51 protein-coding genes and 1 tRNA gene are annotated in these 57286 nt (G+C 63.9%); 25 read left to right on the top strand and 27 right to left on the bottom strand.

Features of this window, described 5'->3' with window-relative positions; genetic code table 11:
• Nucleotides 1–26 precede the first annotated feature (26 nt).
• Nucleotides 27–1052 (bottom strand): aldo/keto reductase, encoded by a 1026-nt coding sequence (locus BTH42_RS05945; protein ID WP_075296789.1) that lies wholly within the window; start codon nt 1050–1052, stop codon nt 27–29.
• 345 nt (nt 1053–1397) lie between these two features.
• Between BTH42_RS05945 and BTH42_RS05940 the strand changes: the two genes are divergently transcribed.
• Entirely contained in the window at nt 1398–1583 is a 186-nt protein-coding gene (locus BTH42_RS05940) for a hypothetical protein (protein WP_075296787.1), read from the top strand.
• A 118-nt stretch (nt 1584–1701) separates the two neighbouring features.
• Here BTH42_RS05940 and BTH42_RS05935 read toward each other — a convergent pair whose 3' ends face one another.
• Nucleotides 1702–3906, bottom strand: coding sequence for an OsmC domain/YcaO domain-containing protein (locus BTH42_RS05935; protein WP_075296785.1), 2205 nt, complete (start codon nt 3904–3906; stop codon nt 1702–1704).
• 182 nt (nt 3907–4088) lie between these two features.
• Here BTH42_RS05935 and BTH42_RS05930 point away from each other — a divergent pair, with 182 nt between their 5' ends.
• Nucleotides 4089–5753, top strand: a complete 1665-nt coding sequence (locus tag BTH42_RS05930) for an ABC-F family ATP-binding cassette domain-containing protein (protein ID WP_075296783.1) — start codon at nt 4089–4091, stop codon at nt 5751–5753.
• A gap of 159 nt (nt 5754–5912) precedes the next feature.
• Here the strand turns inward: BTH42_RS05930 and BTH42_RS05925 are convergent, their stop codons facing one another.
• Nucleotides 5913–7646 carry a tetratricopeptide repeat protein gene (locus BTH42_RS05925; protein ID WP_075296781.1) on the bottom strand — a complete coding sequence of 578 codons (1734 nt, stop codon included), beginning with the start codon at nt 7644–7646 and terminating at the stop codon, nt 5913–5915.
• A 362-nt stretch (nt 7647–8008) separates the two neighbouring features.
• Here BTH42_RS05925 and BTH42_RS05920 point away from each other — a divergent pair, with 362 nt between their 5' ends.
• Entirely contained in the window at nt 8009–8998 is a 990-nt protein-coding gene (locus BTH42_RS05920; protein WP_075296779.1) for a chemotaxis protein CheV, read from the top strand.
• Nucleotides 8999–9002: 4 nt separating this feature from the next.
• Here BTH42_RS05920 and BTH42_RS05915 read toward each other — a convergent pair whose 3' ends face one another.
• Both BTH42_RS05915 and BTH42_RS05910 read right to left on the bottom strand, forming a co-directional pair.
• Nucleotides 9003–10097: an asparaginase gene (locus BTH42_RS05915; protein ID WP_075296777.1), complete on the bottom strand. Its 1095-nt coding sequence runs from the start codon at nt 10095–10097 to the stop codon at nt 9003–9005.
• A complete protein-coding gene (locus tag BTH42_RS05910) occupies nt 10094–11092 on the bottom strand; it encodes a LysR family transcriptional regulator (RefSeq protein WP_083654669.1) in 999 nt (332 codons plus the stop codon). The genes BTH42_RS05915 and BTH42_RS05910 overlap by 4 nt, the downstream gene beginning before the upstream one ends.
• Before the next feature lie 151 nt (nt 11093–11243).
• On the opposite strand from BTH42_RS05910, the gene BTH42_RS05905 reads away from it, so the two are divergent.
• On the top strand, nt 11244–12161 hold the full coding sequence (locus BTH42_RS05905; RefSeq protein WP_075296775.1) for a DMT family transporter: 918 nt from the start codon (nt 11244–11246) through the stop codon (nt 12159–12161).
• Nucleotides 12162–12197: 36 nt separating this feature from the next.
• On the opposite strand, the gene BTH42_RS05900 is transcribed toward BTH42_RS05905, so the two are convergent.
• Nucleotides 12198–13454, bottom strand: coding sequence for an MFS transporter (locus BTH42_RS05900; RefSeq protein WP_075296773.1), 1257 nt, complete (start codon nt 13452–13454; stop codon nt 12198–12200).
• A 309-nt stretch (nt 13455–13763) separates the two neighbouring features.
• Between BTH42_RS05900 and BTH42_RS05895 the strand changes: the two genes are divergently transcribed.
• Entirely contained in the window at nt 13764–14951 is a 1188-nt protein-coding gene (locus tag BTH42_RS05895) for a GNAT family N-acetyltransferase (RefSeq protein ID WP_075296771.1), read from the top strand.
• A 144-nt stretch (nt 14952–15095) separates the two neighbouring features.
• Here BTH42_RS05895 and BTH42_RS05890 read toward each other — a convergent pair whose 3' ends face one another.
• The 6 genes from BTH42_RS05890 to BTH42_RS05865 form a co-directional block, all read right to left on the bottom strand.
• The gene (locus tag BTH42_RS05890) at nt 15096–16670 is read right to left on the bottom strand and encodes a hypothetical protein (protein ID WP_075296769.1); all 1575 of its coding nucleotides are present in this window, start codon (nt 16668–16670) and stop codon (nt 15096–15098) included.
• Nucleotides 16671–17483: 813 nt separating this feature from the next.
• The gene (locus BTH42_RS05885; protein WP_075296767.1) at nt 17484–18359 is read right to left on the bottom strand and encodes a VOC family protein; all 876 of its coding nucleotides are present in this window, start codon (nt 18357–18359) and stop codon (nt 17484–17486) included.
• Nucleotides 18360–18487: 128 nt separating this feature from the next.
• The gene (locus tag BTH42_RS05880) at nt 18488–19336 is read right to left on the bottom strand and encodes an amidohydrolase (RefSeq protein WP_075296765.1); all 849 of its coding nucleotides are present in this window, start codon (nt 19334–19336) and stop codon (nt 18488–18490) included.
• Nucleotides 19333–20229, bottom strand: a complete 897-nt coding sequence (locus BTH42_RS05875) for a sugar phosphate isomerase/epimerase (protein ID WP_075296763.1) — start codon at nt 20227–20229, stop codon at nt 19333–19335. The genes BTH42_RS05880 and BTH42_RS05875 overlap by 4 nt, the downstream gene beginning before the upstream one ends.
• On the bottom strand, nt 20226–20966 hold the full coding sequence (locus BTH42_RS05870) for an SDR family NAD(P)-dependent oxidoreductase (protein WP_075296761.1): 741 nt from the start codon (nt 20964–20966) through the stop codon (nt 20226–20228). Before BTH42_RS05870 ends, BTH42_RS05875 begins: the two co-directional genes overlap by 4 nt.
• 21 nt (nt 20967–20987) lie before the next feature.
• Nucleotides 20988–22337 (bottom strand): MFS transporter, encoded by a 1350-nt coding sequence (locus BTH42_RS05865; RefSeq protein WP_075296759.1) that lies wholly within the window; start codon nt 22335–22337, stop codon nt 20988–20990.
• 207 nt (nt 22338–22544) lie between these two features.
• Between BTH42_RS05865 and BTH42_RS05860 the strand changes: the two genes are divergently transcribed.
• Nucleotides 22545–23462, top strand: a complete 918-nt coding sequence (locus BTH42_RS05860; protein WP_075296757.1) for a LysR family transcriptional regulator — start codon at nt 22545–22547, stop codon at nt 23460–23462.
• A gap of 77 nt (nt 23463–23539) precedes the next feature.
• Nucleotides 23540–23630, top strand: a tRNA-Ser gene (locus BTH42_RS05855).
• A gap of 78 nt (nt 23631–23708) precedes the next feature.
• Here BTH42_RS05855 and BTH42_RS05850 read toward each other — a convergent pair.
• From BTH42_RS05850 to acs, 3 genes are all read right to left on the bottom strand, one after another.
• A complete protein-coding gene (locus tag BTH42_RS05850; RefSeq protein ID WP_075296755.1) occupies nt 23709–25727 on the bottom strand; it encodes a sodium:solute symporter family protein in 2019 nt (672 codons plus the stop codon).
• A 3-nt stretch (nt 25728–25730) separates the two neighbouring features.
• Nucleotides 25731–26159: a DUF4212 domain-containing protein gene (locus tag BTH42_RS05845; protein ID WP_083654668.1), complete on the bottom strand. Its 429-nt coding sequence runs from the start codon at nt 26157–26159 to the stop codon at nt 25731–25733.
• 254 nt (nt 26160–26413) lie between these two features.
• The gene (gene acs / locus BTH42_RS05840; RefSeq protein WP_075297005.1) at nt 26414–28396 is read right to left on the bottom strand and encodes an acetate--CoA ligase; all 1983 of its coding nucleotides are present in this window, start codon (nt 28394–28396) and stop codon (nt 26414–26416) included.
• A 365-nt stretch (nt 28397–28761) separates the two neighbouring features.
• On the opposite strand from acs, the gene BTH42_RS05835 reads away from it, so the two are divergent.
• From BTH42_RS05835 to BTH42_RS05795, 9 genes are all read left to right on the top strand, one after another.
• Nucleotides 28762–29664, top strand: a complete 903-nt coding sequence (locus BTH42_RS05835) for a DMT family transporter (protein ID WP_075296740.1) — start codon at nt 28762–28764, stop codon at nt 29662–29664.
• A gap of 305 nt (nt 29665–29969) precedes the next feature.
• Nucleotides 29970–30539: a TIGR00645 family protein gene (locus BTH42_RS05830; protein WP_218641991.1), complete on the top strand. Its 570-nt coding sequence runs from the start codon at nt 29970–29972 to the stop codon at nt 30537–30539.
• 51 nt (nt 30540–30590) lie between these two features.
• Nucleotides 30591–32114 (top strand): fumarate hydratase, encoded by a 1524-nt coding sequence (locus BTH42_RS05825; RefSeq protein ID WP_075296736.1) that lies wholly within the window; start codon nt 30591–30593, stop codon nt 32112–32114.
• Nucleotides 32115–32316: 202 nt separating this feature from the next.
• Complete coding sequence (bfr, locus tag BTH42_RS05820) at nt 32317–32796, top strand: bacterioferritin (RefSeq protein WP_075296734.1); 480 nt, start codon at nt 32317–32319, stop codon at nt 32794–32796.
• 182 nt (nt 32797–32978) lie between these two features.
• Nucleotides 32979–33866 (top strand): glutamate racemase, encoded by an 888-nt coding sequence (gene murI, locus BTH42_RS05815; RefSeq protein ID WP_075296732.1) that lies wholly within the window; start codon nt 32979–32981, stop codon nt 33864–33866.
• Nucleotides 33867–34077: 211 nt separating this feature from the next.
• The gene (locus tag BTH42_RS05810) at nt 34078–34335 is read left to right on the top strand and encodes a bacterioferritin-associated ferredoxin (RefSeq protein WP_075296730.1); all 258 of its coding nucleotides are present in this window, start codon (nt 34078–34080) and stop codon (nt 34333–34335) included.
• A 317-nt stretch (nt 34336–34652) separates the two neighbouring features.
• A complete protein-coding gene (locus tag BTH42_RS05805; protein ID WP_075296728.1) occupies nt 34653–35390 on the top strand; it encodes an energy transducer TonB in 738 nt (245 codons plus the stop codon).
• 26 nt (nt 35391–35416) lie between these two features.
• Nucleotides 35417–36145, top strand: a complete 729-nt coding sequence (locus tag BTH42_RS05800) for a MotA/TolQ/ExbB proton channel family protein (RefSeq protein WP_075296726.1) — start codon at nt 35417–35419, stop codon at nt 36143–36145.
• A gap of 16 nt (nt 36146–36161) precedes the next feature.
• A complete protein-coding gene (locus tag BTH42_RS05795) occupies nt 36162–36581 on the top strand; it encodes a biopolymer transporter ExbD (RefSeq protein WP_075296724.1) in 420 nt (139 codons plus the stop codon).
• Between the two features lie 419 nt (nt 36582–37000).
• Here the strand turns inward: BTH42_RS05795 and BTH42_RS05790 are convergent, their stop codons facing one another.
• Nucleotides 37001–38008, bottom strand: coding sequence for a LysR family transcriptional regulator (locus BTH42_RS05790; RefSeq protein WP_075296722.1), 1008 nt, complete (start codon nt 38006–38008; stop codon nt 37001–37003).
• Nucleotides 38009–38130: 122 nt separating this feature from the next.
• Between BTH42_RS05790 and BTH42_RS05785 the strand changes: the two genes are divergently transcribed.
• From BTH42_RS05785 to hemP, 4 genes are all read left to right on the top strand, one after another.
• Nucleotides 38131–39009: a pirin family protein gene (locus BTH42_RS05785; protein ID WP_075296720.1), complete on the top strand. Its 879-nt coding sequence runs from the start codon at nt 38131–38133 to the stop codon at nt 39007–39009.
• A 180-nt stretch (nt 39010–39189) separates the two neighbouring features.
• Nucleotides 39190–39588, top strand: a complete 399-nt coding sequence (locus BTH42_RS05780) for an OsmC family protein (RefSeq protein WP_075296718.1) — start codon at nt 39190–39192, stop codon at nt 39586–39588.
• An 83-nt stretch (nt 39589–39671) separates the two neighbouring features.
• Nucleotides 39672–40154 (top strand): SRPBCC family protein, encoded by a 483-nt coding sequence (locus BTH42_RS05775; protein WP_075296716.1) that lies wholly within the window; start codon nt 39672–39674, stop codon nt 40152–40154.
• A 189-nt stretch (nt 40155–40343) separates the two neighbouring features.
• The gene (gene hemP / locus BTH42_RS05770) at nt 40344–40601 is read left to right on the top strand and encodes a hemin uptake protein HemP (protein ID WP_075296715.1); all 258 of its coding nucleotides are present in this window, start codon (nt 40344–40346) and stop codon (nt 40599–40601) included.
• Nucleotides 40602–40947: 346 nt separating this feature from the next.
• Here the strand turns inward: hemP and BTH42_RS05765 are convergent, their stop codons facing one another.
• The 5 genes from BTH42_RS05765 to uvrB form a co-directional block, all read right to left on the bottom strand.
• Nucleotides 40948–42357: a 4Fe-4S binding protein gene (locus BTH42_RS05765; RefSeq protein WP_075296713.1), complete on the bottom strand. Its 1410-nt coding sequence runs from the start codon at nt 42355–42357 to the stop codon at nt 40948–40950.
• A complete protein-coding gene (locus tag BTH42_RS05760) occupies nt 42354–43199 on the bottom strand; it encodes an FTR1 family protein (RefSeq protein ID WP_075296711.1) in 846 nt (281 codons plus the stop codon). The genes BTH42_RS05765 and BTH42_RS05760 overlap by 4 nt, the downstream gene beginning before the upstream one ends.
• A gap of 84 nt (nt 43200–43283) precedes the next feature.
• Nucleotides 43284–43616, bottom strand: a complete 333-nt coding sequence (locus BTH42_RS05755) for a cupredoxin domain-containing protein (RefSeq protein ID WP_075296709.1) — start codon at nt 43614–43616, stop codon at nt 43284–43286.
• Between the two features lie 111 nt (nt 43617–43727).
• Nucleotides 43728–44276 carry an iron transporter gene (locus tag BTH42_RS05750; RefSeq protein WP_075296707.1) on the bottom strand — a complete coding sequence of 183 codons (549 nt, stop codon included), beginning with the start codon at nt 44274–44276 and terminating at the stop codon, nt 43728–43730.
• Nucleotides 44277–44628: 352 nt separating this feature from the next.
• Complete coding sequence (uvrB, locus tag BTH42_RS05745) at nt 44629–46722, bottom strand: excinuclease ABC subunit UvrB (protein WP_075296705.1); 2094 nt, start codon at nt 46720–46722, stop codon at nt 44629–44631.
• A gap of 359 nt (nt 46723–47081) precedes the next feature.
• On the opposite strand from uvrB, the gene BTH42_RS05740 reads away from it, so the two are divergent.
• Nucleotides 47082–48281, top strand: coding sequence for an amino acid aminotransferase (locus BTH42_RS05740; RefSeq protein WP_075297003.1), 1200 nt, complete (start codon nt 47082–47084; stop codon nt 48279–48281).
• Between the two features lie 125 nt (nt 48282–48406).
• Here BTH42_RS05740 and BTH42_RS05735 read toward each other — a convergent pair whose 3' ends face one another.
• A complete protein-coding gene (locus BTH42_RS05735; protein WP_075296703.1) occupies nt 48407–49639 on the bottom strand; it encodes a patatin-like phospholipase family protein in 1233 nt (410 codons plus the stop codon).
• A gap of 11 nt (nt 49640–49650) precedes the next feature.
• Nucleotides 49651–50448, bottom strand: a complete 798-nt coding sequence (locus BTH42_RS05730; protein WP_075296701.1) for a 3-hydroxybutyrate dehydrogenase — start codon at nt 50446–50448, stop codon at nt 49651–49653.
• A gap of 246 nt (nt 50449–50694) precedes the next feature.
• On the opposite strand from BTH42_RS05730, the gene BTH42_RS05725 reads away from it, so the two are divergent.
• Nucleotides 50695–51666 carry an aldo/keto reductase gene (locus BTH42_RS05725; protein WP_075296699.1) on the top strand — a complete coding sequence of 324 codons (972 nt, stop codon included), beginning with the start codon at nt 50695–50697 and terminating at the stop codon, nt 51664–51666.
• Nucleotides 51667–51783: 117 nt separating this feature from the next.
• Nucleotides 51784–52629, top strand: coding sequence for a 23S rRNA (adenine(2030)-N(6))-methyltransferase RlmJ (locus BTH42_RS05720; protein ID WP_075296697.1), 846 nt, complete (start codon nt 51784–51786; stop codon nt 52627–52629).
• 173 nt (nt 52630–52802) lie between these two features.
• Here the strand turns inward: BTH42_RS05720 and BTH42_RS05715 are convergent, their stop codons facing one another.
• From BTH42_RS05715 to cueR, 4 genes are all read right to left on the bottom strand, one after another.
• A complete protein-coding gene (locus BTH42_RS05715) occupies nt 52803–53846 on the bottom strand; it encodes an ABC transporter substrate-binding protein (protein WP_075296695.1) in 1044 nt (347 codons plus the stop codon).
• A gap of 333 nt (nt 53847–54179) precedes the next feature.
• On the bottom strand, nt 54180–54488 hold the full coding sequence (locus tag BTH42_RS05710; RefSeq protein ID WP_372237245.1) for a hypothetical protein: 309 nt from the start codon (nt 54486–54488) through the stop codon (nt 54180–54182).
• 286 nt (nt 54489–54774) lie between these two features.
• The gene (locus BTH42_RS05705) at nt 54775–54921 is read right to left on the bottom strand and encodes a DUF3563 family protein (protein WP_075296691.1); all 147 of its coding nucleotides are present in this window, start codon (nt 54919–54921) and stop codon (nt 54775–54777) included.
• A 302-nt stretch (nt 54922–55223) separates the two neighbouring features.
• On the bottom strand, nt 55224–55646 hold the full coding sequence (cueR, locus tag BTH42_RS05700) for a Cu(I)-responsive transcriptional regulator (protein WP_075296689.1): 423 nt from the start codon (nt 55644–55646) through the stop codon (nt 55224–55226).
• Between the two features lie 122 nt (nt 55647–55768).
• On the opposite strand from cueR, the gene BTH42_RS05695 reads away from it, so the two are divergent.
• Both BTH42_RS05695 and BTH42_RS05690 read left to right on the top strand, forming a co-directional pair.
• On the top strand, nt 55769–55972 hold the full coding sequence (locus tag BTH42_RS05695) for a heavy-metal-associated domain-containing protein (RefSeq protein WP_075296687.1): 204 nt from the start codon (nt 55769–55771) through the stop codon (nt 55970–55972).
• Between the two features lie 12 nt (nt 55973–55984).
• The gene (locus tag BTH42_RS05690) at nt 55985–56908 is read left to right on the top strand and encodes an SDR family oxidoreductase (protein WP_075296685.1); all 924 of its coding nucleotides are present in this window, start codon (nt 55985–55987) and stop codon (nt 56906–56908) included.
• Nucleotides 56909–57286: the final 378 nt, after the last annotated feature.

Below are 57286 nucleotides of genomic sequence, written 5' to 3'. Positions count from 1 at the left end.
CCATGCAATGCAATGCAATGCAATGCTCAGACCGCCTTCGAATTGCGCTCCGCGAAACCTTCCTGATGCCAGTACGGATACGCGGGCCGGATCGCGCTCGCCGCGTCGAGCGTCGCGACCTGCTCGGGCGTCAGATTCCAGCCGACCGCGCCGAGGTTCTGGCGCAACTGTTCTTCATTACGCGCGCCGATCAGCACGGTCGCGACGGTCGGGCGTTGCAGCAGCCAGTTCAATGCGACCTGCGGCACGGTCTTGCCGGTTTCGGCGGAGACTTCGTCGAGCGCGTCGAGCACCCTGAACAGATACTCGTCGGGCACCGGCGGCCCCATGTCGGCGGTCTTGTGCAGGCGGCTCGTCTCCGGCAACGGCTGGCCGCGCTTCAGTTTGCCGGTCAGCCGGCCCCAGCCGAGAGGACTCCACACCACCGCGCCGACGCCCTGATCGACGCCGAGCGGCATCAGCTCCCATTCGTAGTCGCGGCCGACCAGCGAGTAGTAAGTCTGATTCGCGACGTAGCGCGGATAGCCGTAGCGGTCGGCGACATCGAGCGACTTCATCAGATGCCAGCCGGAGAAATTCGACACGCCGATATAGCGGATCTTGCCCGCGCGTACGAGGTCGTCGAGCGTCGACAGCACTTCGGCGACCGGCGTCTTCGCGTCGAAGCCGTGCAACTGGAACAGATCGATGTAGTCGGTTTGCAGACGCTTGAGCGCCGAATCGACCGCCTGGATCAGATGGAAGCGCGACGAACCGACGTTGTTCGGTCCGTCGTCGAAACGAAAGGTCGCCTTGGTCGAGATGATCGCCTTGTCGCGCTTGCCCTTCAGCGCTTCGCCAAGCACCGATTCCGACGCGCCGCGCGAATAGATGTCGGCGGTGTCGAACATCGTCACGCCCGCGTCGAAACAGATGTCGATCAGACGCCGCGCTTCGGCGACGTCGGTCGCGCCCCACGCCTGAAAAAACTCGCCCTTGCCGCCGAACGTACCGGTGCCGAAACTCAGCACCGGCACCTTGAAACCGGATGCACCCAGATGTCTGTATTCCATTGAATAGCTCTCCTTGGCATTGCCGTCGATGAACGGACGATCAGTCTACGCGTGTCGGCGGAAATGCGTCGGATGGCAGGGGCGGAGAAATGGAATGTGTCGCGATCGAACCCACAGTGCATGCGGACAGTTGGATCCGGCCCACCGGCCGCGGCGCGCACGCCGGTCTGCCCATGCGCCCGGCTCGCCGTGACAAAGCCAGTATTTTCAAGTGGTTGCGGGATCGCCTGGCGCGCGGCGCGAGCGTTTGGCACGGGCTTTGCCTTGATCTCTATCGAGTGTGGCGACACCCTCAGAACAAGCCCTCACATTACTGACTGACTCATTGCCCCTTGGAGAATCGACATGAACACGCTCGTTATCAAAGACATCCCCGTCGCCGTCGAGATGGATCGCACTGCAATGACCGCTATCAGCGGCGGCCGGCTGCCGCAGCAGATCGTGAACATCATCCAGGCCGTCTCCGACTACGCAAACGACTCCCCTACCCAGCACAGTTTCACTGGCAGCGGCGCTTCTGTGACGTACTAGAAGAGCACGGCGATGTCGTCGATCAAGGCCCCGCCCGCTAACGAGGGCCTCTTTGACACTGGATTCTCCGGCCGCCGAAATCCGCGCGCCCGGAGAATCCAGCCGTGTTGTGAAACCCTTAACTCGCGATAGCGGCCACAGCGGCCCGCGCTTTATGCAGTTTCTTGTAGCTATCGATCAGACGATGGTGCCTGTCGAGACCCTCCAGTTTCATACTGGTTGGCGTCAGGCCATAAAAGCGCACGCTCCCGTCCACCGACCCCAGTACCGCGTCCATCCGGGCGTCGCCAAACATCCGGCGGAAGTTGACCGCGTAATCGTCCAGTTCCAGCTCGTCATCGAGCAGTACTTCCAGCACCGCATTCAACGCCTGGTAAAACAACCCACGCTCGACCGTGTTGTCGTTGTACTGCAGGAAAGCGCCCACCAGCTCTTGCGCCGCCTCGAACTGCTGCAACGCGAGATGGATCAGCAGCTTCAACTCGAGAACGGTCAGTTGTCCCCAGCCCGTGTTCTCGTCAAATTCGATGCCGATCAACGTGGCGATATCGGAGTGCTCATCCAGTTCATTGTTCTCCAACCGTTCGAGCAATGCTTCCAGCGCGGCATCATCCAGACGATGCAGATTCAGAATATCGGCGCGGAACAATAGCGCCTTATTGGTGTTATCCCAGATCAGATCTTCCACCGGATAAACCTCCGAATAGCCGGGCACCAGAATCCGGCACGCTACGGCGCCCAGTTGATCGAATACCGCCGTGTAGACCTCTTTGCCCATTTCTTCGAGAATGCCGAACAACGTGGCGGCTTCCTGCGCATTGGAATTTTCACCGTGGCCGGAGAAATCCCACTCGACGAATTCGAAATTCGCTTTGGCGCTGAAAAAGCGCCACGACACCACACCGCTGGAATCGATGAAGTGCTCGACAAAATTATTCGGTTCGGTCACCGCGTTACTGACAAAGGTGGGCTGAGGCAAATCGTTCAGGCCTTCGAAACTGCGCCCCTGCAGCAATTCGGTCAGACTGCGTTCCAGCGCGACCTCGAAGCTCGGGTGCGCGCCGAACGACGCAAACACACCGCCTGTGCGCGGGTTCATCAGCGTGACGCACATCACCGGGTAGGTGCCCCCCAGCGATGCATCCTTTACCAGCACCGGAAAGCCCTGCTCTTCCAATCCCTGAATCCCGGCCATGATGCCCGGGTATTTCGCCAGCACTTCCTGCGGCACATCGGGCAACGCGATTTCTCCTTCGAGAATTTCACGCTTGACCGCCCGCTCGAAGATTTCGGACAGACATTGCACCTGCGCTTCGGCCAGCGTATTACCGGCACTCATGCCATTGCTGACGAACAGGTTTTCAATCAGGTTGGACGGGAAATACACCACTTCGCCGTCCGACTGCCGCACATACGGCAGCGAACAGATACCGCGCTGCACATTGCCGGAGTTCGTGTCGTACAGATGCGAGCCGCGCAACTCGCCATCGGGGTTATAAATTTCGAGGCAATACGGATCCAGAATTTCGGCAGGCAGCGCATCCTTACGACCCGGCTTGAACCAGCGCTCGTTCGGGTAATGGACAAATTCCGCGTTGGCGATATCCTCGCCCCAAAACGCACCGCCATAGAAATGGTTGCAATTCAGGCGCTCGATAAACTCTCCCAATGCCGACGCCAACGCGCTTTCCTTGGTCGAGCCCTTGCCATTGGTAAAACACATCGGCGAGTGCGCATCGCGGATATGCAGCGACCAGACATTCGGAACGATATTGCGCCACGAAGCGATCTCGATCTTCATGCCGAGGCCCGCCAGAATGCCCGACATATTGGCGATGGTCTGCTCCAGCGGCAGATCTTTGCCGGCAATATAAGTGCTGACATCCGATGCCGGCTTCAACGTCAGCAACGACTGAGCGTCGGCATCCAGGTTTTCCACCTCTTCAATGACGAACTCGGGTCCGGTTTGCACGACTTTTTTCACCGTACAGCGGTCAATGAAGCGCAAGATGCCCCGGCGGTCCACTTCCGAGATATCCGGCGGCAGCTCGACCTGAATCTTGAAAATCTGTTTGTAGCGGTTTTCCGGATCGATAATATTGTTCTGCGACAGACGGATATTTTCCGTCGGAATGTTTTTATTTACGCAGTACAACTTCACAAAGTAAGCCGCACACAAAGCCGACGAGGCCAGAAAGTAATCAAACGGACCGGGCGCCGAGCCATCGCCCTTATAACGGATGGGCTGATCGGCAATTACCGTGAAGTCATCGAACTTGGCTTCAAGGCGGAGTTTGTCGAGAAAGTTGACTTTAATTTCCATGGCGGGTCCTGAAAATGGCGCGCAAAAATGACATGGCCGATATTATGCGTCACAGCTTGCGATCGCGGTTGCGGATCGCCGGGGACAGATCCAACCCGCCGGTCACGCTTCGTGCGGCCAGAAAGAGACAGCTTCGTACGTCCAGTGGGCTATCATGCGTGTCCTCTCCGAAGTAGCTCCTTATGATTTCCGTCCGTAATGTCACGCTGCGCCGCGGCGTCAATGTCGTGCTCGACCGCGCGTCCGTCACCTTCGCACCCGGCGAAAAGATTGGCCTTGTCGGCCGCAATGGCGCCGGCAAGTCATCGTTCTTCGGCCTGCTGAACGGCACGCTGCACGAAGATAGCGGCGAATTCTCGATCCCTCCCGCATGGAGGATGGGCCAGGTCGCGCAGGAGATGCCCGAAACCGAGCAGAGCGCGACCGACTTCGTCGTCGAAGGTGACACCGTGCTGCTCGCCGCGCAGGCCGAAGTCGCCGCCGCCGAGGCCAGTGACGACGGCATGCGCATGGCGCACGCCTACATGGAACTGCACGACGCCGGCGCACACGATGCCCCCGCACGTGCCCAGGCGCTGATCCTGGGTCTTGGCTTCACCGATGCGCAGCTGAGCCACCCCGTCAACAGTTTCTCCGGCGGCTGGCGCATGCGGCTGCAACTGGCGCGCGCGCTGATGTGCCCGTCCGACCTGCTGCTGCTCGACGAGCCGACCAATCACCTCGACCTCGATGCGCTGGTCTGGCTGGAAGCGTGGCTCAAGCGCTATCAGGGAACGCTGGTCGTGATCAGCCACGATCGCGAATTCCTCGACGCGGTGACGCAGGTGACGGTGCACGTCGACAACGCCAAGCTCGTGCGTTATGGCGGCAACTACAGCAAGTTCGAAGACATGCGCGCTGAACAGTTGCTGTTGCAGCAGGCCGCAGTAGCGAGGCAGGCGGACAAGATCGCCCACCTGCAGAAATTCATCGACCGTTTCAAGGCCAAGGCCTCGAAGGCGAAGCAGGCGCAAAGCCGGGTCAAGGCACTCGAACGCATGGAGAAGATCGCACCGGTGCTTGCCGATGCGGAGTTCAACTTCGAGTTCAAGGAACCCCTCAACGTCCCGAACCCGCTGTTGTCGATGCTGGACGCGAGCTTCGGCTACCCCGCGCCGACCGACGCACCGGTGGGCACGGCGCCCACGGTCATCGTGCGCGGCATCAACCGGTCCGTGCTGGCCGGGCAGCGCATCGGCATTCTCGGTGCCAACGGCCAGGGCAAGTCCACGCTGGTGAAGACGATCGCGCACGCGCTGGCGCCGATTGCCGGCGAAATCAGCGAAGGCAAAGGCCTGAACATCGGCTACTTCGCCCAGCAGGAACTCGACGTGCTGCGCCCGCTCGACACGCCGATGGAACACATGATCCGCCTCGCCAGGGACACGCCTGCCCAGATGCGCGCCCCGGGCCAGAGCGGCACCGAACAATCGCTTCGCACCTTCCTGGGCACCTTCAACTTCAGTGGCGACATGGTTCATCAGGCGGTCAGCACGATGAGCGGCGGTGAAAAAGCGCGGCTCGTGTTGTGCATGATCGTGTGGCAGCGCCCCAACCTGCTGCTGCTCGACGAGCCGACCAACCACCTGGACCTGGCCACACGCGAAGCGCTAGGCGTGGCACTCAACGAATTCGAAGGCACCGTGATGCTGGTCAGTCACGACCGCTCCCTGCTGCGCGCGGTATGCGACGAGTTCTGGCTGGTCACCAAGGGCGGCGTCGAGCCCTTCGACGGCGATCTGGACGATTACCAGCAGTTCCTGCGCGACGAAGCCCGCCGCATGCGCGAGCAGGCTGCCGGGCAGTAGAAGTGCGTTGAGCCGCCAGCATGGAGGTGGCGGCCGACTGTATCGCCGTTCATTGCGGCCTTTGACACTTGAGTTTCGGCCGCGAGTAGCGAATGCGAATGCGGCTCGAACAACGGATAAGGGCACGAGCGCGAGCACGAGCACGAGCGCCGCTGCGCGCTACGCCCCGCCGGCATGCGCCGTGTTCAACTCGCTCAGCGCGTCGCGCACCGCTTCGATCACGCTGTCCCAGTCTCCGAGCGCCGGCTGCCTGAACAGCCGCGCGTGCGGATACCACGGCGTGTCGCTGCGTGCGAGCAGCCAGCGCCAGCAAGTATCGAAACGGTTCAAAACCCACACCGGCGTAGCGAGCGCGCCGGCCAGATGCGCGGTGGACGTGTCGACCGAAATCACCAGATCGAGATTGGCGACCAGCGCGGCCGTGTCGGCGAAATCGCGCAACTCATCGGTGTAATCGGCGACCCGCTCGCGCAATTCGCTCGCCGCGAGTTGCGGCGCGGCCATCCCCTTCTGCACGCTGAAAAACCGCACGTTCGGCACGTCGAGCAGCGGCGCGAAACGCTCGAAAGTGAGCGAGCGGCGCGCATCGATCTTGCGCAGCTCGGCGACGTGCGCGCGGTTTTCTCCGGCCCACACAAGGCCGACTTTCAACTGGCGGCCACTGGATGTGGCGTTTGCATCCAGGCGCCCGCGCCATTCCTCGACCGCAACCGGATCGGCAAACAGATAAGGCGTCGCCGCGGGAATACTCGCCTCGTTCGTGCGGAACGCGAGCGGCAGGCTCAACAACGGGCAATGACAATCGAACGGCGGCAGCGGCTGCCCGGCTTCGACCAACTGGTCGACACCGTCGAGCGTTTTAATCAGCCGCAGCAACGCGCCCGGCACTTCGAGCACGACCTTTGCGCCGAGCTTCGCAACCAGCGGCGCATAACGGCAGAACTGCAGCGTGTCGCCCAGGCCCTGCTCCGCATGCAGCAGGATCGTCTTGCCGTCGAGCGGAAAATCGCCGAGCCATAGCGGCTGCGCGAATTCACGCTTGCCCGCGCGGATGCGGCTGCGTTCCCAGCGCCATTCGTACTCGCGCCAGCCGGCCTCGAAGCGGCCCATCTGCAATAAGCACAGCGCCTGATTCCAGTGCGTTTCCACCGCTGCGGGATTCAATTGCAGCGCACGCTCATAGCTCGCTAACGCGTCGTCGCGCTGATTCAGATCGACCTGCGCAAGACCGAGGTTATTCCATGCATCGACGAAACCGGGTGCGAGTTCCAGCGCGCGTCGATAGCAGCGCTCCGCCTCTTGCGGCTGGTTCAGATCGCCGAGCGCATTGCCGCGATTGCTCCATGCATCCGGATAGTTCGGCTGCAATGCCAGCGCCTGATCGCAACTTTCGAGCGCATCGGTATAGCGGCCGAGATCGCGCAGCACGCACGCGCGATTATTCCAGGCCACCGCGAATTCCGGCGCCAGCGCGAGCGCGCGATCGAAGCTCGCGAGCGCATCGAGCGGCCGGTTCAGCGCGGCCTGCGCATTGCCGCGATTGTTCAATGCATCGGGGAATTTCGGCTGCAGCGCGAGCGCGCGTTCGGCGCTGGCGAGCGCTTCGTCGTGACGTTGCAGTCCATTCAACGCATACGCGAGATTCGAATGCGCGGCCGGCTGTTTCGGATTAACCGCGAGGGTCTTTTTCAGCAGTTCCACGCCTTCGGGCAAACGGCCGCCCTGCAACGCGAGTTCGCCGAGCCAGCGCAACGCGTCCGCATGTTTGGGCTTGAGTTCGAGAATCTCGCGATAGAGCTCTTCCGCTTCGGCGAGCGCGCCGTTCTGTTGCAATGCGACGGCTTGCCGAAGCAGATGGTCCAGCTGTTGCGGCAGATTGGCGGGTTTGCTCATGCGGGGTGCTGGATTGAAGGCGGGATGAATCGTCGGGACGCTTGGCTGTTGCGCCGCATTCGCGCGGACCGCGCGATGCGTGAAAGCGGTTCGGAACGAGCGTGGGATTATCGCCGAAAAGATCGCATTCGGCGTATCACCGGCCCGCGGCACAACCTTCATACGAAAACGCGGCATCGCTCCACCAGTGGTCAGGCATCCGTATCAACCCGCGCGCCGCGCAAAAACCGCGGCACAGCGCTGAATTTTTCTGCGCCGCCGCCGATAACCGAGAAATAGCCACGCGCCAGGGCGAATCACCTGCATGGCGCACCCCACGCATTGACACGCGGCCCGCGCCGCAACCCTGGAGAAAGATTCCGATGGCAGACGAACAACGTGCCACCCACGAGCGCAACAACGAACGCAGCAATCTGACGAGCTCCAACAAGTTCGAACTGCTGCTGTATCGCCTGGGCTGCGTGCCCGGCAGCGACGCGCACGAGCTGTATGGGATCAACGTGTTCAAGGTGCGCGAAATCTCGACGATGCCGACGGTCACGCCGATCGCCGGTTCGTCGCCGTTCGTGATGGGCGCGGTCGATATTCGCGGCCAGATCATTCCGGTGATCGACCTGCCGCGCCTGATGGGCTGCGAGCCGACGCGCGGCCTGAACATCCTGCTGGTCACCGAATTCGCGCGCTCGACCCAGGCGTTCGCGGTCGAGGAAGTCGACGACATCGTGCGGCTCGAATGGAATCAGGTGCTGTCGGCCGACGGCTCCGCGGGCGGCAAGCTGGTCACCAGCATCGCGCGCATCGACGGCAATACCGGCGACTCGCGGCTCGCGCAGGTGATCGACGTCGAGCAGGTGTTGCGCGACGTGTTCCCGTCGCAGCATCCGAGCGTCGATCCGGCCTCGGTCGGCGAGGTACTCGGCATTCCGCGCGGCGCGAAGATTCTCGCCGCCGACGATTCCGGCTTCGCGCGCAAGCTGATCGAACAGGCGCTGACCGCGATCGGCGCGGACTTCATCATGACCAAGACCGGCGAGGAAGCGTGGGCCACGCTGCAGCAGGTCGCGCGCGACGCGCAGCAGAACGGCACGCGCGCAAAGGACAGCATCGCGCTGGTGCTGACCGATCTGGAGATGCCGGAAATGGACGGCTTCATGCTGACGCGCCAGATCAAGGCCGACGAACGCACCCGCGATATTCCGGTGATCATTCATTCGTCGCTGACCGGCGCGGCCAACGAGGCGCACGTGAAAAACGCGGGCGCCAACGGCTATGTCGCGAAGTTCGCGGCGGCCGAGCTGGCCAACGCGATCCGCAATGCGCTCGGCGTCGCGCCGGCGCGCGCGGCCGCGTAGTACGTCACTGCGGCGCGCGCGCCAGCTCGATCGAAAAATCCATCCGGCCGATCTCGACGCCCATCGTATTGAGCCGCTTCGGCGCATGAAAACCGGCGAGCGCCGCGCGTTGTTCAGGAGTCCCCAACTCGAGCAGCGTCAGTAGCTGGGCGGTGACCGCGTACAACACGCCGACGTTGCCGTCCTCGATCTTCACCGCGATGCCGAGCGCACCGCGCGCGCCGAGCCGTGCGGTCTGCTGCGACGCGCGCACGCCGATCGCGTAGCTGCCGTCCGCGCCGAGCTTGCCGACCAGCGCGCCGCCGAACGCCTGCATCAGCAGCGTGCAGAACCGCCCTTCCCCGCCGACCAGTTCCGGATACGACGTCATCGCGCGATAGATCCGTGCGAGCGCGGCCGTGCGCGGCGCCAATTCCGCTTCCGGCGCGGCGGCCTCGACCTGATCTTCTGCGGCGGCGAGCTTCGCAAAGAGCCGCGCGAGCCGGTCCAACGGAAACGCCGGGGTCGGCAGATTGCAGCCGTCGATCGCCCAATGCACGCCGTCGTCGGGCAGGTCGCACACGCTCGCGACCGTCTGCTTCACGCGCTGCTGCAACGGATGATCGGGCAGCTCGTAGCCGGCGAGCGCGACGCCGAGCGAGCGCGCGCCGGCCAGCATCCCCGCGTGTTTGCCCGAGCAGTTGCTGCACACCGCGGTCGGCGTGAAACCGCGCCGGATCCAGTCGACATACACCGCGTCCGACAACGGCGGATGCCCGCCGCAACGCATGTCCGCTTCGCTCGCCTGCACTTTCGCGAGCATCGCGCGGGTGCGTTCGATATGGCGCGGCTCGCTGCTATGCGACGCGCACATCAGCGCGAGATCGGCGGCGTCGAAACCGTAGCGGTCGAGCGCGCCGGTTTCCAGCACCGCGAGCGCCTGCGCCGGCTTCGCCGCCGAGCGCGGCAGCGTCATGCGCGTGGCGTCGCCGAACGAATACAGCAGACGGCCATCCGCGTCGACGAGCGCGACATGCGCGAGATGGGTGTTCTCGATGGAGTCGCCGCGATAGATGGTCGCCGCGACCGGCGCGTTGCGCTGCACTTCGGATTGGCTCATGAAGGTTCTCCTGTCCGTCGCGGCCGGGTCGCCGCGACACGCGTCGTGTTGGGGGTGAGCGATTTTACGTGCGCATCCAGCGCCGCGCCCACATGCTGCGCGAGATAGTCGATCAATACCCTGACCTTCGGCGGCAAAAAACGGTTCGGCGGATACAGCAGCCACACCGAGCCCACATATGCGCGCATATCGAGTTGCCAGTCCGGCAGCACTTCGACCAGCTCGCCGCTCGCCAGCGCGGCGGCCGCCGCGAACTCGGGCACGCAGGCGATGCCGAAGTGCTGCTGCGCCGCTTCGAGCCGCGCGCCCGCATGATTGGCGACATAGCGCCCGTGCACCTCGACGCTCTGCGTTTCGCCGCCGCGCCGAAAGCGCCAGCGGTTGTCGTCCGCGCTTTCGCCGAGGTAGATGCACGCGTGCCCGCGCAGATCGCGCGGCTCCGCCGGCATCGCGTGCGTGAGCAGATAGCCGGGCGACGCCGCCAGAAGCCAGCGCACCGCGCCGAGCCGCCGCCCCGCCAATCCCGGCGGCGGATGTTCGGTCAGGCGGATCACCAGATCGACATCGGCGGCGAGCGGATCGACGTCGTGGTCGGTAAACAGGATCTGCAGATCGACCGCGTCGTACGCGCGCAGAAAACCGGGCATTAGCGGATGCAGCACGGTGCGCGCGAACTGCGTCGGTGCACTGACGCTGACCTTGCCTTGCGGCTTGCCGGCCAGTTGGCCGGCGGCATCGACGGCGGCCGACGCGGCGCTCACCATGTCGCGGCACAACAGCGCGACCTGCGCACCGGACTCGGTCACGCGCACCGTGCGCGTCGAGCGTTCGAGCAGACGCGTCGCGAGCGCGTCCTCGAGCCGCTTGATCTGGCGGCTGACGGTGGACGGCGTACTGCCGAGCTGACGCGCCGCCAGCGAAAAATTGCCGGCCTCGACGACGCGCGCAAACACGGCCATGTCGGGCAACAGCGCAAACAGTTCGGTCGGGGTCATCGGGGCGGCCTCGCGGGAAAGACAAAACACGGCGGAATCGATTTGTGCATTCGCGACATAAAAGCTGTGCACAGCAACCCGATTATCTTCCTCGACGCAAAACCCGACAATAGCCGTTCCGTGTCTCCCGCTACGTCTCCAAGGCCCCGCCATGTCGAAACCCGACCGTCTGTTAATGCTGTCCGATCTGATGCTGCTTGCGGTGGCCGCCGTGTGGGGCACCTCGTACGGCGTCGTCAAAAGCGCGCTGGCGTTCTATCCGGTGCTCGGTCTGCTCGCGCTGCGCTTCGGCATCACGTTCGCGCTTCTGACGCCGTCACTGCGCGCGCTGCGCACCACGAATGCACGCACGCTGCGCGGCGTGATGGGCGTCGGTCTGCTGCTGCTCGCGGTGTTCCTGTGCGAAACCTTTGGGATCCTGATGACCCGCGCGGCCAACGCGGCGTTTCTGATCAGCGTCTGCGTGGTGCTGACGCCGCTGGTCGAATGGGGGGTGTTGCGGCGCGTGCCGAGCCGCGTCGAATGGCTCGCGGTGCTGTTGTCGCTCGGCGGAGCATGGTTGCTGGCCGGCGCCGGCACGCTGAGCCTGAATCCCGGCGATGCGCTGATTCTGCTCGCCGCGCTGCTGCGCGCGCTGACGGTCTGCGTGACCAAGCATGTGATGCGCGATCCGGCGTTGCCGCCGTTGACGGTGACCGCGGTGCAGTCCGGCGTGGTCGCTGCGGGCAGCACGGCCGCCGCTTTGCTGTTCGCGTCGCCGCAGTGGCCCGCGCTGCCGTCGTGGCATGCGCATCCGGCCTTCTGGGGCTACGTCGCGTATCTGGTGATCGCCTGCACGCTGTTCGCGTTCTTCGCGCAGAACTTCGCGATCAAGCGCAGCAGCCCGACGCGCGTATCGCTGCTGATGGGCAGCGAGCCGGCGTTCGGCGCGCTGTTCGCGTGTCTTTGGTTAGGGGAGCGAATTTCGTTGACCGCGTGGGTCGGGGGCGGGTTGATCGTCGCGGCATCGGTGCTCGCGACCGTACGTTGGAGCGCGTGGCGCCCGGCTCAGGTGCAGGCCGGTACCTGAGCGGCACCTGAGCGGCACGCGCGTCGGCGAGCGCTGTCAGGCGCTCGCCAGTTCCTCTTCGCGTTCGAGCTTGCGGGTATTGCGCAGCTCCGGAAAGAGCCGCATCCACAGCAGCGCGACCGCCACCGTCGCGATGCCGCCGACCAGCACCGCCGGCCGTGCGCCCCACCACCCGGCGGTAATCCCCGATTCGAACTCGCCCAATTGATTCGATGTGCCAATGAACAGCGAATTGACCGCGTTGACGCGGCCGAGCATATCGTCCGGCGTGCGCAGCTGCACCAGCGACAGGCGCACCACCACGCTGATCGTGTCCGACGCGCCGAGCACCATCAGCGCGATCAGCGACACGATGAACTGATGCGACAGCCCGAACACGATCGTCGCGATGCCGAACGCGATCACGCCGCCGAACATCGCCGCGCCGGGCCGCTTGCGCAGCGGGAAATGGGCGAGCCAGATGGTGCCCGCGAGCGCGCCGATCGCGGTGCCCGAGCGCAGCAGCCCGAGGCCGATCGGGCCCGCGTGCAGCACGTCGCGCGCGAAGATCGGCAGCAGCGCGGTCGCGCCGCCGAACAGCACAGCGAACAGATCGAGCGATAGCGCGCCGAGAATCACCGGTTCGCGACGAATGAACGCGATGCCCGAGAAGATCGATTCGAGCGTGACCGGTGCGCGGCTCGCGGGTTTCAGTTGCAGCGGAATGCTCCATACCGACACCGCCGCGGCCGCGAACGACACCATGCATGCGAGATACGCGGCGCCCGGCCCGATCCCGTACAACAAACCGCCGAGCGCGGGCCCGGCGATCTGCGCGGTCTGATTCGCGGAGGTGGCCCACGCGGTCGCCTTCGGCAACTCGCCGCGCGGCACCACCGCCGGCAACAGCGACGACACCGCCGGCGACTCGAACGCGCGCGATGCGCCGACGCAAGCGGCCAGCACATAGATCACCGGCGCGCTGAGCCAGCCGCCGAAGGTACCGATCGCGAACAGCAGCGCGGCAATGCTTTCAAGACTCTGACAGATCGCGGCGATGCGGCGGCGATCGTAACGATCGGCGACGTGACCGACGACCAGCGTCAGCAGGAACATCGGCAGAAACTGCGCGAGGCCGACGAGGCCGAGTGCGAACGCGCTGTGCGTGAGCGCGTAGACATGCCAGCCCATCGCGACCGCGAGCATCTGGAACGACAGCGACGACAGGATGCGGGTGCACCAGAAACGCTGGAACGGCGGGTGTTTGGGCAGACTGAAAGTGGACGAATCGGTGGAATCGGCGGGTGCGGGCATCGGTGACTTGCTCGTTACGTGGCGGGCGGCGTGAGTTCGGCGCGCTAGTTTAGAGCAAGATCGGTAGACGTGCTGAAGGCCGGATCGCATCGCTCGCCCGCGTCCGCTCTATGCGGGCGCCTTAAATCCGCGATCGATCGTGTGCCGTCGCACACACCGCGCGCCCGGATCGGGCATGCTCGACGTTCAGGCTCGCCCCCCCGTTTCTCGCTGCTTGCCCGTGCTCCGGGAGTACACCGCGCGCGCCCGCCGCCAGTTGTTCAATCGTGGCTGCCAACAACAATAACCGTCGCAGACGGGAGAATAAAAATGAACGACACCAGCGTGGCTTACGAGATCGTCTGCAATGAAGCGGATTTTCACGCGCTTCAACCCGAATGGGATGCGCTGTGGAGCCGCGCGCGCGGCCGGTACTACCAGTCGTTCGGCACCTGCTGGCAAGCGTGGGAGCAGATCGCCAAACCGCTTGGCAAGAAACTGCGGATCGTCGTGCGGCGCGAGCTCGGCCATGTCGTGCTGATCTTTCCGCTGGTCAGTCATCGACGCGCGCTATGGACTTATCTGATGCCGCTGGGCTCGGAGTCGGCCGATTTCACCAGCATGCTGGTCGACGACGACGCGGCGACACTCGCGCGCGTCGCCGACACGTGGCAGGTAATGCGCACGCGCTGTCGCGCGGATTTCATCACGATGCCCAATGTGCGCGACTCGACGCCTCTGTACCGGCTCACGCAGAACCAGCGTCGCTTCGTGGTGAAGGAACAGGCGCCGCACTACGTCGCGAAACTCGATGAGGAATCCAGACGTTATGACTGGCAAAGCTTTTGCGATTCGCTCGGCACGCTAAAGGGCAACAAGCCCGGCAGGCTCGGCAAGCTCGGCCGGCGCCTCGCGACAGTGGGCACGGTACGGGTCGATGTCGTCGACTCCGCCGATCCGGCGCGCTTCGTTGCGTTGATCGACACGCTGCTCGACTGGAAGCGCGGCTGGAAGCACGACTGGAAGCGCGGCTTGGACGCGCGTGTCGGTAAACACGGACACTGGCTCGAATCGCGCCATTATCGAAACTTTCTCGCCGCGTGGGTCAGTGCGGAAAGTACTGCGGTAAGACCGCTGGCATTCGTCGTCGGCGTCGACGGCACACCGGTTGCGATCGATCTGATCTGCGCCGATTCGCGCGGTGTGACCGGCATTATCGCCAGCTTCGATCCGGCCTTCGCAAAATGGTCGCCCGGGGTGCTCGCGTTCGAGGCGATCGCGAAATGGGCATTCGACAATCAGCTGCCGTTCGAACTCGGCGTCGGCGCCGAAGCGTACAAGCCTTACTGGTCGCGCGGCAACCGCGGCGATTGCTGTACCACGCAAAGCGTCAATTCGTGGTGGGGTCTCGCGGCATGGTGTGCGCGCCGTTGGCCACGCGCCGCGCTGACGCGCGTGCGCGCGGTCGCCGGGTCGGCCACCGCGCTCGCCGCGCGACGCCAGGAGCGCGCGGAATGACGCGCACTGGTTCGCAAGCGTGTGATTGGCGTACCGCCCGTGCGCCCCGGAATGATCCGCGAGAGTGACGGGCGCCGCTGTTTTGCGCACTTGCGTTGCTATCCGCTCACACCGGACAGCAATGAACGCGCTAACGTTTGCGCATCAGTTGTCCGGATGGCTCGACGTAAAGCTCGTGAACGCGCTGTACGGCGGATTCATCGGCGTGCCGTTGAGCATGATCCCGTACGTGTCGTTGCCGCTATCGAGCACGTAATACATGACGGCCTGGATGTTGTGGGACTTACGGGCCTGATAGTAGTCGCCGAGCTTCGACGTGATGTAGCTGCCGCGATAGGCTTGCGTCTGCTCCGGTCCGGTGTTCCATTCGGTGACGATGAACGGTACGCCATAGCGCGCCTTGCAATAGGTCGGCAGATCGAAGCCCGGACCCGCGCCGTCCACGCCGAGCGACAGCAGATCGCCGTACACCTCGTAGTTGTGCCACGTGGTGATGTCCCAACGCACTTTCGGATAACCGCCGCTGCCGTCGGGCTGCATGCCGTCCCACAGCGCGTCCGACGCACCGACGTCGTTCACGCAGAAGTTGATCCCGCACTTCGCGTTCGACTGGACCGACTTCACGCCGTCGATCATCCCGCGCATCACGCCGCGCATCGCCGGCCAGTTCGTGTTGTTGAAGTCCGACGCCTTGGTGCCCGCGTAGGTGAAGTTGTTCACGGTGGCGTTCTGGCGCGTCAACTCGTTGCCGCATTCGTAAATCGTCACGCCATACGGTTTCAGCGTGTTGGCAATCGTTTGCGCGACCGAGTAAGCCTGGCTGTACGCGGTCGATTCGCTGCTCCACACGTTGCCGTTGCTGTCGTAGACGCCCTGATTGATCAGTACCACCAGGGTCATGCCGGCCGACTGGAACGCCTGCGCGATCTTGCTCACCGCATCGAGCTGGATCTGTTCGGCGGTGCAGCCGACGCGATAGCTGGTACAGCCCATCGCCTGCAGAATCGACACCAGCTGGCTCGGCGTGTACGTGTAGTCGAAGTGGCCGTTCATTCCGTAGAACATGCCGGCCGGCGCCGCGATCGCGGTACGCGGATCGTTACAGGGCAGCCATTGCGCGGCGACGTCCGCGTTGACGTAGAACTGGCCGCCGGTCCCGCAGTGATAGATCTTGCCGCCGTACCACAGCACCAGCGTCACGTTGTAGGTGTTGCCGACCGTCGCGCCGTTGCGGTAGATGACGCCGTTCACCAGCGTCCAGATCGCGGCCGACTTGTCGATGATGTACGACGCGGTGGGCAACGAGGTGCCGTCGGCCGACGTGCCGCCCAGACGCGGATCGTTGCACGACACCCAGCCCGAGCCGGTCCATCCGTAGAACTGACCGCCGGTGCCCTCGTGATAGATCGTGTTGCCGTAGAACAGGACCAGCGACACGTTGTAGGTGTTGTCGGCTTTCTGGCCGTTCTTGTAGACCGAACCGCCGGAGAGCGTCCACACGTCGCCGTTGCCGTCGGTAAGCGACGAAGCCGGCGGGATCGACGTATTGTTCGCGGATGCGGATTTCGCGGTGGTCTTATTCGTCGCGCCGGAAGAAGCGGAATTAGCGCTGCCGCTGTCTTCCGAGCCACCGCCGCTGCCGCCACCGCCACACGCGGTCAAAAGAGCGCTTGCGCCGAGTGCCGTCAGGCAGCCAATAAATTGACGTCGTTTTACCATGAAGAGTAAATCCAATGCCGGGAAAATTCCCGATAAAAAGACTGAATTTGAATTTGCTGAGATTCGGACGGACAGCGGCGCAGGACTTCTCGCGATCAATCGCAGTCCTGATGAACCAACTGTCCTGCAGTGCTATGAACGCACGTCTTGTGTCCGATTGAACCGAGGCTCGCGAAGGCCTGCTTCGCGGCGGTTCAGATTGACAGGGTCGACATGTACGGGTGCGCGGTCAAAATCGCCGCAAACCTTTTTACCGATTACAGCCCAGATACGACTTTACCGGGAAATTTTTCCCGAAAATGATCAAACCGGCGTAAATCGTACCCTGAAGAAATGACTTGGCCTAGAACTAGTCATACTTTTTTACCAAAAAAGGTCAAATATTTCTCATATATGTGGCGTCGGTAAAGATTCGCACTTTCTGAACTTCGATCGGAGGGCGGATAGACGCAGCCCGTTTGAATTCGACCCTTTATAGCCATGCGCGGCCAGCGATAGCGCGTCCCAGATAGCGAGTCGACGGCAGGTCGCCGGGCTCCCGGCGCCCCGTTCGTGGCGCGAGCGGCAACGCAAGTACGCGGCGCGGCAGCGCGTAATTCAGAGCGATTAATGCCCACCCATTCGGGAAAAGAAGGCGCCAACGCTGATCGTTTTCATATTGTCTTTATGTGTCAGCGCCAAAGAAAATCAAAAGCCGGTTAAATACCGGCGTAAAGAAATTCAATCGGAGAGGTGAATGTTCGTGGCCGGATCCGGCCTTGAGTGAGAAACAACAACTGGCTGATCGATGCGTCGTCGCATAAGCAAACGCGCTCACAGCCGCCCGCTAAAGCTTTCGCCACCGAGCCGATAGTTCCGGTTCGTCACGTCGGGGTTGCGATTCACGAGCGGTCTCGCATACAGCGGGTGACGCAAACTGCGCACTTCATGTTCGAGTTGGAAACAGCGCTCGCCGCTCACCGGATCGACGAGATCGGCGAACCGGTATTGATGCGTCTCTTCTCCATACGTAAGTCCGCGCGCGGCAAGGCGTGCATACGGGCCCGAAAAATCGGCGACGTAAATCTGGATGTGATGTCCGTCGTAGTGCGAATTCGCACCGGACGTCTCCGCATAGATCAGTTGCTGGCGCGTGCCGATTGCAATCACCGCCTGCCGCGAACCATCGCGTTCGCGCACCTCGGCGCTCGCGTCGAACATCTCGCGATAGAACGCCGCGATCGACGCCGCGCTGCCGACCGGCACATCGAGTTGCACATACGCGATGCCGAGATCGAGGCCGCTCCACGGAGCGCCGGGCGCGCCCGTGTCGCGATCGAGACAGTCGTAGCGATTGCCCCACGGACAGGTCACTTCCACGCGATCCGCGCATTCGCGCCAGCCGAAGCTGCTGTGCGCGAGCAATGGCCGCACCGCATGCAACCGTTCCAGCAGCGCCGCGCGCTCGCCGAGCACGAGCCCAACATGGCCGCGCAGACGCTGCGGCTCGCCGTGCGGCAGATGAATCTGCGAACGGCCGACGTTGATCCACATGTTGGTCACGCCGGTCATCAGATACGGATCACGCGTCAGCCCGAGGCCGCTGACATAGAACGCGGTCGCCGGACGCTGGTCCGGGATCGTCAGGTTGACGTGCTCGAGCAGCACGAGGTTGCCGGTGTCCTCGCGTGCGTAGTCGGAATGATTCATCTGCGTGTCCTCGAAGAAATGGCGCGCCGACCCGCTGCTTCGCCGTCGTGCGCCGTTCACGCTATCTTGCCCGCGCCGCCCGTGTCCGGCAATTGTGTCCGGCAATCGGATGCGCGGATAGCCGCGATCTACGCTGCGCCCCGCAACGGTTCGTCAAAGCCGAAAAGCCGCCGCGGCGTGTCCCACATAATCTGCCGCCGCGCTTTCGCATCGGGCACGATCTGTTCGAACAGCGTCAACAGCGGCCCGTAATCGAGACGTTCGGGCGCGCGCAGAAACGGCCAGTCCGAGCCCCATACGCAATGCTCCGGCCCGAACGCGCGCAGCAACGCATGCGCGTACGGCCACGCGTCCTCGTACGGATACGGCAGGCGCGCGTACTTCTGCCAGCCGGACAGCTTCACCGTCGTGTTGCCGCGATCCGCCAGACGCAGCAGCGCGTCGAAAGCGGGCTGCCCGACACCAAGCGCGCCGTCCGGCCGCCCGCAGTGATCGATGACGAGCGTCGCCGGCTGCCGCGCAAGCCAGGGACCGAGCGTCGTCATCTGATCGTCCACGACCTGAACCTGCGCGATCATGCCGAGATCCGCGAGCGCGGCGAAGAGACTCGCCGCACCCATCACCGGTTCGAGTCCTTCCATCGCCGCGTTGAGCGCGACGCCGACGACGCCCTGCTCGCGCAGCGCACGCAGTTCGTCGCGACCGGTGTCCATCTCGACCACGGCGATGCCGCGAAAGCGCGCCGGGTAGCTTTGCAGCGCATCGAGCATGCAGCGGTTGTCGGTGCGGTAGCCGCTGGTCGGCCCCACCAGCAACGCGTGACGCACACCGTATGCATTCATCACATTGACGAACTGCGCGGTGGTGCCGATCTCCTGTTGCGCGGGACGGTAAACCGCGTCCGCGCGATACGGAAAGCGCAACGGGTCGAATACGTGGCAATGGCAGTCGATCTTGTCTTCGGTGAATACGCTCATGGCGTGGCGGTCCAGTTCGTTGCGGGTGCTGTGCAAGTGATAGGCGTGGTGTTCGATATGGTAGCCGGCATCGCAAGCGCCGCGCGCTCGACGACGCGATGCGCCGAACGATACGCAAGTTCGAGGCGCGCATCGAGCGGCAGCGACGGCATCGGCATTTCGACACTCAGCGCGACCTCGGGCGACACCGCGCGCAGCAACGCGTCCAGAGGCAGCGCGCCGGCGCCGGGCGCCATCCGGTTCATGCGCGCCTCGCGGATCGCATCGTCGTCGGTCTCGGGCTGCAGCGCGGGCGCGTCGCACAACTGCACGGCGCCGATTGCCGCCGGCGGCAACGCCGCGATGTCGTCCGGCGTGCCGCCCGAGCGCGACAGATGCAACGCATCGACCAGCAGCGCGAGATTCGAATGAGCCGCGCGCGCGATCACCGCGCGGGCCTGCGCGAGCGAGCCGACGTGCCGCCAGCGCATGAACTCGAGATCGATACGCAGACCGAACGGTTGCGCGCGTTCGGCCAGTTCCGCGAGCTTGACCGCGAGCCGCGCGCTATCCGGGTCGTCGCCCGATACGCTCACGCAGCGCGCGCCGAGCGATGCTGCCGCCTCGAATAATCCGGACAACGAAGCAGGATCGAGTTCGGGCACGACCGGCACGAATTCGACATCGTGGACCACGAGTCCCTCCCCCGCCAACGTATCGCGCAGCGCGCGATGCGCTTCGCTGCCGGGCGCGCTCAGGTACGCGATGCCGCCCTCTGTGGCCGGATACAAACGCAGCCCGACCGCGGCGAAACCGGCCCGCGCCGCCGCGCGCACCCATTGCACTGGCTCGACGTCAAGCGCGGTCAGATGCGCGAGCGCCAGCGGCCGCGCGGTGCCGAGAGCGGGCTTCAATACGTGGCCCTCCCGCCCGTCAGGTCGAACGTGAAGCCGGTCGTGAAGCTGCACGCCGGGCTGACGATCCAGCTGACCATGTTGCCGACCTCCTCGATCTGCAGAAAACGGCCCATCGGGATCTTGGCCTTGCTCGCGTCGATGTGCTGCGCCGACATCTCCTGCATCAGTTCCGTTTCGACCATCGCGGGCGCGACGCAATTGATCAGCACGTTGTCGCGCGCGAGTTCTTTCGCCGCCGACTTCGTGAACGCGATCACGCCGGCCTTCGCCGCCGAGTACGCGGAAATGTACTGCACCCCTTCCTTGCCCGCGATCGATGCGACGTTGACGATACGTCCACCGCCGCGTGCGCGCATATGCGGGATCGCGACGCGGCAGCCGTAGAACACGCTGTTCAGGTCCACGTCCAGCACCCGCTGCCAGGTATCGACCGGGTATTCCCAGCTCGGCGCGACCGGGCCGTTGATGCCCGCGTTGTTCACCAGAATGTCGACGTGGCCCAGCGCATCGACGGTCGCCGCGAATGCGCGCTCGACTGCTTCGTAGGACGAAACGTCCACCGCTTGCAGATGATCGGGTTCGAACCGCGCATCGCGCGAGTCGAACTCGCGCACGTTCAGATCCCACAGCGCGACGCGCGCGCCGGCTGCCTTCAGGGTTCGCGCGATGCCGAGACCGATGCCGCGCGCCGCGCCGGTAACGATCGCGACCTGGCCGTCGAGAGAATGAGTCATTGAGAAGCTTTCCTTGGAATATCAGTTGCGGGAGAGATCGGCGCTGCGCAGCACGATCCGCTTGATGTCGCCGACGACGAGCAGATACGACAGCGCGCCGAGCAGCGTCACCGCCGAGATGAACGCGAGCGCATAGACGAACGAGCCGGTTGCGCCGACGATCAGCCCGATCACCAGCGGCGTGACGATGCCGGCCGCGTTCGCGAACAGATTGAACAGACCACCGCTCAGGCCGAGCAGACCCTTCGGCGCGATGTCCGAGACGATCATCCATGCGAGCGCCGACATGCCCTGCGCGAAATAGGCGATGCACAGGATCGCGATCACCGCGGCGATCGAGTCGACGTAGTTCGCGAGCGCGATGCTCGACGCGCCGAGCAGACCCGCGATCACCGGCAGCTTGCGCGACCAGTTCAGCGAGAAGCCGCGCCGCAGCATCGCGTCGGAAATCCAGCCGCCGCTGAGCGTGCCGACCGACGCCGCGATGAACGGCAGTACCGCGACCATGCCGACCTTCAGCCACGGCATGTGCCGCTCGGTGGCGAGGTAGGTCGGGAACCACGTCAGAAAGAACACGTTGGTCGAGTTGCACGCGAACTGGCCGATGCAGATGCCGAGCATGCTGCGCTGACGCAGCAGCGCGCCGATATCCGACCAGCGAAAACGCGTGACGTCGCGACTGCCGTCGACCACTCCGCCGCCGCTCGCGATGTATTCGAGTTCGGCGCGATTGGCCGACTTCGACTGATGCGGCTCGCGAAAGCGCATCAACCACACCGCGCCGAACACGATGCCCACGGCGCCGACCGTGCCGAACAACGCGCGCCAGCCGTAGCGCTGCTCGAACCAGAACAGCAGCGGGCTCAGAAACGCGAGGCCGACATACTCGGCGAACGTATAGACGCCGGTCGCGCGCGCCCGCTCGCTTTGCGGAAACCAGATCGCGACGACGCGGCTGTTGGTCGGGAAGCACGGCGCTTCGGCCGCGCCGATCAGCAGACGCATGATCAGCAGCGACACGAAGCCGGTCGCGAGACCTTGCAGCCCGGTGAACAGCGACCACAGCGTCAACGCGAAGAAGTAGGTCCAGCGCGTGCCGATCCGGTCGAGCAGGATGCCGCCGGGAATCTGCGACGCGGTATAGGTCCACGAAAAAGCCGAAAAGATCACGCCGATCAACGCGGGCGTCAGGCCGAGTTCATGCGCCATCGAAGGCGCGGCGATACCGGCGACGCTGCGATCGAGGTAGTTGATCATCGTGCCGATCGCGAGCAACGTGAGGATGCCGAAACGTGCTCGCGTGCGTACGGCGGACGACGCGGACGCGGCCGACTGCGCGTCGACGCTGGCTGGCGGATAGATCCGGTTCATGCTGTCTCCAGAGTGTTTTTTACGGCTCGCGGCGGGGGGTGTGAATGCGCGCGTGAATGTGTTTGCGCATGTGCTCACGAAGGTGTTCGCCAGGCTCGCCGTGGCCTGATCGAAATACTAGGGAGTTGTCGCGCTGCTGTCGTATGCCGAGTTTCAGCTAACCTATAACTTTTGGTTAATCGCCCGACCGGGGCTGGTGGAGGACCGATGCGTTTCAAGCTGCGGCAAATGGAGGTGTTTCGGGCGGTGATGCTGACCGGCTCGATCAACGCGGCCGCGAAAATGCTGTACGTGTCGCAGCCGGCGGTCAGCAAACTGGTCTCGCATACGGAAACCACGCTGGGGCTGCGACTGTTCGAGCGCACGAAGGGCCGGCTGATTCCGACCGCCGAGGCGCAGGCGCTGTTTCGCGAGGTCGAGCAGGTGTATCAGTCGGCGTTGCGGGTCGACGAATTCGCGCGCGCGCTCGCGCTCGGACCGGCGAGTTTGTTGCGGGTTGCGTGCAGCCCGTCGTTGGGGCCCTCGATCGTCGCGCCCGCGATCGTCGAATTGAAGCGCAGCATGCCGAAACTGCGGATCGACTGGCATACGACGCTGATGGCCGACATGCCGCTAGAGGTGCTGAGCAAGGCCGTCGATGTGGCGGTCACTTCGGTGCCGATCGAGCACGAGCATCTCGAGGTGGTGCCGTTCATGCGCGGGCGGATGGTCTGCGCGATGCCGGCTGGTCATCCGCTGAGCGCGAAAAAGCGCATCGCGCTCGCCGATCTCGAGAAGCAGCCGATGATTCTTTTTCGGCGCGATATTCCGTTCGGCACGGTGATCGTGCGCGCGTGCCAGCAGGCCGATGTCGAGCTGAATTCGGTGGTCGATGTGACGCGCGCCGATCAGGCTCTGGCGTTGGTGCAAGGCGGACTGGGACTGACGATCGTCGATGAGTTCGCGGCGGGCGGGGTCGGTTGTGTGGTGCGGCCGCTGGTCGAGGACCTCGAGATGATTTCGACGTTCGTCTATTCGAAGTTCTCGCCGCCGCCTAGAGGCGCGGTGTTGCTGATGCAGGCGGTTTATCGACGGGCCGAGGAATTGGGGCGGCAGGTGGGGAATTTGCGGGGATTGGGGGTGTGAGGTTCGGCGGTGTTGCGGATTCCGGTAAGCCGGGTCTGGCGGACGGCGCGAAGTTTGCTATAATTCGCCTCCTTCGCGGAGAGATGGATGAGTGGTTTAAGTCGCACGCCTGGAAAGCGTGTATAGGTTAATAACCTATCGGGGGTTCGAATCCCCCTCTCTCCGCCAGAACGAATTCGCAAAAAATCCCCGTATGGTCAACGACTTACGGGGATTTTTGTTTTGGTCGCGGCATTCCCGGCGCCCCTACGGATGCCGAATATAATCCACCAGCGCCATCGTATAAGCATCCGCCTTCCGATCGAACAGACTCACCCCGATCGCAACCAGAAACCCCGCCGGCACCCCGAACACTCCTGAACTGATCGGCTCGATCCCGAACCAGCGCGGCCCCGTGAAACCCGTCATCTGCGTAAAGAACGGATACGTCGACACGATGTAGTAGATACACACGACCAGCCCCGCGACCATCCCCGCCACCGCGCCGAGCCGCGTCGTTCGCTTCCAGAACACGCCGAGCACCAGCACCGGAAACAGACTCGACGCCGCCAGCGAAAACGCCGCGCCGACCAGAAACAGAATGTTCCCGGTATTCAGCGACGCGACATACGACGCAAACAGCGCCACCCCCAGCAGCAGAATCTTCGAGATCGTCACGCGCCGCTGACTCGACGCATTCGGATCGACCATGTGGTAGTACACGTCGTGCGATAGCGCATTGGCAATCGTCAGCAACAACCCGTCCGCGGTCGACAGCGCCGCCGCCAACGCCCCCGCCGCGATCAGCCCCGACATCACATACGGCAGCCCCGCGATCTCGGGCGCCGCGAGCACCACCATATCCGGCTGCATCTGGATCTCGCTCCAGCGCACGATGCCGTCGCCATTGGTATCGGCGAGGCTGATCAGGCTCGGCTCGACCTTGCGCCATTGCATCAGCCATTGCGGCAGATCGGCGAAGTGATGACCGACCAGGTTGGTCAGAATCTCGAACTTGATCAGCACCGCCAGCACCGGCACCGTCAGATAGAACAGCGCGACGAAAAACAGCGTCCAGCCGACCGAGCGACGCGCGGACGCGACCGAGGTCGTCGTGTTATAGCGCGTCAGGATGTGCGGCAGGCTCGCGGTACCAAGCGACAGACACAGCAGCAGCGACAGGAAATTGCGCGTATGGGTGCTGCGGTCTTCGTCGCCGACCGCGGGGAACGGCTCGTGCATCGGCACCGGCGCGGTCGCGCGCATCAGCATCTCGTCGCGCTGCTGGGTCCAGACGATCTGCGCGGCCGACGCATCGTGCGGAAACTGTTCGAGCGCGCGCTCGCGTTCCTTGATCTCGCGCAACGGGCCGTTGTGGCGGCGCAGATCGGCGACTTCAGTAGTGAGACGCTGCTTCTGATCGACGTACGATTGCGGCAACGTATCGATGCGCATCTGCATCAGCGCGGCGCGGCGTCGATAGTCGTCACGCACGCGCTCCTCGAGCGGCGCGTCGCGCACCTGCTTTTCGAGCGCTTCCATGCGCTCCATCAGGCGGCCGTAATTGAGTTGCGGCACCCAGCCGAGACCGTCCTTGTGCGCGATCATCGATACAGGGATCAGAATCGCCGCGATCAGGATGATGTACTGCGCGACCTGGGTCCACGTAACCGCGCGCATGCCGCCGAGAAACGAACACACGAGAATCCCCGCGAGCCCGCAGAAAATCCCGATCGCGAAATCGACGCCGATAAAGCGCGTCGCGATCAGCCCGACGCCCTGGATCTGCGCGACCAGATAGACGAACGAGCACAGGATCGCGGCCAGCGCGGCGAGCCCGCGCACCGCGTTGCTCGAAAAGCGCGTGCCGAGAAAATCGGGAATCGTGTAGCGCGCGAGCTTGCGCACGTACGGCGCGAGCAGGAACGCGACGAGGCAATAGCCGCCGGTCCAGCCCATCAGATACGCGAGGCCGTCGTAGCCGGTCACGTAGATCGACCCGGCGAGGCCGATAAACGACGCGGCCGACAACCAGTCCGCCGCGGTCGCCATCCCATTGAACGCCGACGGCACGCGCCGCCCGGCCACGTAGTATTCGACGAGATCGGAGGTACGCGACAGCACGCCGATCACCGCGTACACCGCGATCGGCACGAACAGGAACACATAGCCGATCCACACCCCAGGTCCGGTGCTGCGCTCGATGCGCCACATCACATAGACGAACAGCAGGAAGCCGAGCGTATAGAACGCGTATGAGCGGATCAGCCGATGCGTGAGCTTCATCGGTCAGCGTCCGCGCGCGGACTGCGCGCCGGCATCGACGTTGCCGGCTATCGTCGAATCCGCCACGGTGGAGCCGCTGCCATCGGCTGCCGCGTCGCGCGGCGCATCCGCTTCGAACGCGCGCTGCAACTGCCGGTCGGCGCGCTGCATTAGCACGATATAGACGACGATCAACGCGAGGTAGATCAGGATCGCGCCCTGCGCGCCGAAATAGAACGGCAGCCTGAAGCCGCCGATCCGTATCGGATCGAGCGACGGCGCCAGCAGCGGCACGACGAACGACACGATGAAGCCGATCGTCATCAACGTCGCGATCAGCGCGAGATTGAAACGCCAGTACTTGCGATGCGCGAGCGCCATCGCCGCCGAGACCGGAGGCGGTTCGGGCGCGGGGTTCAACGTAGCGCGGGAGGAAGGATGAGGCGCGGCCATGCGCCTATTTATCAAAAAGACCTCGGGCAGGCAATCGGGATTGTCCGCGCGCAGCCGGATGAGCGAGGTCTTGGTAAGGCCTTGCGGCACACGATAACGAAGGCCATGCAGAGTGCCGTGCGGCAGGCATTGAAGCGGCCCGGGTGAAATGGGCCGCTTGCAACAGCGACCTGTTCACGCCGGCCATCCGCACGAGAGGCCTGACCCAGCGCCTCTCCTCGAAGTACTCAAAGCACCCGAAGCGTTCGGCGCACTTACAGCGATTCGCCGAGCTGATCGAGAATCGCCGGGTTCTCCAGCGTCGACACGTCCTGCGTGATCGCCTCACCCTTCGCGAGCGAACGCAGCAGGCGGCGCATGATCTTGCCCGAACGCGTCTTCGGCAGGTTCTCGCCGAAACGGATGTCCTTCGGCTTCGCGATCGGACCGATCTCTTTACCGACCCAGTTGCGCAACTCGTTCGCGAGCTTCACCGCTTCTTCGCCGTGCGGACGCGCGCGCTTGAGCACGACGAACGCGCACACCGCTTCACCGGTGGTCGCATCCGGCCGCCCCACCACCGCGGCCTCGGCGACGAGCGGATTGGCGACCAGCGCCGATTCGATTTCCATCGTGCCGAGCCGGTGACCCGACACGTTCAGCACGTCGTCGATCCGGCCCATGATCGTGAAGTAGCCGGTCTCCTTGTCGCGCACCGCGCCGTCGCCGGCGAGATACAGCCTGCCGCCGAGTTCTTCGGGGAAGTAGCTCTTCTTGTAGCGATCCGGATCGCCCCACACGTTGCGCAGCATCGCCGGCCACGGACGCTTGACCACCAGAATCCCGCCCTGCCCGTTCGGCACGTCCTGTCCGGTTTCGTCGACGACCGCGGCCATGATGCCCGGCAGCGGCAGCGTGCACGAACCCGGCACGAGCGGCGTCGCACCCGGCATCGGCGCGATCATGTGGCCGCCGGTTTCGGTTTGCCACCACGTATCGACGATCGGGCAGCGGCTGCCGCCGACGTTCTCGTAGTACCACACCCACGCTTCCGGATTGATCGGCTCGCCGACCGTGCCGATGATGCGCAGCGTCGACAGGTCGTAGCTCTTCGGATGCACTTTCGCGTCGGCCTCGGAGGCCTTGATCAGCGAACGGATCGCGGTCGGCGCGGTGTAGAACAGCGTGACCTTGTGCTTGGCGATCATCTGCCAGAAGCGGCCGGCGTCCGGATAGGTCGGCACGCCTTCGAACACGACCTGGGTGCCGCCGAGCGTCAGCGGACCATACGTGATGTAGCTATGGCCGGTGATCCAGCCGATGTCGGCGGTACACCAGAACACGTCGGAGGGCCGCCAGTCGAAGGTCCACTTGAGCGTTTGCGCGGCCCACAGCAGATAGCCGCCGGTGCTGTGCTGCACGCCCTTCGGCTTGCCGGTCGAACCGGACGTGTAGAGGATGAAGAGCGGATGCTCGGCGTCGACCCACTCGGGCGCGCATTGATCCGATTCGCCCTGCGTGATCTCGTGCATCCACAGGTCGAAGCCTTTGTTCCACGCGACCTTGCCGCCGGTGCGGCGATACACGATCACACTCCTGACCTTCTCGCAGCCGCCGAGCGCGAGCGCTTCGTCGGCGATGTTCTTCAGCGGCAGCGCCTTGCCGCCGCGCATCTGTTCGTCCGACGTGATCAGCGCGACCGCGCCGACGTCGACCAGCCGTTCGTTCAGCGACTTCGACGAGAAGCCGCCGAACACCACCGAGTGGGTCGCGCCGATCCGCGCGCAAGCCTGCATCGCGACGATCCCTTCGATCGACATCGGCATATAGATGACGACCGGATCGCCCTTCTTCACGCCGCGCTTTTTCAGCGCGTTCGCGAAACGCGACACGCGTTGCAGCAGATCCTGATAGGTGACGTTGGTGACGGTGCCGTCGTCGGCTTCGAACACGATCGCGACGCGCCCGCCGTTGCCGGCCTCGACGTGACGGTCGATGCTGTTATACGACGCGTTCAGCTGACCGTCTTCGAACCACGTGTAGAACGGCGCCTTCGATTCGTCGAGCACCTTCGTGAATGGCTTGTGCCAGCTGAGCGTCTCGTTCGCGAGACGTCCCCAGAAGCCTTCGTAATCGCGCTCCGCTTCGGCGGCAAGCGCCCGGTACGCGTCCATGCCGGAGATCGTGGCGCCGTTCGCCGTGGCGGCGGAGGGCGGAAAAACGCGGCGTTCCTGAAGAACCGATTCAATCGCAGACATCGACAACCCCTTGGTGAAGATGAAACGTAAAACCTGGCCGGCGCGCGCTGCGCGTGCGCCTTATCGTGTGCGCGCCGCTCGTGCGCGAGCGGCGCTGTCTCCCACCTCGCGACGCCGCCCGACCGGGTCATGCGGCGTCGCAACATCCGTACACGCCGCGCGAACCGGCAGTGCGGTCCGCGCAGCATATTCAAACTCATGTTCAAACATAAGCGGTGCAACTTACCGGCCACTTACGTAGCGCGGCTCGCCGCCCCAGCGAAAACCCTTAGAGCGCGCGGCCTGCCGCACACCCGCGGCGCGCCCTTACGCCGCCCGGCACGGCCTCTTACAATGCTAACTGAACTAGCCGTCCGGATTCCAGCTTGAATCGTTACGCCCTGCTCCTCATTACCTCGATGCTGCTCGTCGGCAGCAATGTCGGAATCGGTAAATCGATCGTCGCCTTCGTCCCCGTCCCGCTGTTCGCGCTCCTGCGTTTCGTGATCGCGATGGCCGTGCTGTGGCCGCTGTTGCGCATCGCCAAACTGCGCCGCGTCAAACGCGACGAATGGATCAACCTGTTTTTACAGGCGCTGTTCGGCACCTTCGGCTTCACGCTGCTGATGCTCAACGGCGTCGCCCGCACCAGCGCGGTCGCGGCCGGCGTGATCACCAGCACGATTCCGGCGGTGGTCGCGCTGCTGTCGTGGCTGATTCTCAAGGAGCGCCCGGATGGCCGCGCGCTCGCGTCGATCGGACTGGCGATCGCCGGCGTGGTCGTGATCAATCTCGCGCATAGCGGGCAAGATGCGAGCGCCGCGGCCGGCGCGAGTTCGCTCGCCGGCAATCTGATGGTGCTCGGCGCGGTGGGCTGCGAGTCGCTCTATATCATCCTGTCGCGCCGTCTCACGCAAACGCTCGCGCCGATCGACATCTGCGCATACACGCACCTGTTCGGCCTGCTGCTGATGCTGCCGCTCGGCGCCGGCGCGCTCGCGCAGTTCGACTATCGCGCGGTGCCGTCGAGCGTGTGGATGCTGGTGCTGTGGTACGGGCTGTCGGCCAGCATCTTCTCGTTCTGGCTGTGGATGAAAGGCATCCGCCACGTGCCGGGCAGTCTCGCCGGCGTGTTCAGCGCGGTGTTGCCGGTCGCCGCCGCGCTCTACGGGATCGTCTTTCTCGGCGAGCGGCCCACGCTCGCGCACGGCATCGCGCTCGCCTGCGTGGTCGCCGGCATCGGGCTCGCGAGCCTGAAGGCGCGGCGCGTGCCGCCGGTCGCGTCGTGAGCCGGCCGGGCATTGCGCCCGCGCTTGCCGGCCGCCCGGCAGCATTTTCGACCGACGCTGTACAATAGCGCGCCTGACGCGAGCCGCGCGGCCCACGGTGGCCGCGAGCCGCAGCGTCGTCGGCGCCGGGTTTGCGTGTCGGATACGCAGTCGAGCAGCGTGCTCGCGCGGTCGACCGATCCATTCCCGCCGCGTGCCCGTTCCACGCGCCGCCGGCGCGTTGGCCCACGTTCCGTCATCCGCGCTTCATCAAACCGTTGCCTATGTCCGCTTCGCGACCCACCGCCGCCCGTCCGCGCCGCCCGATGCGCGTGCTCCCCAATCTCATATTCATGAGCCGCTGGCTCCAGGTGCCGCTCTATCTCGGCCTGATCGTCGCGCAGGGCGTCTATGTGGTGCTGTTCCTGAAGGAAGTCTGGCATCTGGTCGCCGACTCGATGAAGCTCGACGAGACCAACATCATGCTGGTCGTGCTCGGCCTTATCGACGTGGTGATGATCTCGAACCTGCTGATCATGGTGATCATCGGCGGGTATGAAACATTCGTGTCGCGGCTCGGCCTCGACGGCCATCCGGACGAACCGGAATGGCTCGATCACGTGAACGCCGGCGTGCTGAAAGTGAAGCTTTCCATGGCGCTGATCAGCATTTCGTCGATCCATCTGCTGAAGACCTTCATCAGCCCCGACCAGAATTCGACCCACACGATCATGTGGCAGGTGATCATCCACGTCGCCTTCCTCGTGTCCGCACTGGTGATGGCGCTGGTCGATCGTCTGACCACGCACACGCATCCGAAACATTTCGAAGAGCCCGCGCAGCTGCATGCCGTGGGCGGCATCAAAGGTTCCACTCCCCTGAAGGCGCAAGACTGACCGCACCGCGCTGCGATCCGATTACAAGCGCCACTCCCCACTGAGCTAGCCATGACCGTCATCAAACAGGAAGACCTGATTCAGAGCATCGCTGATTCGCTGCAGTACATCAGCTATTACCATCCGCTCGACTACATCGAGGCCCTCGGCCGCGCGTACGAACTCGAACAGAGCCCGGCCGCGAAGGACGCGATCGCACAGATCCTGACCAACAGCCGTATGTGCGCCGAAGGCAAGCGCCCGATCTGCCAGGACACCGGCATCGTCACGGTGTTCGTCAAGGTCGGTATGGACGTGCGCTGGGACGGCGCGACGATGAGCGTGACCGACATGATCAACGAAGGCGTGCGCCGCGGTTATCTGAACCCGGACAACGTGCTGCGCGCATCGATCGTGAGCCCGCCGGAAGGCGCGCGCAAGAACACCAGGGACAACACGCCGGCCGTGATCCACTACGAGATCGTGCCGGGCGACAAGGTCGACGTGCAGGTCGCGGCGAAGGGCGGCGGCTCGGAAAACAAGTCGAAGTTCGCGATGCTGAATCCGTCGGATTCGATCGTCGACTGGATCCTGAAGACCGTGCCGACGATGGGCGCCGGCTGGTGCCCGCCGGGGATGCTCGGCATCGGTATCGGCGGCACCGCTGAAAAAGCGATGGTGATGGCGAAGGAATCGCTGATGGATCCGATCGACATTCAGGACGTGATCGCTCGCGGCCCGCAGGACTGGATCGAAGAGCTGCGCGTCGAACTGCACGAGAAGGTCAACGCGCTCGGCATCGGCGCGCAGGGCCTCGGCGGTTTGTCGACCGTGCTCGACGTGAAGATCATGGCCGCGCCGACGCACGCCGCGTCGAAGCCGGTCGCGATCATCCCGAACTGCGCGGCGACCCGCCACGCGCACTTCACGCTCGACGGCTCGGGCGTCGCCAAGCTCGAAGCGCCGTCGCTCGACGCATGGCCGAAGGTGCACTGGGAACCGAACACGGAAACCAGCCAGCGCGTCGATCTGAACACGCTGACGCCGGAACAGGTCGCGAACTGGAAGCCGGGCCAGACGCTGCTGCTGTCGGGCAAGATGTTGACGGGCCGCGACGCCGCGCACAAGCGCATCGCGGACATGCTCGCGAAGGGCGAAAAGCTGCCGGTCGATTTCACTAACCGCGTGATCTACTACGTCGGCCCGGTCGACCCGGTGCGTGACGAGGCAGTCGGCCCGGCAGGCCCGACCACCGCGACGCGGATGGACAAGTTCACCGAGACGATGCTCGCGCAAACGGGTCTCATTTCGATGATCGGCAAGGCCGAGCGCGGCCCGGTCGCGATCGAGGCGATCAAGAAGCACAAGGCCGCGTATCTGATGGCCGTCGGCGGCGCCGCGTATCTGGTGTCGAAGGCGATCCGCAGCGCGAAGGTGCTCGCGTTCGAAGACCTCGGCATGGAAGCCATTTACGAGTTCGACGTGCAGGACATGCCGGTAACGGTGGCCGTCGATTCGACCGGTACCTCGGTGCACCAGACCGGCCCGAAGGAATGGCAGGCGAAGATCGGCAAGATTCCGGTCGCGACCGCCTGATAGATGGCTAAAGCCTGATCGAGCCTGTTAGCGATTAGCAGGAACAGAAGCCGGGGCCGCGGTCCCGGCTTTTTATTGCCTGTGCCAGGCACGCATACCCTATTGGCGAACAATGCCAAAAGTTGTGTCGGCTTCCTTGGCTTTTTCAGGTAGGGCGTTTATTGTTGTTGGAAATTTCAGGGTCCCCAAAAAGGAAATAAACATGCAAGGCGACAAGAAAGTCATCGAATATCTGAACGCGCAGCTGAAGAACGAGCTGACGGCTATCAACCAGTACTTCCTGCACGCGCGGATGTACCGTCACTGGGGCCTCGAAAAGCTCGGCAAGCACGAATACGACGAGTCGATCGGCGAAATGAAGCATGCCGACATGCTGATCGAACGCGTTTTCATGCTCGACGGTCTGCCGAATCTGCAGGATCTGCACAAGCTGCTGATCGGTGAGGAAACCAAAGAAATTCTCGAATGCGATCTGAAGCTCGAACAGATTTCGCAAAGCACCTGCAAGGAAGCGATTGCGTATTGCGAATCAGTTCGCGATTACATTTCGCGTGAAATCTTTACGACGATTCTCGACGACACCGAAGAACATATCGACTGGCTCGAAACGCAGATCGATCTGATCGGCAAGATCGGTATCCAGAACTATCAGCAAAGCGCGATGGGTTCGGTCGAAGCCTGAGCGAATCACGCTGCACATTCACGCGCGGGCGGCTCGGCAACACGTTGAGCCGCGAGCGTAGCGCCACCGCCACGTGCGCTACGGATTCGCGCTAAAGCGCGCCGCGCCGGCGATATACTTGCGCACCTTCCGGATTTCCCCGCTCGTTGCGGTTCGCCGCGCCGCGGACGTTTTCTTCTCCTATGCCTGCCCAATCGCCCTCCCCGACTGCCTTCGGTCTTGCCGCTGACGCCGCGTCGCAGGCGCCGATCGGTATTTTCGATTCGGGGCTCGGCGGTCTGTCGGTATTGCGCGCGGTGCGCGCGCAATTGCCCGACGAGGCGCTGCTGTACGTCGCCGACTCGCTGTATGCGCCGTACGGCGAACGCGACGACGACTTCATCACCGACCGCACGCTCGCGATCGGCGAATGGCTGGCCGCCCAGGGCGCGAAGGCGCTGGTGGTCGCGTGCAACACCGCGACCGCGCAGTCAATCGCGTACGTGCGCGAAAAGCTCCCTATTCCCCTCGTCGGCGTCGAGCCGGGCGTTAAACCGGCCGCGTTGCAGTCGAAAAGCCGCGTCGCCGGCGTGCTCGCGACTCAGGCCACGCTGCGCAGCGCCCGGTTTCAGGGGCTGCTCGAACGCTATGCCGCCGACTGCCGCTTCCTGTGCCAGCCCGGCCACGGCCTCGTGCAGGCGGTCGAGCGTTGCGACGTCGGCTCGGCCGAACTGCGCGCGCTGCTGCGCGGCTATCTCGAACCGATGCTCGAAGCCGGCGCCGACACGCTGGTGCTCGGCTGCACCCACTATCCGTTCCTCGATGCGGCGATTCGCGACATCGTCGGCGAGCGGCTCGCGCTGATCGACACCAGCGTGGCGATCGCACGTCAGCTCGAACGCGTACTCGAGCAGCACGGCCTGCGCGCCGCCGCGCCGGCAGCCGCCACGCCGCTACCACGCTTCTATTCCACCGACGACGGCCTCCACCAGCAACAACTCGCCGCGACGCTGCTGCAGATCGATGCGGCGGTCGAACAGGTGCTGATCCCGTCGCGCCGCACGGCCGCTCCGGACTCGCGCGCGGCCTGACCGGCGCAGTCGCCGTCAGCCCCGCAGAGCGGGCGGGAGCCCGCCTCCCGGGCGATTTGCAGCCTCGTCCCGCGCCCGCCCACGTCCCTTCCCTCCGACGAAACCCCTTCTAAGAGTCTGGTTTTGTTACAAAAAATCGTAGGGGGTGCTTGCCAAACGGCCCAAACAAAATGATAATAATTCGCATTAACGTTAGCTATCACGCCCTGCCATGATTGTCTGTGTCTGCAAATCCGTGTCCGACCGCACAATCCGCTCCTCGATTGCGGACGGCATCGATTCATTCGACGAGTTGCAGTTCGAGCTCGGTGTCGCCTCCTGCTGCGGCAAGTGCGAGGAATCCGTACGCGACGTCATGTTGCAAAGCGGCGTGTGCGCGAGCCGTTGCGGTGTCGGGATCGAGCACCAGCATGTGCAGACCGTCGCCCAGGTCGTGCAGGTAACGTTCTACGAGCGCAAGGCAGCCTGAGTAGGCTCGACGGGCGCGCGGGCCCTACCCGCTGCGTCCACGCGCCTCTTACGCCAGATGTACATTTAATGTAGCGTTTAATGCGATTTTGAATGTGCCGCGGACGTGCAACCTATCCGCGGTACAACTGCTTCATCCACTGCCGTCAGCAAGCCAGTATCCGTACCAGCCAGCTACCCCGCTCACCCTGAGAAAGGAGTTCGCGATGGAATTGCTGATTGGTTTCGTTACTACCCTGTTCATTTCGCTGCTGATCTTCCGAACATGACGCTGTCCCGCCCGACACGCCGCCCCGGCGCCGTGCTGCCACATTGACCATGCAGGCACCACAACCCGTAACCGCCGGCGCCCCGCTGGCTTCGTCCACCCGACCGGATTCGCGCACGTTGACCGCCATTGCGGCGGTCGCGGCGATTCACGTCGCGCTGCTCGCGGTCATCATGACGCTGCGTCAGGAGCCGGCCCAGCCGGCGATCGAGTCGCATGTGATGACGGCCGAGTTGCTGCCGCCGGCGCCGCTCGCCGCGCCGGTCGCGCTGCAATCGATCGCGCCGCCGCCGCCCCAGCCGACGCCGCCGGTCCAAACGAAGCCGAAGGTCCAGCCAAAGCCCAAGCCAACGCCCAAACCGACGCCGACCCCGTTGCCGCAAGCGGCCGCGCCGTCGCCGACGCCGGTCGAGGCCGCCGATCCCACGCCGCCCGCGCCCGCCGCTCCGGCGGCGCCGCCCGCCGCCGCGGCTCCCGCGATCGGCCGGCAGACAATGGAAATCAGCGCGCCGAAGAACGTTTCGCACGTCGAATGCAATATCGCTCAACCGGACTACCCGGCGCTGTCGCGGCGCCGCGGCGAGACCGGCACCGCGTATGTACGCTTCGTGATCGGCTTGAGCGGCAAGCTCGAAGAGATCGCGTTGAAGAAGAGCAGCGGCTCCAGCCGTCTCGACGACGCCGCGCTCGCCGCGGTGCACGCGAGCGCCTGCAAGCCTTATCTCGAGAACGGCCAGCCGGTCAGGGCCGCATATACCCAGCCTTTCAACTTCAATCTGACCGATTGAAGCAGATTTCAAAACAAGGAATTGCAATGCAAAACTACGGATTGGCGCACGTGTGGGCGCAAGGGGATTTCGTGACGCGCGGTATCGCGCTCGCGCTGTTGGTGATGTCGGTGATGTCGTGGAGCGTGATCGTCGTCAAAGGCTGGAACGTGATGCGTCTGAAGCGTCTGACGAAGAACGCCGAGCAGGCGTTCTGGCATTCGGACGATCTCGCCGACGGCGTGAAGAAGCTCGGCGGCGGCGCATCGACGCCGCAGGACAACCCGTTCCTCGCGCTCGCGCTGTCGGGCCAGGAAGCGGCCGACCATCATCACCAGACGCAACCGCATCTGCACGACCGCATGGACGTGTCGGACTGGGTCACGCGCTGCCTGAAGGACACGATGGACGAGAGCGTCGCGCGCATGCAGAGCGGCCTCGCGATTCTCGCGTCGATCGGCAGCACCGCGCCGTTCGTCGGACTGTTCGGCACGGTGTGGGGCATCTATCACGCGCTGCTCGCAATCGGCGCGAGCGGCCAGTCGTCGATCGATCAGGTCGCCGGCCCGGTCGGCGAGGCGCTGATCATGACCGCGTTCGGTCTGTTCGTCGCGATTCCCGCGGTGCTCGGCTATAACGCGCTGACCCGCGCCAACAAGGCGATCGTCGCGAAGCTGAGCCGCTTCGCGCACGGTCTGCATGCGTTCTTCGTGACGGGCGCGCGTCTGTCGTCCTCCAAGCGCGACGGTCTGCGTCTCGCGACCCGCGCCAACTGATCGACGAGGCATTCCGATGGCAATGAGCCCTTTTGCCGGAGACGATGACGACGGCCTGATGAACGAGATCAACATGACGCCGCTCGTCGACGTGATGCTGGTTCTGCTGATCGTGTTCATGGTGACGATTCCGGTGATCCGTCACGCGGTCAAGATCGATCTCCCGCACGCAAGCAGTCAGAAGGAAGACACCAAGCCCGCGCAGGTCACGGTTTCGATCGACGCGGACGGCAACGTCCTGTGGGACAAAGACAAGGTCGACGACGCGGCGCTCGCGGCGAAGATCGCGCAGGCCGCGCAGGCGAGCCCGCAGCCGGAACTGCATCTCGACGCGGACCGCAAGGTGCCGTACGAGAAGGTCGCGCAGGTGATGTCGGCCGCGCAGTCCGGGGGACTGACCAAGATCGGCTTCGTCACGCAGCCGAAGGCGAAGTAACGCGCGCCTGCTGCAAACGCACGCCGGGCCCTTTGAACCGGGCCCAAAAAGTAAAAGGCCTTCATCCTCGGATGAAGGCCTTTTTTTGTGCGCACTCGGCGCCTTCGGGCGGCGGGGTCATTTGCCATCGGCCGAAGACTGATAGCTCGTACCCCCGCATGCGACGGCCGTGGTCGACACGGACAGCGCGGTCAGCCCTATCAGGCTCGCTATGATAGCGGCCATGAGTTTTCGCATAGGAGGCTCCTTAGCGAAAGGGATTTCAATATATGCCTGTGCGCGTACGCATTCAAGCAAACGGCCATTGAAAGTAATCATGACAGGCCGCGCTTAAATGCTAAAAACGATTTGCGCCGCGCGCGACCGCGATGCGGCTACGCGCAGACGGCTTGGGGCGAATGATCGGTTGAGCGGATTGCTTACGAAGCCACCGCGGACGTCGCCGCCTTCCTGACCGATGCCCCCGGCGCCTCCCCCTTTTCATCGCGCACCGGACACTCGCGCATGATGTGCGTGCCTTGATCCGGATCGAGCATCTCGACCAGATAGTCGACGAACGCGCGCACCGCCGGCACCATCCCCTGGCGCGACACGAACACCGCGTACAACTGCGGGGTCGGAAAACTCCAGCCCGGCATCACCGGCGACAACTTCCCCACCCTCAACGCGGCGCCATACATCATCTCCGGCAACGCGGCGATACCGACGCCGGCCAGCACCGCTTCGCGGATCGTCATCAGGTCGGCGGTGACGAGACGCGGTTCGTGTTCATGCGCGTGACGCGTGCCGTCGGGCGAGATCAGGTTGTACACGTGACGGCCGTCGCCGGTCGGCACGTCGAGGGTTTCGAAGCGGTTCAGATCGGCGGGCGTGAGCGGCGGCGCATTCTGCTGCAAGAGGCTCGGCGCGCCGACCAGCATCTGCTCGGTGCGCCACAGCGGCCGCACGACGATGTTGGCGTTTTCCGGCGGATCGGAACGCACGCGCAACGCGACATCGATCGAATCCTCGAACAGGTCGACCACCCGGTTCGTGACCCGCATCACCACGCGCACCTCGGGATAGCGGTGCATGAACTCGGGCAGGATCGTCGACAGGATCGTCTGCGAGATCGTCACCGGCACGCTGACCCGCACCGTACCGCGCGGCGACGAGCGCAGTTGCTGCACCACGTTGACCGCCGCCTGCGCCTCGCTGAGCATCGCCTGACAGTGCTGGTAGAACAGTTGCCCCGCTTCGGTCAGCGCGAGCTTGCGGGTCGAGCGCTGCAACAGCCGCACGCCGAGCGACGCCTCCAGCTCCGTGAGCCGGCGCGACAGACGCGACTTCGAGATGCCCAGCACCCGCTCGGCGGCGGAAAACCCGCCATGTTCGACGACCTGCGAAAAGTACATCAGGTCATTCAGATTATGTGAATCGATCTTCATCTCATCGTTCCATTAACAGAACAATCCATTGCCGATAGGCGGCTGGCACCTCAAAAAACGGTCCCTATAATAGCTCCATGTTTCAAAAATGACGCTATTCCCCATTTTTTAAGGTGATATTGATGAGCACGTCACGCACGATCGAACGCACCTTTCCGTCGGTTCGCACGGTCGAAGGCGGTGGTTTTGTCGTCCACCGTCCGTTTCCGACGCGGCTGTTGATGGACTTCGACCCGTTCCTGCTACTCGATGAAATGGGGCCGGTCGATTACGCGCCGGGCGAAGCGATCGGCGCGCCCGATCATCCGCATCGCGGCTTCGAGACCGTCACCTACGTGCTGGAAGGCCAGTTCGGCCATAAGGATTCGGCCGGCCACTCGGGCACCCTGCGCGCCGGGGATGTGCAATGGATGACCGCCGGCGCGGGCGTCGTGCACAGCGAAATGCCGGACCCGGAATTCACCCGCACCGGCGGCCGCGTGCACGGGTTGCAGCTGTGGGTGAACCTGCCGCGGCGCGACAAGATGATCGCGCCGCGCTATCAGGAGATGCCGTCGGCGAGCATTCCGGTGGCCACCTCCGCGGACGGCAAGGTCCGCGTGAAGGTGATCGCCGGTGAGGCGCTCGGCGTGAAGGCCGCGATCGAAACGCGCACGCCGATCCTGTACCAGCACTTCTCGCTGCAACCGGGCGCGTCGATCCGCCAGCCGGTGCCCGCCGACTATCGGGTGTTCGCGTATGGGCTGTCGGGCCGCGGGCACTACGGAGACGGCGACGCGAGTCGCGCAATCGACGCGCGCCAGATGATCGTGTTCGGCGACGACGGCGACGCGGTGACGCTTACCGCCGGCGACGAGCCGCTGGAAGTGCTGCTGCTCGGCGGTGTGCCGCTGAAGGAGCCGGTGGTCCGCTACGGCCCGTTCGTGATGAACACCGAGGACGAGATCCGCCAGGCGGTGATCGATTATCAGGCCGGGCGGATGGGCGAAATCACGCACTGACCCGCAACGCGCCGCCCAGCGGCCGGTCGGTCGGCCCGGCCAATCCCATCCTTCAAGGCGCGAACGCCGATAAATTCGGTCACAATAACGACTCATGCCGCGCGGCGTGCCCGTCATCGCGACGAGCCACGGCGCGCGGCGCTTCTCATCCCCGTTTCCCGCCCATTCTCAGGAGCGCGCATGGCAGAGTCCACCGTCACCGCCCACATCGGTTCGACGAATTTCCAGGTGATGTTCGACGACGGCAAGCACACGTGGCTCGCCGACGAACCCGAATCGCTAGGCGGCGGCGACCGCGGCCCGACACCCGTCTCGCTGCTGCTGTCGAGCCTCGGCGCATGCACGTCGATCACGCTGAAGATGTACGCGCAGCGCAAAGCGTGGCCGCTCACGGGCGTGCGCGTCAAACTGTCGATCGAGACCGGCGACGCGGGCTCGACGATCGACCGCCAGATCATCCTCGAAGGCGAGCTTTCCGACGAGCAGCGGGAACGGCTATTGCAAATCGCCAATGCGTGCCCGGTCCACAAGATCCTCACGCACACCATTTCGATCCGCTCCGCCCTCGCCGTCGCATGAAACAGCCGGCGCGCGGGCAGGCGGCGAACGCCCGCGCCGACCGGAGCACGGGCATTGCAATATTTTCATAGGACGCAGTCGTCTTGAATTTCGAACACCTCATCCAGATCAACGATCCGTTGAATCCCTTTGTCGACGCGATGACCCGCGAGCAGTTGTGGGAAGGGCTCGTGCTGCGCGCCGAGCAGCCGCAACTGTTCGTGATGGGCCTCGACAGCTGCACGATCCTGTCGCGCGAAGGCAATGTGCTGGAGCGCGAGCTGCACTACGGCCAGGCCACCGTGCGCGATCGCGTGACGCTCGAGCAGAGCCGGAGCGTGCGCTACGACATCCTGCCGACCGCCGATCACGTCGGCGGCTCGCTGACGATGACGATCGAGCAGCCCGACGAGTTGCAGCTGTTCCTGCGTTTCGAATACGCGACCACGCTGCCGGTCTCGACCGATCAGGACGCCGTGCAGACGCAGGAGATCGTCAAGTCCGCGTATCGCGAGAACGACATCGACACGGTGCGGCTGATTCGCCAGTACGTCGCGGCCAAGCAGGAACCGGGACCGTTGCACTGATACTTCGGCGCGGGCACCCTGTTACCCGCGCCGCCTTCGCGGGGCCCTGTTCAAGCGGCCTCCATGATCTTCTCGAGCGCTCCTTTCGCTAGCTATCAGAAGTCGAATCCGATGAATTTCTCGAACTTGTAAATGGGAATAGTTATCATTTAGAATCATTTCATCGAATCGACGAACAAGCACAAACGAATGACCGATCTCACTCGCCCCTCCACGCTCAGCCTGCGCCGCCCGGCGGCCGCGCTGACCAGCCGCCCGAAATCGTCGACGGGCACGCCTGACGCGAAACCCGCTGCGGAGCATAACGGCGGTTCGGCGGAGAAGTCGGAACGGGTCGTGCGCAGCGACGCGCTGCTGCAAGGCCATAGCCACATCAGCATCGTGCATAACGGCGAGACGTACCAGCTGCGGGCCACGCGCCTCGGCAAGCTGATTCTGACGAAGTAAGCAACACGAGTAGTTAGTCGTACCGGGTATTGTGGGGACCACCTCCCAGAGAGGTGTTAGGCATTAGCCAGCCACGACGGCTTGCACGCGAGAACTAGACCCCTTCGTGCAGACACCAAGCCAGCCGTCGCAGCCAGCCAGGCCGCTTTTTTTGGTTCCCACCCGCAGCAGAGGCGCGCGATGGCGTGCATCGCTGACAATCGAAATGAATAAGGCCGTGAGATGTTGCCATCTCACGGCCTTATTGTTTTTCCGGTGCGGTTTCGATCACGCTCTGAGTTGCCACCGAGCGGGTTGTCCCGCCTGGTTCGGCTCGCAGGACAACCCGGCACTCACAAGCACTGCGTTACTTCGACGCCCAGCCCCAGAACATCAGCCACCACGCGCTATTGACGACCGCCAGCGCCGCGACGAACCACAGCATCGTCAGCGCGCGCGGCACGAAGCGCTTGCTGTAGCGGCCGGTGACGAGCCACGCGAGCCACGCGCTCCACGCACTGGCGACCACCAGAATCGCGATGCGCAGATCCGACGCCCACCACAGCGGCACGTGCTCGGCGCGCAGCAACGACAGCGTCGTCGCGGACAGGCCGAGGAACACGCCGGCGCCGGCGATCGGAATCAAGCCCTGGGTCAGATGATGCAGCCGGGTCGCGTTGAAGCGGCCGAGCATGCGCGTCGCGCCGCTCAGCAGCAGCAGCAACGCGGTGCCGTAGACGAGCGCGGTCGCGAGGATGTAGCCGATCAGCAGCGAGCCGTCGAGCCACGAGAACACGTCGTTCTGCTCGGGGTAATGCGTGAACAGGAACCACGGCGCGTTGGTCTCGAGCGGCCACGTGATATCGCGATCGACGAGCCACGTCGCCGCGAACATCTTCAGATCGATGAACCAGCGCGACGCGGTCCAGTGGAACGCGCCGATCGCGATGCCGAGCAGGCCGTACAGGATCAGCGCGGTGTCCCACGGGTTCGCCTTCTGGTCGCCCAGCTGCACGACTTCCGTCGACGGCGTGCGCCAGGTCAACGCGATCGCGTCGCGGTGACCGCTGCAACGGCCGCACATATGGCAGTCCGCGGCGCCCTTCATGTTGCGCAGCGGCACCAGCGGCGCGCAGTTGATCGGAATCACCCGATGCCCATGCTCGCCGTTCTTGTACGAGCGGCGCCACGCGTCTTCGTCGACCTTGAAGTGGAACGGCGCGAGCCGCGCCAGAAGTGAAAAAACCCCGTTCACGGGGCACAGGTATTTGCACCAGACGCGCTTCTCGCGTCCGTACAGCAGACCGATCACGATCGCCGCGAAGGTCGAGCCGCCCAGCACCAGCAGCACCGCCTTCGGATACTGGTAGACGCTGACCATCTGACCGTAGATCGTCGTGATGCCGAACGCGACGAACGGCCAGCCGCCCCAGCGCATCCAGCGCGGAATCGCACGGCCGCGGCCGAACTTGCTGGCGAATTCGGCGAGCGCGCCTTCCGGACACAGCACGCCGCACCAGACCCGCCCGAGCATCACCATCGACAGCAGCACGAACGGCCACCAGATGCCCCAGAACACGAACTGCGCGGCGAGCGTCAGGTTGTTCCACAGATGCGCGGTGTCATCCGGCAGCGGCATCACCGCGGGCACGATGATCAGGAACGCGTACACCGCGACCACGACCCACTGAATGCCGCGGATCAGCGCGCCATGCCGCTGCATCCATTGGCCGGCCGCCGCGAGGCGGCCCGGCCGGGGAGCCATCACGCTGCTCATGCCGCGCGCCCTGCGGTCTGCTGCGCCGGCTTGCGGCTAGCGCGACGCACCAGCAGCCAGACCACCGCCCAATACACCGCGTAGGCCACCAGATTCATCAGCGCCGGATGCGCGCGATAGCCGGTCAGCGTCGCGACGAGCGAGCCGAAGGTGCTCGAATCGTCGAGGATCGCCGACGAATTCCACAGCTGGTCGACCAGCGTCGGCAGGATTTCCTTGTCGATCAGCTTGTCGACGCCGGTCTGGAACAGGCCCGCGCCGAGGAACAGCAGCATGATTTCGGTGACGCGGAAAAAGAGCCGCCACGAGAAGATCTTGCCGCCGAGTTGCAGCACGTAGAAGGTCAGGAACGCGAGCGCGAGGCCGATCGCCACGGCCAGCATCTGGCTGCCGTCGACGTGACCCGACTGGCCGAAGCCGAGACCGTACAGGAAGATCACCGTCTCGCTGCCTTCACGCGCGATCGCCAGTGCGACCAGCACCGCGACGCCCCACCAGTTCGAATCGCGCTGGCTCTTCTGCAGCGACTGTTCCATGTCGCGCTTGAGCGTGCGGCCGTGCTGCTTCATCCACAGCACCATCTGCACGATCAGCACGCAGGCGACCAGCACCATCGCGGTCTGGAAGTAATCCTGAGCGTCGCCGGAAAGGACTTCGGTGAAGCCCACCAGCGCCGCGCCGAGCGCCACCGCCGCGACGATACCGGCCGCCACGCCGCCCCACAGGTACGGCAAGCCGCGGCGCGCGTCGGCGTCGCCATTTTTCAACCACGCGTACAGGATGCCGACGACCAGCAGCGCCTCGACACTTTCCCGCCACACGATGAACAGAATCTGACCCATTGAAGCTCTCCCTTCGATGCCTCTCTTACTACCCACGAATGCAAGCGCTCGCCTCACGCGGCGCGCTCGCGTTCGAGGCCATTGCTACTTCGCGACGATCACGCCCTGCGCCTGCTGGTGGAAATCGTCGAAAAACTTGTATTCGCCCGGTTGCAACGGAGCAATCACGACGAACGACTCGGCGCCCGGCGCCAACACCTTCTCTTTACGCAACTGCACGCTTTCGAATTCGGCCGCGCCCTTGCCGGTGTTACGCACTTCGATCTTGATGCGCTGCCCCGCCGGCACTTCGATCCGGGCCGGGTTCAGCTTGCCGTCGTTCATTTCCAGCTGGAAGGTCGGCAGGTCGGCTGCCTGAGCCGTGGCCGCCAGCAACAGCGTGGCGGCGAGCGTCGCGATCTTTCGGTTGATTCTCATTGGCCTTTCCGGAAAACACGACGCGCCGACTCCGGAGATGTCACCGGACGTCCGCGCGCCGTCTGCTGCATTCACTGATGCGCGACCCCGCCGCATCACTCGCTGCACCGCTTAATACCCGCCCTTCTTGCCGATGCCGGCGAAGGTGAAGTCATATTCGAGCGTGAACGGCTTGAACCACGGACCCACGCCGGTTTCCTTGTCGACGTGGCGGCCGAACGCCATGTGGCCCGTCTGCATCGGCGGTTCGACGATCAGCTTCAGGTGGTACTTGCCCGGACCTTGCAGCTTGACGTTATCGCCATAGTGCGGGCCGTCGTTCGCGACCATCGCCATCAGGTCGCCCTTGATCGGCTGGTTCGAGCCGGCCTTCGCCAGTTCGTAGCGAATCTGCAGATACGGCATCCAGTCGCCTTCGGCGAAACCGGTCGGGTTGTTCTTGACCGCGTGAATATCGGCTTCGAGGTGGATGTCCGAATCCGACGCCTTGCGCATCATGCCCTCGGGTTCCATCGTGATCGGCTGCAGATAGACCGCGCCGATTTCCATCCCACCCTGGATCTGCTGCTTGCCGATCGGATATTCGGCCGCCGAGGCCGACAGCGCCGCGACGGCGGCCACGGCTGCCGCGCCGCCGCGCACAAATGAAGAAATCCGCATTGAAACTCCTTGTTTTTATCAGACTGGAATCGAACCCATTGGGAACAGTGCGCCGCGCAAGCCAGATGTAAATTTAAATGCGAACCATTCTCAATATTGGTCGAGTTTATCATCGTTCTCGAGGGAGAACAAACACGGAAGCACGCCAGGCCTTGTGCCGGCAGGGTCTTAAGGCTGGCTTAAGGAAGGCGGTGTGGGGAGCGGAAAAACGGAGCTGGAATCGACAGGCCGATGGGCCCCGTCACGCGCGAATTGCGCGGAAGTTTAAGCGCCGGCCATCGTGAAACGGGCGCGGCGCGCGGCCGCACCCATTGGGACATTAAAACGTTGGTACGACGGAAAAGCGCGTGGGTTATTCGATGCCCGACACGTGGTCGCCGACATTCGCGCCGAACACGCGCTGACGCAGCAAGGCCAGCTGGTCGCGGGTCTGCGCGGCCTTCTCGAACTCGAGATTCTTCGCGTGCTCCATCATCTGCTTTTCGAGGCGCTTGATTTCCTTGGCCAGCTGCTTTTCCGACATGTCCTCGAATTTCGCGCGGGTCTGCTGTTCCTTCAGCTCGGCGCGCGCTTCGTCGACGTTGTACACGCCGTCGATGATGTCGCGGATCCGCTTGACCACCCCGCGCGGCGTGATGCCGTTCGCGGCGTTGAACGCGACCTGCTTCGCGCGGCGCCGCTCGGTTTCGTCGATCGCGCGACGCATCGAGTCGGTCACCCGGTCCGCGTACAGGATCGCCTTGCCGTTCACGTTACGCGCCGCCCGGCCGATCGTCTGGATCAGCGAGCGCTCGGCGCGCAGAAAGCCTTCCTTGTCCGCGTCGAGGATCGCCACGAGCGACACCTCAGGAATGTCCAGCCCCTCGCGCAGCAGGTTGATACCGACCAGCACGTCGAACGCGCCGAGACGCAGGTCGCGGATGATCTCGACCCGCTCGACCGTGTCGATGTCGCTGTGCAGATAGCGCACCTTGACGCCGTGATCGGCGAGAAACTCGGTGAGCTGCTCGGCCATCCGCTTGGTCAGCACCGTGACCAGAATCCGGTCGCCGGCCTTGACGCGCTCGTTGATCTCACTGAGCACGTCATCCACCTGGGTGCGCGCCGGCCGCACTTCGATCTCCGGGTCGACCAGACCGGTCGGCCGCACCACCTGTTCGACGACCTGCCCGGTGGTCTTGCGCTCGTAGTCGGCGGGCGTCGCCGACACGAACACGACCTGGCGCATCTTGCGCTCGAACTCGTTGAACTTCAGCGGCCGGTTGTCGAGCGCCGACGGCAGACGGAAACCGTAGTCGACGAGGTTTTCCTTACGCGAGCGGTCGCCGTTGTACATCGCATTCAGCTGACCGATCAGCACGTGCGATTCGTCGAGCATCATGATCGCGTCGGGCGGCAGATAGTCGACCAGCGTCGGCGGCGGCTCGCCCGGCGCGGCGCCAGAGAAGTGCCGCGAATAGTTTTCGATGCCCTTGCAGAAGCCGAGCTCCTGCAGCATTTCGAGGTCGAAGCGGGTGCGCTGCTCGAGCCTCTGCGCTTCGACCAGCTTGCCTTCGCTATAGAAGAATTCGAGCCGGTCGCGCAGCTCGGTCTTGATCGTTTCGACCGCGCGCAGCACGGTCTCGCGCGGCGTCACGTAGTGCGACGACGGATACACGGTGAAGCGCGGAATTTTCTGCCGCACGCGGCCGGTGAGCGGATCGAACAGTTGCAGCGTTTCGACTTCGTCGTCGAACAGCTCGACGCGCACCGCCATCTCGGCGTGCTCGGCCGGGAAGATATCGATCGTGTCGCCGCGCACGCGGAACGAGCCGCGCTGGAAGTCGGCCTCGTTGCGGTTGTACTGCATCGCGATCAGGCGCGCGATGATGTCGCGCTGGCCGAGCTTGTCGCCGATGCGCAGCGTCAGAATCATCTGATGGTATTCGGACGGATTGCCGATACCGTAAATCGCCGACACGGTCCCGACGATCACCACGTCGCGCCGCTCCATCAGGCTCTTGGTCGCCGACAGCCGCATCTGCTCGATATGCTCGTTGATCGACGAGTCTTTCTCGATGAACAGGTCGCGCTGCGGCACGTACGCTTCCGGCTGGTAGTAGTCGTAGTACGACACGAAGTACTCGACCGCGTTGCGCGGGAAGAACTCGCGGAACTCCGAATACAGCTGCGCGGCGAGCGTCTTGTTCGGCGCGAACACGATCGCCGGGCGGCCGAGCCGCGCGATCGTGTTGGCCATCGTGAAGGTCTTGCCGGAGCCGGTTACGCCGAGCAGCGTCTGGAACGCGAGCCCGTCGCCGACCCCTTCGACGAGCGAGTCGATGGCCGTGGGCTGGTCGCCGGCGGGCGGATACGGCTGGTAGAGCTTGAACGGCGAGCCTTCGAACGTGACGAATTTGGATTCGTCGAGCGCGTCGTCGGCTTCAGTCAGATGGTGTTCGGACATGAGATGCGGCACCGGGCCTGGAGCAAAGGATCATTCTAACGGGTTGCGCGAAGCGGGGATCGGGTGGCCTCGCGTAGCGATGGGCGGGCGCCCTGAGCGGGCCCGCGCGAATTCCGACCCGCCGCAGATGGCCCCGGAGTGCCTGATTTTCAAGCAAATAATTGTCGTTCGCCGGCGCCGCCGTCCTAAAAACGCGCGCGGATTCGTTACAATGCGAAGTTGCGCTCGCCCGCCGCTGCCGCCAGGCCATCGCGGATTTCGCGTTTCGCCGGACTCCCGTCGAACGCCCGGAATCCGCAATGCCAATGGCCGCGCCGCGCGCGAAGCCGCCCTCTTTTCACTACTGCTGCCCACTCATCATGTCTCTGTTCTCCGCCGTCGAACTTGCTCCCCGCGACCCGATTCTGGGCCTGAACGAAGCTTTCAACGCCGATGCCCGCGCCACCAAGGTCAACCTCGGCGTTGGTGTGTACTTCAATGAAGAAGGCAAGATTCCGCTGCTGCGCGCCGTGCGCGATGCGGAAAAGGCCCGCGTCGAAGCCGCGCTGCCGCGCGGCTATCTGCCGATCGAAGGCATTGCCGCCTATGACGCCGCAGTGCAAAAGCTGCTGCTCGGCAACGACTCGCCGCTGATCGCGGCCGGCCGCGTCGTCACGGCGCAGGCGCTGGGCGGCACGGGCGCGCTGAAGATCGGCGCGGACTTCCTGAAGCGCATGAATCCGACGGCCAAGGTCGCGATCAGCGATCCGAGCTGGGAAAACCACCGCGCACTGTTCGAAGGCGCGGGCTTCACGGTCGAGTCGTATCCGTACTACGACGCGCAGACGCACGGCGTGAACTTCGACGGCATGCTCGGCGCGCTGAACAGCTACCCGGCCGGCACGATCGTCGTGCTGCACGCTTGCTGCCACAACCCGACCGGCGTCGACCTGAGCGTCGAACAGTGGAAGCAGGTGGTCGAAGTGGTCAAGGCGCGTAATCTCGTGCCGTTCCTCGACATCGCTTACCAGGGCTTCGGCGACGGCATCGAAGCGGACGCGGCAGCCGTGCGTCTGTTCGCAGCGGCTGAGCTGAACGCGTTCGTGTCGTCGTCGTTCTCGAAGTCGTTCTCGCTGTACGGCGAGCGCGTCGGCGCGCTGTCGATCATCACCGCCAGCAAGGAAGAGTCGGCCCGCGTGCTGTCGCAACTGAAGCGCGTGATCCGCACCAACTACTCGAACCCGCCGACGCACGGCGGCTCGGTGGTCGCGGCGGTGCTCGCGTCGGCGGAACTGCGCGCGACGTGGGAAACCGAACTGGGCGAAATGCGCGACCGTATCCGCGCGATGCGCAATGGTCTGGTCGAGCGTCTGAAGGCAAACGGCGTCGATCGCGATTTCAGCTTCGTGAACGCACAGCGCGGGATGTTCTCGTACTCGGGTCTGACCGCACCGCAGGTTGACCGTCTGCGCGAAGAGTTCGGCATCTACGCGGTCGGCACCGGCCGTATCTGCGTGGCCGCGCTGAATACGCGCAACCTCGACGTCGTCGCTAACGCGATTGCTCAGGTGCTGAAGTAACAGATTGAGCGGCGCGGCCTCAGGCCGCGCCGTGCAGCGGATTCGATGCTGCAAGCACCTGTAGAAACGGCGCCCTTTCTTATGGAAAGGGCGCCGTTTTTTATTGGCTGAGATTCAACGCGAATTCAACGCGAGTCGCGATGAATATCGTGCGTGACGAAGCCCGCCTCGTTCTCCGGCAAGTCGAGCCAGTCGGGCTGTTCGAGCGACCGGCGGATATCGTCCAGACCGCTTTGCCAATGCTCGCGCATTGTCGACAGACCGAACTGGAAGTCCTTGTAGTGCCCTTCGTATTCCTTGTGACGGTAAATCAGGTGGATTACGTTGTAGCGCTTCGAACAGGACAACTCGTCGGCGAGCTTGCACCACGGGTCGTCGCGCTGCTCGGCCGGCACCCGCTCCAGCACTTCGCGCAGCACGTGCCGGAAGCGCTGCGAGCGCTGCAGCATGTCGGTCACGAGTCGGGTGCGGCTCGAATACTGGATGTCCTTCATGCGGCCCTGGACGTCGGTGAGGTTGTCCGGCACCGGGCCGATCGCGCTCCACAGATCGACCTGGAACGCCAGCGTGTCGCGCCGCGGGGTGGACTGGATCACCTCGTAGAGGGGCGTATTCGACATCAGGCCGCCGTCCCAATAAAACTCGCCGTCGATCTCGACCGCCGCGAAACCCGGCGGCAACGCGCCCGACGCCATGAAATGCTCGGGGCGCAGCGTCGTGTGGGTATTGTCGAAGTAAGCGAAGTTGCCGGTCCCGCAATTGACCGCGCCCACCGACACGCGCATCTCGCCCGAATTGATCCGGTCGAAATCGCATAGCGATTCGAGCGTGGCTTTTAGCGGGGTGGTGTCGTAGTAGCTGGCCGTTTGCGGCGGTCCGGACACCGTGGGCAGCGGCGGCGGGAAACGCGGCACGAAAAAGCCCCGTTGTCCCTCGACCAGTGCGCTCACCGCCTGGGTTGCGGTAAAAGCCTTGCGCACCGCATCGCTGGAGTTGAACAGCGCGTGCTCGATGAAAGCCGGCAATGGTGGCTCGAAAGCCGGCTGACAGATCGTCTCCCAGAACTGCAGCAGACGCTCGACGCGTTTTTCCGGCGGATTGCCGGCGATGATCGCCGTATTCAGCGCGCCGATCGAAATTCCCGCGAGCCAGTTCGGTTCGATACCGGCTTCGTAAAGTCCCTGAAAGACGCCGGCCTGATAGGCACCCAACGCGCCGCCGCCTTGCAGCATCAGCGCGATGGTTTCGTAGTTGGGCAACTGGCGAGGCCGGCGCGGATGGGCGGACGGCGCCGGACCGGCCCCCTCCCCGTCGCCGGACACGCCCACGCGCGCCCGCTTCAGATTGCGTTGCGCCATAGGCACTCCCGTTAGTGCATATACCAGCCGTGGCTCACGATGAACGACTGCCCGGTCAGCGCGGCGGTCGGGAAGCTCGACAGGAACAGCACCGTCTGCGCGACGTCTTCGACCGTCGTGAAAATGCCGTCGACCGTGCCGCCCAGCATCACGCGCTTGATCACGTCTTCTTCGCTGATGCCGAGTTCCTTCGCCTGCTCGGGGATCTGCTTGTCGACCAGCGGCGTGCGCACGAAGCCCGGACACACGACGTGCGAACGCACGTTGTGCGCGGCGCCTTCCTTCGCCAGCACGCGCGACAAACCGAGCAGCGCGTGCTTGGCGGTCACGTAAGCCGACTTCAGCGGCGACGCGAGATGCGAGTGGACCGAACCCATGTAGATCACGACGCCGCCGCGATCGTCCTTGTACATATGTTTGAGCGCGGCCTTGGTGGTCAGGAACGCGCCGTCCACGTGAATCGCCTGCATCTTCTTCCAGTCGGCGAACGAATAGTTTTCGATCGGGTTGACGATCTGGATGCCGGCGTTCGACACCAGAATGTCGATCGAGCCGAACTCGGCGGCGACCTTGTCGATGCCCTGGTTGACCGCGTCTTCGTTCGTCACGTCCATCGCCACGCCGATCGCCTTGCCGCCGGCCTTTTTGATTTCCTCAGCCACGGCGTTCGCGCCGTCCTGGTTCAGGTCGGCGATCGCGACCGCCGCGCCCGCCGCGGAAAGAGTCAACGCGATCTGTTTGCCGATGCCGCTCGCGGCGCCAGTAATGACGGCAACCTTGCCGTTCAGATTCGTGTTCGTAGACGACATCCAGAACCTCCATGCAGTTGATGAGCAATGAGACCACACGACCGCGCGCGGCGTGAATTCCGCCAAACGGCATAGACCATTCGGCGGATACAGCCCGGCGGCCAGGCTTGCTATTGTGCATGAACCCTGTGACCCGCATAGGTAAACCGCACATCGAACCGTATCTCTTTAAACTGGACGCTTTCGGCGCTGAATTCCGGGTCATCCCGGCTCAATTTCCGACGCATCACCAACAAGGAGACATGCATGGATTACCGACGTCTGGGCCGCTCCGGCCTGCAAGTGAGCGAGCTGTCGATCGGCTCGTGGGTTACCTACGGCAACCAGGTGGATCATCGCGCGGCGCGCGAGTCCATGGCCGCGGCGCGCGACGCCGGCGTCAACTTCTTCGACAACGCCGAGGCCTACGCGGGCGGCAAGTCCGAGGAGATCATGGGGCATGCGCTGAAGGAGCTTGGGTGGTCGCGCGTGAGCTACGTGGTGTCGACGAAGTTCTTCTGGGGGCTCAACGAAGCGCCGAACCAGTACCACACGCTCAATCGCAAATATCTGCTGAACGCGATCGACCATTCGCTCAAGCGCCTGCAACTCGACTATGTCGATCTCGCGTTCTGTCATCGTCCCGATCCGAACACGCCGATCGAGGAAACGGTCTGGGCGATGAGCGACATGATCACGCGCGGCAAGGCGCTGTACTGGGGCACCTCCGAATGGAGCGCCGACGAAATCCGCGCCGCGTACGAGATCGCCGAGCGGCATCATCTGCATAAGCCGGTGATGGAACAACCGCAATACAACCTGTTCCATCGCAAGCGCGTCGAGCAGGAATACAAGCGGCTCTATGAAGACATCGGCCTCGGCCTGACCACGTGGAGCCCGCTCGCGTCGGGTCTGTTGACCGGCAAATACCGTGACGGCGTGCCCGCCGACAGCCGCGCGCAACTGCAGGGCTACGACTGGCTGCGTCAGCACCTCACCGACCCGGGCAGGAACAACGTGGTCGGCCAGTTGGGCAAGATCGCCGACGAACTCGGCTGCACCGTCGGTCAACTCGCGATCGCGTGGATCCTGAAGAATCCGCATGTCAGCACGGTGATCACCGGCGCTTCGCGGGTCGAGCAGATCGCCGAGAACATGCAGTCGGCCGAAGTCGCCACGCGCATTACGCCGGAGCTCAAGCAGCGGATCGAGGAAATCATCGGCGACGCGCACGAGTAAGCAAACCGCCGGGCCGGCCGGCAAACGGATCGCCGCGCCCGCGCGGTCGCGTACAATACGCGACCGCGCGCCGCCTCTCCTTTGCCCCGGCCTGCGCTCTTTCAGCGTCCTCTCATCATGCTCAGCTACCGCCACGCCTTCCATGCCGGCAATCACGCCGACGTCCTGAAACACGCCGTCGTGTTGCAGCTCTTAAGCTATCTCGGCCAGAAGGACAAAGCCTACTGGTACATCGACACGCACGCCGGTGCCGGCGTCTATTCGCTGAAGGAAGGCTACGCGACCAAGACCGGCGAGTTCGAAACCGGCATCGCGAAACTGTGGGAGCGCAACGATCTGCCGCCGCTGTTCGCCGAATACGTCGACGAAGTGAGCGCGCTCAATCCCGACGGCCAGTTGCGCTTCTATCCGGGTTCGCCGTATCTCGCGTGGCGGCAGTTGCGCGCGCAGGATCGCATGCGCCTGTTCGAATTGCACAGCACCGAAATCGACGTGCTGCGCCACAATTTCCGCGACGCCGGCCGGCGCGCGATGCTCTATGCGGGCGACGGCTTCGACGGCATCCTCACGCTGCTGCCGCCGGCGCCGCGACGCGCGCTGGTCCTGCTCGATCCGTCGTATGAGGACAAGCGCGATTACACGCGCACGCTGCGCTGTGTCGAGGAAAGCCTGAAGCGCTTTCCGACCGGTACCTATGCCGTCTGGTATCCGCAGGTGAAGCGCCCCGAGTCGCAGCGCTTCCCCGATCAGCTGAAGCAATTGCAGAAGGACAACTGGCTGCACGTCAGCCTGACGGTCAGCAATCCGCCCGCGGATGGCTTCGGGCTATTCGGCAGCGGCATGTTCATTGTGAACCCACCGTATACGCTCGCAAAAATGCTGAAGGAGCAGATGCCGTGGCTCGTGAAGACGCTCGGTGAAGACAAGGCCGCGACGTTCAAGGTCGAGTATCGCGGCAATTAAGCGTGATGGGTGCGGGTGGGCCGGTGCGTGCCGTGGCCTGCGCGCTGCCGATCAGATTGCGCGCGCTCGCTTCACGCTAGCCACCCGCCGCGCCCCTCGTGCTCGTCGTGCTCCTCGTGCGCGCGCAGCAGGCCGCCGGTGATCGCGCGCGCAACCGCGCTCCTTCAACCCGCTTACTTCAACTGCGCAGCGGCCCGGGTCGCGAATTCATTCGTATAGGTCGCGCTCAGATCGATCTTCTTCGGATCGAGCCGGGTATCGAACGACGCCAGCGCGCGCAGCGATGTCGCCGGGCCGTCGGCAGGCATCAGACCATCCGGCGAATAGGCGTCGCGCACGTTGTGGAACGCTTCCAGATAAAGCGGCGGGTCACCTAGCAGATAGGCCTGCGGCACCATCTTCAGCAGATCGGCATCGCTCGCGGTCTGCAGCCAGCGATTCGCACGCACGATTGCATTGGTCAGCGCCTGCGTGGTCTTCGGATTCTTCTGGATGAAGGTCTCCGGCGCATACAGCGTCGCCGCCGGCATCGTGCCGCCGAACACTTCCTGCGTGCCCTTCACCGTCCGTGTGTCGACCAGCACTTTGATCGCGCCGCTCCGGGTGAGCTTGGTCATCATCGGATCGACGTTCGATAACGCATCGATCTGCCCACTGCCGACCGCAGCCAGCACGGTCGCGCCGCTGCCGACACCAATCGCCGAAATCTCGCTGCGCTGCACGCCGGCCTTGCGCAGCGCGACGGTAAGCACGAGATCCGTCGACGACCCCGGCGCGCTCACGCCGACCTTCGCCCCCTTGAAATCGGCAAGCGACTTGATACTGTCCGCCTTCCCTTTCACCACGCCGATGACGATCTGCGGCGCGCGCCCCATCAACGCGAACGCCCTATAGTGCTGCCCCTTTGCCTGCATGAACAGCGTGTGCTCGAACGCGCCCGCGCCGACGTCGGCACTGCCGCCCACCACCGCTTCGAGCGCTTTCGAGCCGCCGGCGAAATCCTCGAGCGTGATGTTCAGGCCTTCGTCCTTGAAATAGCCGAGCTGTTGCGCGGCGAGCACCGGCAGATAGTAAAGACCCGGCAGGCCGCCGACGGCCAACGTCAGTGTCGGCTTCTCGGGGACGTCCTTTGCGCTCGCGACGCCGGCTGGCAGCACCACAAATGCGAACAGCACTGCACAGACGCGCGCGGCACGTTGCATCCAATGAGTCGGCATGTTGCTGTCTCCTTGTTCTGTATTCCGATCGAGAGCCGGTGCCCCCGCGCGCAGACTTCGAGCGACAGAGCGTGAAACGATTGTCGTCGGACGGTTTGGCGGACGCCATGCGCCGAAACCCGAATGCATCAACGCGCCGGGGACGACGCGATATGCGCGGATGGAATGAAGGATGGAGCTGCTGCGAGCTGTCCATACGTGCATCGCTGCACAGACTCGCACGCACAGCGACATGCGCGACGCGAAGCCCAAAGCCCGCGTCAGTTCAGCATGTGATCGAAAAAAGCGGCGTGAAGGATTTGCCGCCGCACTCGCCGCGGCGGCTGGGCTGCTCTATTGCGGCAATGGCATCGGTCGGGGAATCGGGCGCGACGGCCCGCCGCCGACCGGCAACTGGATATACGGCGCGACCACGAACGGCGGCGCAGACTCCTGCGGCAACTCGACGGGCGCGGCGATCGGTGGCGCAGCGACAATCGGCTGCGGCGAAGGGGAGGCGTTCAGCAACAGGGAACCGCTCTGGCCGTTGTTGATACCGCCCAGCGTGTCGAGAATCACCGGCGGGCGAGCGCTCTCGGGCGCGGCGAACACTTCCGGCGCGGCGCTGCCGATTGTCAGGACCGCCACGACGATCGTCGCCAGCGCAGATTGGAGTGAAGGGAGCGAACGGACGGAAGACATGGGCGGCCCCGTTGTTGGTAAATTGCCGTCGTGTGCAAAAAACGCCCTACCTTACCTCGACGCACGTTGCGAAGCTAGTCGATATTCGCCAAGCTCAGCGTCCTGACGCCGAAGACTTCGAGACCAATAAAAAGCCGGCGATTTGCGCGGCCGTAAACGACAAAAGCCCCGTTTTGTACGGGGCTTCGCAGAGGTACTGCTACGGTCGCGCCAATGGGCGCCGCCGCCTCAAACTCGAAACGGCAATTTACAGCGAGTAGCCGTTGGTTTCGAGCGAGCGAATACGCTGTTCGAGCTGGACGATATCCGCCGACGACGCCAGATAGGCTTCGCGACGGTTGCGTTCAGCGGTTTCAAACCAGGTGCTCAGCGTTTCAAGAAGGAATGCAAACATGATGTTCTCCGAGGATCAGATCGAATCCCCGGTGATCGGCATCAGGGATTTCCCGTAAAAGGGTTAACCCGCATTATAGTCCGATGGTGCAACCTGAACAGTGAAATGCTCGCATGATGTGCATTCCAATTTGGAATGACGCACTAATACGGTGCACACAGCGCGCTGATTTTATTACGTTCTGTCGGTTCAACAAGCGGCATCCAGACCTCCAACTCGATTTTTCGCACAATTTCGGTGCAGATAGGCGGCCGGTTGCGCCGAATATGCGGTTTGGGTTGCACCCCACTCCGGACAATACCTTAAAGAGGATGACACCCCTGTCCCGAAACGAGGTCCGTATCGGCTAATCGCTCGATGATCGGACAGTCAGGCCGGTCGTCGCCGTGGCAATGATCGGCAAGGTGCGCGAGGGTGTCGCGCATGTCAGTAAGCTCGGCAATCCGGCGATCGAGCTCCGCGACATGCTCAAGCGCAATCCGTTTCACCTCCGCACTAGCCCGTGAGCGGTCGTGCCAGAGCGCGAGCAGCCGGCGAATGTCTTCGACCAGAAAGCCAAGCCTCCGCGCCTGGCGGATGAAGCGTAGCGCGTGCACTTCCTGCGGTCCGTATACGCGGTATCCGGCGCTGGTACGCGACTGGGCCATCAGCAGGCCGACGCTTTCGTAGTAGCGGATCATTTTCGCGGTGACGCCCGACGCGCGAGCCGCTTCGCCAATGTTCATGTCTGTTCCCCAAGGTTTGGGTCGATCGTACACCTTCCCATGATGGGAAGCTCAACGACTGAAGTACGGATCGGCAGGCATAATTCAACTCATCACAATCTGATCCCGCCGAGGTTTCTGTCATGACAATCGAACTCCATGTTGAAGGTATGAGCTGCCAGCACTGTGTTGCCGCCGTCACCAACGCGATCCGCGAGCACGACGCCGCCGCGCAGGTTCAGGTGGACCTGGCGAGCGGCCGGGTGGTGGTGGAGTCGGTGCAGCCGGTTGAAGCACTGAAAGCGGCGATCGATGAGGCCGGCTATACGGTTTCGTCCGTACGCTGAACGGAGCGGCTCATGTTCAAGGTTGCCGTCATCGGCGGTTCCGGCATGTTGGGACGTGCGCTCGTCGATGAGCTGACGCAGCAAACCGACTGGCAGGTCGTTGCCACCTCATTCAGCCGGCCCTCGTCGCAAACCGTCGCACTCGATATCCGGGATACCGGAGCCGTCGAACGCTTCATCGAGCAGACGGCGCCCGACGCGGTCGTGATCGCCGCGGCGGAGCGCCGCCCCGACGTATGCGAACAAGACCCAGCGCTGGCGCGCGCGCTGAACGTCGACGCGGTGCGCACAATCGCTGCGGCGGCGGACCGACGCGGCGCATGGACACTGTCGATTTCGACCGACTATGTGTTCGACGGCACCCACCCGCCCTATCGACACGACAGCGCGCCCGCGCCGCTTAATGCGTACGGACACAGTAAGCTCGAAGGCGAGCGTGCGTTGACTGAAACAACGGGGCGCGGCTGCGTGCTGCGTCTGCCGCTGTTGTATGGGCCGATCGTCGACTGGTCGGAGTCAGCGGTGACGAGCCTAGTGCCGGCGATCGCCGCGTCGGCTGCTCCAGGCGGTGAACGCGCCACAATGGACGCGTGGGCGATCCGTTATCCGACCTTCACGCCGGACGTCGCGCTAGTGATCCGGCAGATGCTCGAGCGGCATGCGCACGGCGAACCGATCTCCGGCATCGCGCAATGGTCGGGCGACGAACCGATGACCAAATACGAAATCGCTGTACGTCTCGCCGAAGCGCTACAACTCGACGCGAATCTGATACCGCAGTACACGCCGACGGACACGACGCCGCGCCCGCATAATTGCCACCTTGCGTCGAGCCGTCTGGAGGAGCTGGGAATCGGCTGCCGCACGCCGTTCGATATCGCAATCCGGCAAGTGCTGACGGCATTTTCACGGCGAGGAGTCGGGTCGCAGACGTAAGTTCCCGCCAATCACGGGCGATCAAGGCTCTCCTGGACCATGTCACCGACGCGTTCGCTGTAATTCTTGAGATGCGGAGGTGGAGCACGCATATCGGGAACTGACGGGCTACGCGCACGTGTTACGGATTGGCAGGCTGTGACGAGAGGAGCCGCGACCGGTTTGCGCTCCGCGCACAGCGGCATTTGTCAGCGCACAAACGCAAAAACCTCACCGCCGGGGTGAGGTTTTGCTTTGAAACAGCCGCGTAAACGCCAGAACCCCGGTTCTCGCTGGGAGAGACCGGGGTTCTGGACGTACTGCATAAGAAGCCTGACGATTACCTACTTTCACACGGGCAATCCGCACTATCATCGGCGTAGAGTCGTTTCACGGTCC

The sequence above is a fragment of the Burkholderia sp. SRS-W-2-2016 genome, from assembly GCF_001931485.1.
Taxonomy (GTDB): domain Bacteria; phylum Pseudomonadota; class Gammaproteobacteria; order Burkholderiales; family Burkholderiaceae; genus Paraburkholderia.
This window is presented reverse-complemented; position numbering and strand designations above follow the sequence as displayed.

Bases quoted from the DNA above. Each gene is read 5' to 3' on its own strand.
- BTH42_RS05735 (WP_075296703.1), bottom strand. From the start codon at position 49,639: ATGGCGCAACGCAATCTGAAGCGGGCGCGCGTGGGCGTGTCCGGCGAC.
- BTH42_RS05810 (WP_075296730.1), top strand. From the start codon at position 34,078: ATGATTGTCTGTGTCTGCAAATCCGTGTCCGACCGCACAATCCGCTCC.
- BTH42_RS05695 (WP_075296687.1), top strand. From the start codon at position 55,769: ATGACAATCGAACTCCATGTTGAAGGTATGAGCTGCCAGCACTGTGTT.
- BTH42_RS05885 (WP_075296767.1), bottom strand. From the start codon at position 18,359: ATGAATCATTCCGACTACGCACGCGAGGACACCGGCAACCTCGTGCTG.
- BTH42_RS05830 (WP_218641991.1), top strand. From the start codon at position 29,970: ATGCGCGTGCTCCCCAATCTCATATTCATGAGCCGCTGGCTCCAGGTG.
- bfr (WP_075296734.1), top strand. From the start codon at position 32,317: ATGCAAGGCGACAAGAAAGTCATCGAATATCTGAACGCGCAGCTGAAG.
- BTH42_RS05925 (WP_075296781.1), bottom strand. From the start codon at position 7,646: ATGAGCAAACCCGCCAATCTGCCGCAACAGCTGGACCATCTGCTTCGG.
- BTH42_RS05945 (WP_075296789.1), bottom strand. From the start codon at position 1,052: ATGGAATACAGACATCTGGGTGCATCCGGTTTCAAGGTGCCGGTGCTG.
- hemP (WP_075296715.1), top strand. From the start codon at position 40,344: ATGACCGATCTCACTCGCCCCTCCACGCTCAGCCTGCGCCGCCCGGCG.
- BTH42_RS05860 (WP_075296757.1), top strand. From the start codon at position 22,545: ATGCGTTTCAAGCTGCGGCAAATGGAGGTGTTTCGGGCGGTGATGCTG.
- acs (WP_075297005.1), bottom strand. From the start codon at position 28,396: ATGTCTGCGATTGAATCGGTTCTTCAGGAACGCCGCGTTTTTCCGCCC.
- BTH42_RS05890 (WP_075296769.1), bottom strand. From the start codon at position 16,670: ATGGTAAAACGACGTCAATTTATTGGCTGCCTGACGGCACTCGGCGCA.
- BTH42_RS05720 (WP_075296697.1), top strand. From the start codon at position 51,784: ATGCTCAGCTACCGCCACGCCTTCCATGCCGGCAATCACGCCGACGTC.
- cueR (WP_075296689.1), bottom strand. From the start codon at position 55,646: ATGAACATTGGCGAAGCGGCTCGCGCGTCGGGCGTCACCGCGAAAATG.
- BTH42_RS05905 (WP_075296775.1), top strand. From the start codon at position 11,244: ATGTCGAAACCCGACCGTCTGTTAATGCTGTCCGATCTGATGCTGCTT.
- BTH42_RS05845 (WP_083654668.1), bottom strand. From the start codon at position 26,159: ATGGCCGCGCCTCATCCTTCCTCCCGCGCTACGTTGAACCCCGCGCCC.
- BTH42_RS05765 (WP_075296713.1), bottom strand. From the start codon at position 42,357: ATGAGCAGCGTGATGGCTCCCCGGCCGGGCCGCCTCGCGGCGGCCGGC.
- BTH42_RS05895 (WP_075296771.1), top strand. From the start codon at position 13,764: ATGAACGACACCAGCGTGGCTTACGAGATCGTCTGCAATGAAGCGGAT.
- BTH42_RS05880 (WP_075296765.1), bottom strand. From the start codon at position 19,336: ATGAGCGTATTCACCGAAGACAAGATCGACTGCCATTGCCACGTATTC.
- BTH42_RS05800 (WP_075296726.1), top strand. From the start codon at position 35,417: ATGCAAAACTACGGATTGGCGCACGTGTGGGCGCAAGGGGATTTCGTG.
- BTH42_RS05805 (WP_075296728.1), top strand. From the start codon at position 34,653: ATGCAGGCACCACAACCCGTAACCGCCGGCGCCCCGCTGGCTTCGTCC.
- BTH42_RS05730 (WP_075296701.1), bottom strand. From the start codon at position 50,448: ATGTCGTCTACGAACACGAATCTGAACGGCAAGGTTGCCGTCATTACT.
- BTH42_RS05690 (WP_075296685.1), top strand. From the start codon at position 55,985: ATGTTCAAGGTTGCCGTCATCGGCGGTTCCGGCATGTTGGGACGTGCG.
- BTH42_RS05740 (WP_075297003.1), top strand. From the start codon at position 47,082: ATGTCTCTGTTCTCCGCCGTCGAACTTGCTCCCCGCGACCCGATTCTG.
- BTH42_RS05750 (WP_075296707.1), bottom strand. From the start codon at position 44,276: ATGCGGATTTCTTCATTTGTGCGCGGCGGCGCGGCAGCCGTGGCCGCC.
- BTH42_RS05935 (WP_075296785.1), bottom strand. From the start codon at position 3,906: ATGGAAATTAAAGTCAACTTTCTCGACAAACTCCGCCTTGAAGCCAAG.
- BTH42_RS05915 (WP_075296777.1), bottom strand. From the start codon at position 10,097: ATGAGCCAATCCGAAGTGCAGCGCAACGCGCCGGTCGCGGCGACCATC.
- BTH42_RS05825 (WP_075296736.1), top strand. From the start codon at position 30,591: ATGACCGTCATCAAACAGGAAGACCTGATTCAGAGCATCGCTGATTCG.
- BTH42_RS05755 (WP_075296709.1), bottom strand. From the start codon at position 43,616: ATGAGAATCAACCGAAAGATCGCGACGCTCGCCGCCACGCTGTTGCTG.
- BTH42_RS05940 (WP_075296787.1), top strand. From the start codon at position 1,398: ATGAACACGCTCGTTATCAAAGACATCCCCGTCGCCGTCGAGATGGAT.
- BTH42_RS05795 (WP_075296724.1), top strand. From the start codon at position 36,162: ATGGCAATGAGCCCTTTTGCCGGAGACGATGACGACGGCCTGATGAAC.
- BTH42_RS05705 (WP_075296691.1), bottom strand. From the start codon at position 54,921: ATGTTTGCATTCCTTCTTGAAACGCTGAGCACCTGGTTTGAAACCGCT.
- BTH42_RS05790 (WP_075296722.1), bottom strand. From the start codon at position 38,008: ATGAAGATCGATTCACATAATCTGAATGACCTGATGTACTTTTCGCAG.
- BTH42_RS05785 (WP_075296720.1), top strand. From the start codon at position 38,131: ATGAGCACGTCACGCACGATCGAACGCACCTTTCCGTCGGTTCGCACG.
- BTH42_RS05910 (WP_083654669.1), bottom strand. From the start codon at position 11,092: ATGACCCCGACCGAACTGTTTGCGCTGTTGCCCGACATGGCCGTGTTT.
- BTH42_RS05930 (WP_075296783.1), top strand. From the start codon at position 4,089: ATGATTTCCGTCCGTAATGTCACGCTGCGCCGCGGCGTCAATGTCGTG.
- BTH42_RS05900 (WP_075296773.1), bottom strand. From the start codon at position 13,454: ATGCCCGCACCCGCCGATTCCACCGATTCGTCCACTTTCAGTCTGCCC.
- BTH42_RS05780 (WP_075296718.1), top strand. From the start codon at position 39,190: ATGGCAGAGTCCACCGTCACCGCCCACATCGGTTCGACGAATTTCCAG.
- BTH42_RS05870 (WP_075296761.1), bottom strand. From the start codon at position 20,966: ATGACTCATTCTCTCGACGGCCAGGTCGCGATCGTTACCGGCGCGGCG.
- uvrB (WP_075296705.1), bottom strand. From the start codon at position 46,722: ATGTCCGAACACCATCTGACTGAAGCCGACGACGCGCTCGACGAATCC.
- BTH42_RS05865 (WP_075296759.1), bottom strand. From the start codon at position 22,337: ATGAACCGGATCTATCCGCCAGCCAGCGTCGACGCGCAGTCGGCCGCG.
- BTH42_RS05850 (WP_075296755.1), bottom strand. From the start codon at position 25,727: ATGAAGCTCACGCATCGGCTGATCCGCTCATACGCGTTCTATACGCTC.
- BTH42_RS05760 (WP_075296711.1), bottom strand. From the start codon at position 43,199: ATGGGTCAGATTCTGTTCATCGTGTGGCGGGAAAGTGTCGAGGCGCTG.
- murI (WP_075296732.1), top strand. From the start codon at position 32,979: ATGCCTGCCCAATCGCCCTCCCCGACTGCCTTCGGTCTTGCCGCTGAC.
- BTH42_RS05920 (WP_075296779.1), top strand. From the start codon at position 8,009: ATGGCAGACGAACAACGTGCCACCCACGAGCGCAACAACGAACGCAGC.
- BTH42_RS05725 (WP_075296699.1), top strand. From the start codon at position 50,695: ATGGATTACCGACGTCTGGGCCGCTCCGGCCTGCAAGTGAGCGAGCTG.
- BTH42_RS05715 (WP_075296695.1), bottom strand. From the start codon at position 53,846: ATGCCGACTCATTGGATGCAACGTGCCGCGCGCGTCTGTGCAGTGCTG.